Here is a 53,864-nt window from a genome sequence, read left to right as displayed (position 1 = left end):
GACGGTGTCGTTGCCCTTCCCGCCATCGATGGTGTCGTTGCCCTTGCCGCCGTAGAGGGTGTCGTCACCCTTTCCGCCGTGGATGGTGTCGTCGCCCTTGCCGCCATAGACGGTGTCGTTGCCCTTTCCGCCATCGATGGTGTCGTTGCCCTTGCCGCCGTAGAGGGTGTCGTCACCCTTTCCGCCGTGGATGGTGTCGTCGCCCTTGCCGCCATAGACGGTGTCGTTGCCCTTGCCACCGTAGATGTTGTCGTCGCCCTTTCCGCCGTAGATCTTGTCGTCACCCTTGCCGCCGTAGATGGTGTCGTGTCCACCACCGCCGTAAATGGTGTCGTTGCCGCCACCACCGTAGATCACATCATCGCCGGCGCCGCCGTAGATGGTGTCGTTGCCGTCACCGCCATAGATCTTGTCCATTGTCCTGCTCCATTCGCTGATAAACAGCAGCTGATCGCTGCGTGATGTTTCGATGAGATCGTAAAATCGAAGATTTACGACCGGGATTTCTTTGACCCGTTCGGGAGGATCTCTCCGTCGAAGTCGAGTGTGTTCTAAGACGGATCGCGCGCCTTTACTGTGATTTGCGTCACGCATGTTTCGAGGGCGGGCTTCTTGCGCGAAATTTCGCCGTGCTGTCTGAACCCGACCGTTTTCTTCCCGCGATACCGATGCCTCGTTGTCCGGGGATCGATGCAGGGGAGCGTGCCTCCCTCCGCGCGCGTCTCGGATCCTCAGCGCGTCGCAGATTGCAGGCGATGTCGCGCCATGCGCGAGCGGCAGCCGTCATGGGCCGGAACACAGACACCGAGCAAGTTGAGGTCGAAGAAGCAAGAAGTGCAGGACTGTGTCGTCGGACGAACAGGCTAGATTCTCTGTAGGAACGGGAAAGCAAAAATGGTCGAGGAGCCTCTTCCGGCTCCTCGACCATTTGGACGCTCCATCACGACGTCACTGCCGCTCCGTGCCGACCCTCGCGGACGGATGTGGGTCTCAGGCGCTCTCGACGATTCGCATCGGCGCTTGGCCAGCAGAACGGGGGAGAGGGCGCTCAGCTTGCGCCGCATTCGCCTGCGGCACGGCCGGTCGGCGGATCCGGCGCAGGACCTCGTCCTTGGGGCCGAACGCCTGGATCTCACCCGCCTCCAGGGACAGCATCAGGTCGACGCCTGCCAGTGCACTCATCCGGTGAGCGACGATGATCACGATGCCGCCCCGCGCCCGAACTCTCAGGATCGCGTCGGTCAAAGCCGTGTCGCCGTCGCCGTCGAGGCTGGCATTCGGCTCATCGAGAACGAGGAGGAAGGGTGAACCGTAAAGCGCGCGGGCCAATCCGATCCGTTGTCGTTGCCCGCCCGATAGCCCGACGCCCCCCTCCCCGAGTTCGGTGTCGTAGCCTTCCGGTAGGCGCTGGATGAGGTCGTGGACACCGGCCTGCCTGGCCGCCTCCTCGATCGCGGCGCGGGTCGCATCGGGTGCGAAGCGCGCGATGTTCTGCGCCACCGTCCCGGCGAAGAGCGAGACTTCCTGGGGCAGGTAACCGATATGGCGACCGAGCTCGGCCGCGGCCCATTGCGACACCGGCACGGCATCGAGCCGGATGCTTCCGCGCGCGGCCGGCAGAATCCCGACGAGCGCCCGCACCAGGGTCGACTTCCCCGACCCGCTCGGCCCCGTGACGGCGAGGGCCTGTCCGGCTTTCACGGTAAAGCCGACATCCCGCACCGTCAGGCGCGTGCTGCTCGGCGGCGCCACGCTCAGCCCCTCGACCTTGATGAGGTGCATGGGGGCCGCGAGTGCGGTGCTGCGTTGCGCCTGCGGGTTCTTCGCCAGCATCGCGGTCAAACGGCTCCAGCTCTGCTGAGCGGCAACGACGCCCTTCCAGTTCGCGATCGTGGCGTCGAGCGGCGCGAGGGCGCGCCCGAGCAGGATCGAGGACGCAACGATGATGCCGGGCGAACTCCTGTCGTGGATGACCAAGTAGGCACCGATCGCGAGGACGCCCGATTGCAGCGCCATGCGAGCGGCCTTGGAAACGGCGCTGGACCAGCCCGCGACATCGGCGACGCTCTGCTGCGACAGGAGATAGTTCTGGTTCGCATCCTCCCAGCGGGCCGCGAAATGGTCCTGCATGCCCATCGCGATCAGCACGTCGGCGTTCCGGCAACCAGCATCCGTCACCGTGCTGCGACGTTGCCCGTGCTCGCTCGCGATCCGGGACGGCCCCCGGGTCATGCGATCAGCGATCACCGTGATGCCGACGAGGAGCAGAGCGCCTGCCACGGTCGCCAATCCGATCAGCGGATGGAACAGGAAGCAGATCCCGAAATAGAGCGGCATCCAGGGCAGATCGCAGAGCGCGGCCGGCGCAGAACTGCCGAGGAAGGCGCGCAGCTGGTCGAGGTCCCGCAGGGGCAAGTACCCGTTGCCGGGCGCCGATCCGCCGAGCGCACCACGCACCATCACGTGGAAGACCCGCTTACTCAGGCAATCGTCGAGGACGGCCGCGATGCGCGTCAGGATGCGGCCGCGCAGGGATTCGAGCGCCGCCTGGAAGGCGTAGAGCATCATCGCGAGAAGAACGAGCCCGACGAGCGATGGCACCGATCGACTCGGGAGGATGCGGTCGGAGATGACCAGCATGAAAAAGGAGGCGGTGAGGTAGAGGATACTCAGTAGGCCGCTGACCACCACGAGGCTGACGAGAGCCGGGCGGCAGGTCGTGAGGGCCGCACCAAGTTCGGGGACATTCGGTTTCATCGCGCCGCGCTCCACTTCCGGGATGGGTCTGACCAGGGCGGACCCGGCGCAGACCTGTGGCGGCTGCGATTCTGAAACCGGGCACCCGTGTCGACTGGGATGCCCTTCTTGTAAGGACTGGGATCGGAGGGTCCGTGAGTGGGGTCACACAGGGCGGGCTTGGCCCATCGAATGCGCTCGCTCGACCCGAAGCACGGTGCGAATCCGGCTGCGTTCAGATCGATGCGTCTCAGCCGAGTTGATCACGGTGAGAATGGGCTGACCGGAGGGCGCGGCTTGCCGACACTGTCAGATGTTGATCTGAACCTCGGTCTCGCGCCGTCTTGGAACGAGCGGGACCTACCCGCTAAGCCCGGCTCGTGAGGATTGGCGACGAAGACGGGGCTCGAACCCGCGACCCCCGGCGTGACAGGCCGGTACTCTAACCAACTGAGCTACTTCGCCAAACCAACCGTCCATTGCCGCAACCGGAGTGGACGGCGAACCGAATTCCACTGCAATCTGGCAACGTTTCTCCCGCTACGCCCTGGGCCCGGCGAGAGAGAACTCGCTGTCGCATAAATCCTCTCACGCCGCAACCGGGCACTTCCCCGCCGACCGCGTCGCCTTGCGGCCGCCCCGCGGCACGAGCAGTTGCTCCGGACGCCGCTTCTTGGCCCGCTCGAACAGCGCGTAGGTGCGGTTGACGTAATTGGTCACGCCGCTGATCTCGTCGATGTAGCGCTGCACCGGCGCGGTGATCTCAGCCTCCACGAGCCGCGTCGCCTTCGAGGGATCGGGCGTATCGAACCGCACGTAGAACCAGGGCTGACCGCGCCGCAGAACGAGGTTCTTCGAGGTGTCATGCCACTCGAACGCCCACATCAGCGGGCGCGGCCAGACATGGACCGGGAAGCGCCCGCTGATCAGGACACCGGGAAGCGGATCGGGCAGGTAGTCCAGATAGGGCGGCACCTGGTTGAGATACGCGACTTCGTCGGCCAGGAAGATGTAGGGCGTGATGATCTGCAGGATCGGGCGCTTCGGATGGCGCCATTCCGCCGGGTTCACGATGCTGACCATCTGGCCGATCTGCTTGGGACGGATGGTGCTGCGAGCCCCGTCCGCGTTCTCCAGCACCGGCGCCTGTCCTTCCTCCAGTCGGATGCGCAGGTTCAGGTCGACCGGGCAACGGATCATGATGTGGCGCGAATCGAAGTCGATCGCCGCCGGGCAGCCCTGGACGGATTTGGCCGAGGCCGCCCGCGGCAGGTCGCGACGGAACGGCTCCGGATCGTCCCAGATGAGGGCCGCCTTCGGGTCGGTGATCGCCCAACCGACCTCCGTGACGCGGCGGGCCGATTGTGCTTGTGATGACCGCTTGAAGAAACCGAACATGGCGCAACTCCAGATCTTGATCCAAGGGTCGGCTTCGACGATCCGTCGACAGCACTGCAACATCGAGGACCGCGGCGTCTGCATCGCGGAGCGTCAGGTTTGACGTTCGCGCTGTGTTCAGAGGATCGCACCGCGAGGTCGCGGACACGGATATGGACCGGCGAGGCATCGCCGACCGTGATGCAGGTCACAGGTAGTGGCGGGGCGGCACACACGCCGTCGCCCCACCGCATTCATGGGACGGGACACAAACCCTCCTCACCTCTCGCCGTCTCCGTCACACTCCGCCCTAACACGCCTGGCTCGGACGCTGCATCACGCGTCTGGCAAATGAGAAATCGATGGTGCGATGGCGGACCTGCGGAGCCTGGAAATCTTCTACTGGGTGGCGACGTTCTCGAGCTTCCGGCGCGCCAGCGAACAGGTGAACACCACGCAGCCAGCCGTGTCGCAGAGGATCGCGGCGCTCGAGCATGAGTTCGGACCACTGCTCGAACGCCGCACCCGCGACGTGGCGCTGACCGACAAGGGGCGGGCCCTGTTGCGCTACGCCGAGCGGTTCCTGGCGCTTCGCGCCGAGATGGTGACGACCCTGGCGAGTCCCAGCGCGCTGATCGGGACATTGCGGCTCGGCGTCTCGGAGACCATCGTCCAGACTTGGCTGATGCGGTTCGTCGAGCGCATGCGGGCGGCCTTTCCGGGCGTGAGCGTCGACATCGCCGTCGACATCTCGCCGAACATGCAGGCGGCGCTCCTGAACAACGACATCGATCTAGCGCTCCTCGTCGGGCCCATCACCCTGCCGAACCTCGTCAATCGCCCCCTCTGCAGTGTCGGCGTCTCCTGGATCGCCTCGCCGCAGCTGGTCGAGGCTGGCGAGACGCTCGATCTGCCCGACTTGCTGCGCTTTCCGCTGATCACCTATCCGAAAAATACCAGCCCCTACGTGGAGTTGCGGGATCTGATCCTGCGGGCGAACCACCCGCCACCGCAGATCCACACCAGCGCCTCGCTCGCGACGATCATCAAGATGACGGTCGAGAGGTTCGGGATCTGCCTGATCCCGCCGGACGTGGTCCAACGCGAGATCGCCGCGGGTGAACTCCATGTCCTGCCGACGACCGCGAACCTGTCACCCATTTCCTTCACGGCAACCTACGCGAGCCGGCCCGACTACCACCTCGTCGAAGAGGCCGCGCGCATCGCGCAGGAGGTCGCCGCGTCGCCTTGTGAGCGATAAACAGAGCTTATCGGCACCCATTCGCAATCACGATTGGCGTGGATTCGAACACGATGTGACAGTGCCGGATCGAGAGGCATCGGGATTCGATCTCCCCGATAGAGCGGGCATTCCGCGCGGTCCCCAGCCTTTGCAACCTCGAGGTGCGCAATGATGCCACCAGCAGCAGAACCTGAGCGGCCGGCGCCGCGCTTTCTCGACGCGGGCGAGGCGGCCCTCGTGGTCGAATTCGGCAGCACGGTCGATCCAGCGATCAACGATCGCGTCCTCGCCCTCGATACGGCGCTTCGGAACGACCCGCCGCGGGGACTGACCGAGTCGGTGCCGACCTACCGGTCCCTGATGATCCACTACGATCCGCTCGTGCTCGCGCGCGGGCAACTCGTCGGGTTCGTCGAGGAAACGTTGGCTCAAGACGGAGCCGCGCGGGCCCCGGGCCGAACCTGGATCTTGCCCTGCTGCTACGACCCCGAATTTGCCGAAGACATCGCCGAGGTGGCGGGGATCGCCGGTCTCGCGGCGGAGCGCATGGCCGAGTTGCATCGGACGGCGGAATACCGGGTCTACATGTACGGCTTTGCTCCGGGGTTCGCCTATCTGGGCGGTCTGCCCGCCGAGCTTGCCGTCTCCCGCCGGGCCAGCCCGAGGGCGCCGCACCCGCAGGGCGCTCTTCTCATCGGCGGTGGTCTCGCTGCCGTCGGAACCTTCCCGATGCCCACGGGCTGGTACGTCGTCGCGCGGACGCCCGAGCGTTTGTTCTTCGAGACACGCGATCCGAATTTTCTGATCGAAGGGGGCGATAACCTCCGGTTCGAGGCGATCGATGCTGCGACCTTCGTGGATCTCGATCGTCGCGCCGCTTCGGGCGAGGTGATCGCCCGGGCTACCGGTTGACGTCGATGACCGACGCGCGCCTTCGCATTCTCGCCACCGGCGGCGGTGCCACGCTGCAGGATTCCGGCCGGCACGGCTTCATGCGCTACGGCATCACGCCGGCCGGCCCGATGGATCCGCTCGCTCACGCCACGTCCAACCGGGCCCTCGACAATCCGGGCGGTGCCACGGCGATCGAGATCTCGCTCGGCGGGTTGTCCATGGCCGCCGAGCAAGCCCCTGTCGACGTCGCGATCGCCGGTGGTTCCTTTCGGATCGACCTCGACGGACGCCCGTTGCCGGGGGCGACCGCGCTGACGGTGCGGCCCGGCGCCGTCTTGACGATCAGGGCCGGACGCAGCGGCGCCTGGTGCTACCTTGCGGTTGCAGGCCGGATCGACGTCGCCGGCACCCTCGGCTCGACGGCCACCCACACGCGTTCGGGTTTCGGCGGCCTTGAGGGCCGCGCGCTCCGACCCGGTGACGTCATCCCTGTGGCTCAAGTACGCGCGCGCGTCGGCGACCCGGCGCGCATCGAGGCGCCCTGGCTCGAGCGCCCAGTGGAGCGGATCCGCGTCGTGCTCGGACCGCAGGCCGATTACTTCCCCCAGACCGAGATCGAGGCCTTCCTGGCACAACCCTGGACCGTGACGGCTCGGGGCGATCGGATGGCCTGCTTCCTCTCCGGTCCGAAGCTGAAGCATGCCGGAGACTTCAACATCGTCTCCGACGGCATCGCGATGGGGGCGATCCAGGTACCGGGCGACGGCTCGCCCATCATCCTGATGGCGGATCGGCAGCCGACCGGCGGCTACCCGAAGATCGCGACCGTGATCGGCGCCGATCTCGGCCGACTGGCCCAGGCTCAAGCCGGCACCGTCCTGCACATTTTCGCGGTCTCCGTCGAGGATGCAGTCGCTGCCCGGCGTGCGGAGCGGGACGCGCTCGCGAAGGCGGTCGGCCTCACGCCGGTGATCCGCACCGAATTCAGCTCCGAATACCTGCTCGGTCTCAACCTGATCGACGGCGTGGTCGGATGAACCTGTGATTGTGGAGACACCGATGAACCATCCCGTCGCCAGCCCCCCCGATCCCGCCCCGGCGGGTGCTGTCGCGCCCTTCGCGACGGCGCGTGAGGCGCGGCGGGCCATACGCCGCGGCGAGTGGGACCGCCATACGGTCGGGCTGGCGCCGGCGCATGTGCAGGGGAACCTCGTGATCCTGCCGGCAGCGCTCGCGGGCGACTTCCTGCGCTTCTGCCAGCAGAACCCGAAGCCCTGCCCCCTCCTCGCGGTCTCGGCACCGGGCGCCCGCGATCTTCCAGCCCTCGGGGCCGATCTCGACATCGCCACGGACGTGCCGGATTACCGCGTCTACGAACATGGGCGCCTCGTCTGCGAACGCTCGGACGTGTCGAGCCTCTGGCGGGACGACTTCGTCAGCTTCGTGCTCGGCTGCTCGTTCTCCTTCGAGGAGGCGCTGCTCGCAGCCGGCATCCCGCTCCGCCACGTCGCGCAGGGGCGCAACGTGGCGATGTACAGAACCACCATCCCGACCAACCCGGCCGGTGCCTTCCACGGTCCCCTCGTCGTCTCCATGCGCCCGATGAAGGCCGCCGACGCGATCCGCGCCGTGCAGGTCACCGCGCGGATGCCGGCCGTGCATGGGGCGCCGGTCCACCTCGGCGACCCGCGCCTGATCGGCATCACGGACCTCGCTCGGCCGGATTTCGGAGATGCCGTCGCGATCGAGGCCGACGAGGTTCCGGTGTTCTGGGCCTGCGGAGTCACGCCGCAAGCGGTCGTGATGGCGGCGGAGCCGGCTCTCTGCATCACCCACTCTCCCGGGCACATGCTGATCACCGATCTCCTCAACCGCGACCTTCCCTTCGCCTGAAGTGCCGCCGCCCGGCACCAGCACGCCTGGCGACCCGCGTGAACCATCCGCCAGGAGAGCAACGATGTGGTTGAGAGACACGAACACCGAGGAGCGCAAGGTCCTCACCGCGGCGTTCGCGGGCTACGGCGTCGATGCGTTCGACTACATGGTCTACACGTTCATGATCTCGACCCTGACCGCGGTCTGGGGTCTGACGAAGACGGAGGCGGGCAACATCGCGACCGCCGCTCTGGTCACCTCGGCGATCGGCGGCTGGCTCGCGGGTGTCCTCGCCGACCGCTACGGACGGGTGCTGATCCTGCAGGTCACGGTTGCGTGGTTCACCGTCTTCACGGTGCTCAGCGGCTTCACGCAATCCTACGAGCAACTGCTCGTCACCCGAGCCATGCAGGGGCTCGGCTTCGGCGGCGAGTGGTCGGTCGGCTCGGTCCTGATCGCGGAGGCCATCCAGGCGCGCTATCGCGGAAAGGCCGTCGGCCTCGTGCAGAGCAGTTGGGCCGTCGGCTGGGGCATGGCCGCCATCGCCTACTGGGCGGTCTTCGCCTTCGTCGAGCCGGCACTCGCCTGGCGGATCCTGTTCTGGCTCGGCGCGCTGCCGGCCGTGCTGATCTTCTATATCCGCCGCAACATCGAGGATCCGGTGGTCTACCGCGAGACGCGGGCGCGCATGGCGAAGACCGGCGACAAGGGCAACTTCCTCGACATATTCTCGCGCGATCTGATCGGCCGCACGATCCTGGCGAGCCTTCTGGCGACCGGGATGCAGGGCGCCTACTACTCGGTGACGACGTGGCTACCGACCTACCTGAAGACGGAGCGCAACCTCTCCGTGCTGAACACCAGCAGCTACCTCCTCGTCCTGATCCTCGGCTCGTTCATCGGGTACCTGACCAGCGCCTACCTGTCCGATCGCATCGGCCGCCGCAAAGGCTTCATCCTGTTCGGCGCCTGCGCGGGGGCCCTGGTGTCGATCTACATGCTGATCCCGATCACCGACACATCGATGCTGTTCCTCGGCTTTCCCCTCGGCTTCTTCCTCTCGGGCGTGTTTTCCGGCATGGGCGCCTTCCTGAGCGAGCTGTTCCCGAGCCGGGTGCGAGGCTCCGCCCAGGGCTTTTGCTACAATTTCGGGCGCGCGGTCGGTGCCGTCTGCCCCGCGCTCGTCGGCTACCTCAGCGCCACGTTGACACTCGGGGTCGCCATCGGAACGATGGCGGTCGCCGGCTATCTCCTGGTGATCGTGTCGGCGCTGATGCTGCCCGAGACCGCCGGCCGGGAGCTTGAGGCGGACGGCGAAACCGTGTCAGCAAAGCCGATCGCGGCGCCGGCCTCCGCCTGATGGCGGGCGGCCCCGTCCCGGACGAAGGGAGAGAAACCATGCCGAGCGTCGATCTCAATGCCGATCTCGGCGAGGGCTATGGCAGCTATCGCTGCGGCGACGACGCGGCGATGCTCGGCGTGGTGACGTCGGCCAATGTCGCCTGTGGGTTGCATGCTGGGGACCCGGAGATCATGGCGACGGCCTTCGCGCTCGCCAAGACCAGGCGCGTCGCGGTTGGAGCGCATCCGGGCTTTCCCGATCTCTGGGGCTTCGGGCGGCGCCGGATCCCCTTCAGCGCACCCGAGATCGAGCACCTTGTCGCCTATCAGGTCGGCGCGGCGCAGGCGCTCGCGGCCTATGCGGGCCATCGCATCTCCTACGTGAAGGCGCATGGGGCCCTGGCCAACCTCGCGGCGGCGGAGCCGAAGGTCGCAGAGGCGATCGCCCAGGCCGTGCGGGCCGTCGACCCGGGGCTCGCGCTCCTCGCCATCGCCCTGTCGGCCCAGGTGGCGGCCGGCGAGGCTGCCGGCCTCGCGGTGCACCAGGAGATCTTCGCCGATCGCGGCTACACCGAGGATGGTCAGCTGATCGCGCGCGGTGATCCAGGGGCGATGATCGATGCCGCCGAGGAAGCGGCGAGCCGTGTGCTCGCGATGGTTGAGGAAGGGGCGATCATCACCGCATCCGGACGGCGGCTCCGCACGCCGATCCGCTCGATCTGCGTGCACGGCGATACCCAGCACGCGGTGTCGACGGCCCGCGCGGTGCGGCAGCGCCTCGAAGGCGCCGGCATCACCCTCGCGCCCTTCGCGGCCTGACCTAGCGGGCTCCGGCACCGCGCCGAGACCGTCGCTCCGCCTTGCGGGTCGCGGTCTCGCGCAGATGCTGCTCGATGACGCCGTTCGCGCGGCTGCGCATCTGGCGGATCGCCTCGACCTCGTCGAAGGTTTCGGGGAAGCGACGCGACAACCAGAGATAGGCGCTCGCGAGCTTCACCGTCCGCTCCTGATAATCGAGCTGCCCGCTGAGATTCGCCCGCAGCGCCGGCACGGTGAGACGGCCGGCCCGCGCCTGCGTCCACCGCTCCAACAGGCCCATCGAGACCTCGTCGCGCCGGTCGATCGGGCAGACCGAGAAGGCGAACTTCTCCTGGATCGGCAGGCGCGCCCGGTCGACCACGCGGGCGACTTCGAGGATCTCCTCGAGCGCCGAGGGCTGGAAGGGAGACCCGGCATAGAAGGTCGCGCGGGCGAAATGCGTCAGGACCTCCGCGAGGCTGTCGGTCTGCATCTCCTGCGCCACTGAATTGATCGCGATGAAGTCGGGCCTGACGAAGAAGCGGGTATCGGCGGCGGGCGCCGTCGGCGCGCCGCCGAGAGCGGTCCGGATCGGCTCGATGCCGGTCTCGTCGGTCGCCGCGACGTAGCCGACCTCCTGGTGGCCGAAGCGGCCGGCACGCCCGGCGATCTGGCGGATCTCCGAGTTCGTCAGCGCGCGCTCGCCGGTGCCATCCCACTTGCGCACTGCCGAGAACACGATCCGCTTCAGCGGCCCGAGATTGAGCCCCATCCCGATCGCGTCGGTCGTGACGAGGACGTTCGCCTCTCCGGTGCGGAAGCGCGCGGCCTCCGCCCGCCGCACCTCGGGCGAGAGCGCGCCGTAGATCGTCGCGACGCTGTGGCCGCGGGAGACCAGGATCTCGCGATTCTCGTGCACGGCGCGGCGGGAGAAGGCCACGACGGCGTCGCCGGGCTCGACCTTCTCGAGGGGCACGGCCTCGTCGAGGAGGACGAGGGGCGTCTTGCGTACGAAATTTACAACTTCCAGTGACTCATTGGCGGCCTCGGCCGCGCGGCGCACGTAGGACAGGGCGTCGTCCGAGCCGCAGACGATCACGGTCCGGGCCGGGATGCCGAACAGCGCGTTGGTCCAGGCCCAGCCGCGGTCGGGGTCGGCGAGCATCTGGATCTCGTCGATCACCGCCACGTCGAGGGCGCGCGTCAGATCGGCGGTCTCGATGGTGCGCGCCGTATGGGTCGGCTTGTCGGCGCCGAGCACCTCCTCCCCCGTCACCATGCCGGCCGTCAGGCCCCGTTCCACCAGGGTCTCGTAATTCTCGAGGGCGAGGAGACGGAGCGGCGCGAGGTAGGTCCCGGTTCTGGCCGCGGTGAGCGCGGCGAGCGCTGCGAAGGTCTTGCCCGAATTCGTCGGGCCCATGTGAAAGATGATGCGCCGGTTGAGGTTTCGGGCCGTCCGGAACGTCTCGATATAGGCCCCGAAACCGACCTGATCGCGCAGGCGCCGCAGGCGCGAATCCTGGCGGGCCACAACCTTGGCGCGTCGCCGGACCGGGATCAGGGTGTCGCTCAGCGAGCGGGCGAGGTTCGGACCGAGGCGGAACTGGCGCGAGCGCAGCGACCGGTCCATGTGCTCGATATAGGTGGCGGCGTCGGCGCCGACCTCGCGCAGGTCCGCCAGGATGGTCTCGCGCAGCCGGTCGACGGGCTTGCGCAGGGCGCGGCTCGCCTGCGCCGAGACGGCTTTGACGGCCTCGCGCAGCCCGTCGAGGCGCCAAGTCGCGTCGTTCCGCTCGGCCATGCCGTCGAGGATCTCGGAGGCCGCGCCGTCGGGCACGGTCTCGATGCGAAGCTCCATGCGGCCGTCGTCGAGGAGCGGGATCGCCAGCCGGATGGTCCAGGCGAGGCGGTTGTCGTTCGTGGCCGCGGCCTTCAGGGCGGGCACCGCCCGGGCGATCGCGGCGACGCCGCGCTCCGCGAAAGCGCGCCGGGCCGCTATCGCCCGCAGGGCGCTGGCGACGCGGGCATCGTCGACGGTGCCGCCGAATTCGGGGAGTTCGAGGTGGGCGCGCAGGCCCTCGATGTCGACGGAGCGTGGCGGGAGGCCCAGCCGGGCGACGGCATCGACCAGAAGATCAACCGTCAGTTGAACGCGCTTGCGGGCCATCGATCCCCCTGTCGATCCCGCACCGGCCTCCCCGGGGGCGTCGGAGCGGCGACCGGAGCATCAACGCACGGCCGGTGCGCCGGAGCCAGTCCGCTCAGCGCGCGGCGGTGCTCCGGGCGCGCCGCTCCACCGGATTCTCCTCCGCCGAGGCCGTCTCGGCGCCGGCTTCCGTCGCCTCGGTCCGCTTGCGGTCGCGCTCGGCCTTCAGCTCGCGCTCGGCCAGGAGCCAGAACCGGATCTCCAGCCCCTCGGGCCGGTGATTGCGCTCCCACAACTCGTAGGCGCGCTCGCGGATCTGCTCGAAGGTGATCGGGACCGGAGGTTCCATCGGGCTACTTTCTCTGTCCGGACGGGGCGCTGGTCCGGGTGGGACCGTCCGCGGAGCGGGCGCGCCCGGCTCCGTCTCGGCGGATCCGGGGTCGCGCAGGGTCATGGACGTTCCTCGCAGGCTCTATCCATGCAATCGATGATCGTGTCGAGAAGTGCCGTATCCTCGCCCGCCATCGCGTCCATCGCCTGCATCCGCCGCACCACGGTGGCGGCGATCGCCTCCTCCACCGTGTCCTCCGCGAAGGCGTAGTAGATCGTCGCGGCCTCGCCGTCCCGGTGGCAGCGCCCCTCGATCTGGGCGAGCTGGATCGCGCTGTGGCGCATGTCGTGGACGAGGAGCGCGCGGACCCGCTCGCCCCCCGGCATCTCGTTGCGGTGGAGCGAGATCGACTCGGTGACGGTGAACACCACCGCGTCGAGGGCCCCCCCCTGGAAGGCGAGGCGGACCGCCTCGTTCTCCTCGCCGCCCTGCGTGCCGTTGATGGCGCCGACCCGCCAGCCGCGGCCCCGCAGGGTCTCGACCAGGGCGGTGCCGGTCTCGAGGAACGCCACCGAGATCGCCACCTGCTCGTCGGCCTCGAGGAGCAGTTCGGCGAAGTCGGCGCTGCCGGCGGTGCGCAGGAGGCTCGCCTTCTGGCGGAAGCGCAGATCCGCGGCCCAGCCGGCCGGACGCCGGGTGCTGCCCCCGAGGAGGCCCCATTCCCGGCGGAACTCGCGCCAGGTCGCGTCGTAGAGGCGGCGCTCGTCGCGCCCGAGGGCAGTGGGGGCGAGCTCGCGCTGGACCTCGGGCCAGCCCGCGATGTCGCCGGGGCGCCGCCGCAGCCCGATGGCGCGCGGACCCCTGTAGAGGAGGTCCGCCATCACGGCGCAATCGCGGGCATTGGCCTCCCAGGACCAGTTCACCCAGCGGCCCTTGGCGCGTCCGATCTTGAGCTGCTGCATCAGCAGGCGGAATTCCGCGAGGCTCTCGGTCGGCCGCTCGACCGCCGCGCCGAGGAGCCGCCCGAGATAGGACAGCTCGTGCGGGGCCTGCCCGGCGGTGGCGCTGAGATAGATGGAAAAGCGTGCCGCATCAGAGAGTTGCCGGCAGACGAGGCTCTGCTGGGCATACGGGTTGCGAATGCGGTGGCTCTCGTCGAAGACGACGAGAGGCCAGCTCCGCTTCAGCTGCCCGTGCTTGGCGAGCTCGTTGTTCCTGGCCCGGGTCGAGCGTCGGGTGCTCGCCGCGGGCGGTGCCATCAGCGACTTGGTGCGCTCGTAATTGAGCAGGGTGACGGCCTTCGGGGCGAGACCCGAGAGCGCGATGGTGCGGCGCCATTGCGGCATCGCGCCCTTGGGGCAGAGGATCAGCACCTCCGGCTCCGGCATGGCGGCGAGCGCGCTCCAGGCCGAGAGCGTCTTGCCGAGGCCGGTCATGTCGCCGAGGAGAAAGCCCGGCCGGCCCACCGCCCGGGCGGCCAGGATCGCGGCGCGCGCCGCGCGCTGGTGCGGGCGGGGTTCCAGGACCGGCGCGGGGGGCTCCGCCAGCCTCGCCGTGGGCACAACCTGAGATCGTGACGACATCCGCCGATCAGCCCCCTTGCGCCCGGGCGTTTCCTGGGCTCTTATCGGAACAATTCATGAACAGATGCGCGTCTTCGCGCAAGCAGCGACGTTGGATTTGATCCATGGTCCGCCGGCCCATCCTAGCCCACCCGCCCCGTCCGGGTCGCGTGACCCGATGACACCTCAGGCCGCCGATCGCCCGGCCTCCCGCCGGGCGCCGCCGCAGCGCGCGGCTGCCCGGCGGGCGGGCGGGGCGCCGCGCGCGTCCGGGCGCACGCTGTTCTTCTTCGAGAAGCCCTCGGCGATGCGCCAGCTGCAGCGCTTCTTCAAGTCGCCGGACACGGTCTGCGTCGCGGCGGAGGGGCACCTGCTGTCGGCCGAGGAGCCGGGGCAGATCCGGCCCGAATGGAAACCCTGGCGGCTCGACGCGCTGCCGATCGTGCTCGACACGATCCCGGTGGGCTACGGGGCGAACCGCTCCGGGCAATCCCATGCGGGCAAGGTCGCGGCGATCAAGCGGGCCCTCGACGGGGTCGACCGGGTGATCATCGCGACCGATCCCGGGCGCGAGGGCTCGATGATCGCCTGGGAGGTGCTGGAGCATCTCGGCTGGCGCGGCCGGGTCGACCGGCTCAAGCTCGGGGCGCTCGACGACGTCTCGATCCGCCGGGCCTTCGCGGCCCTGGCGCGGGAGCCCGATTCCGGGGAGCGCGACTACGCCGCCTACTTGGAGGCACTCTGCCGCCAATACGAGGATTACCATCTCGGGCTGAACGGCACCCGCGCGATCTCGCTGCGGTTGCGCCCGCCCGCCTTCCGCGAGCCCTGGCGCTTCGGCGGGGTGCAGACGCCGACGCTGGCGATCCTGGCCGACCTCGAGGCGCGGATCCGGGCCTTCGTGCCGCGGGACTTCTTCAAGGTGGCGCTGACGCTCGCCACCGAATCCGGCGCCGCGCTGACCCTGTGGCACGCCCCGAAGGAGCGCATCTTCGACGCGGCCATGGCCGAGACGATCCGGGCCGCCGCCGAGGGCTGGTCCGGCCCGCTCCGGGTCGAGGACCGGGACGTGCGCCGGGCGCCCCCGAAGCTGTTCTCCAAGGACACCCTGGCGCGCCGCTGCGCCAAGCGCTTCGGCTGGGACCCGCAGCGCACGGCGGGGCTCGCCCAGGACCTCTACGACCAGGGCTATCTCAGCTATCCGCGCACGGAATCCGAACACCTGCCCGAAAGCCAGACCGGCGACGCCGCCGCGATCCTCGGGGGCCTCGCGGAGGCCGCGCCCGATCTCGCCGGCCACGTGCCCGAGCCCGGCGCCCTGGTGTTCCGCCGCGGGCCGAAGGGCCATTACGTCAAGGATCCGGGGGAGCACCACGCCATCGTGCCCCTGCGCAAGATGCCCCGGCCCGGCAGCCTCGGGGCGGACCTCGCCCGGCTCTGGGACCTCGTCGCCAAGGCCTATCTCGCCGCGCACCTGCCCGACGGGATCGACGCGCGCACGAGCGTGTCGGCGGACGTCGCGACGCCGCTCGGCGGGACGCGGTTCACCGTCACCGGCTCCGTCGTCAAGGCGCCGGGCTGGCGCGCCCTCTACGGGGCGGAGGCCGAGGACGGGGCCGACACGGTGCCCGGCAAGGCCCGGCGCGACGACCCGGCGCCCCTCGGGCGCCTGCCGGCCGTGCGGGACCGGGAGGACGCGACGGCCACCGAGGCCCGGGTCGAGACCGCCGTCACGGAGCCGCCCCGCCGTATCACCCGGGGCGAGCTGCCCGTCGTGATGGGCCGCCTGATCGACCAGGTCGAGGACCCGGCGGTGAAGCGGGCGCTGGAGAACCCGGTCAACCCGAACGAGCCGAAGGGCCTCGGCACGGCGGCGACCCGCGACGCCATCCTGCCGAAGCTGCTCAAGAGCCACTACGTCGCCCTCAACACCGGCAAGGACCCGGCCATCACGGTAACGGAGGTCGGGCTCGCCTTCATGACGGCGGTGCGCCGGGTGTTTCCCGCCTACGGCGACCCGGTCGGCCGGGCGGTGTTCGAGGCGGAGCTCGCCGAGATCGGCCGGGCGGCGACCCGGGCCGAGGCGGAGCGGCGCGCCGACGCCTTCCGGCGGCGCACGCGGGTCCGCCTCGACGAGCTGATCGCCGCGATCGCGGGCTCGCCCGTCCTCGAACTCGATCCGAGCCTGGCGCCGGAGCCCGCGCGGGGGTCCGGGCCGGGCCGGGGCGGGGCCCGCGAGGTGCGCCCGCCGACCCCCGCCATGGTGGCCTTCGCGGAGGCGGTGGCGGACCGGAAGGGGCTGGCGCTGCCGCGGGACTACCGGACCCATGCGGGGGCCTGCCGCGCCTTCCTCGACCTGCATGCCGGGGCGCGTGCCCCGGGGGGCGCCGGGCCGCCCGGGGGCGAGCGGCCGCCGAGCCCGGCCATGCTGCGCTTCGCCCGGTCGCTTGCCGAGCGGAGGGGCCTCGCCTGCCCGCCCGAGACCGAGACGAGCTTCGCCGCCTGCCGCGGCTTCCTCGATGCCCATGCGGAGCGCCGAAGCGAGGGCGCGGGCCGCCCGCCGGAACGCGCGGACGAGCCCGCCCGCAAGCCGAGGGGCAAACCGGGGGGCAAGCCGGGGGGCAAGCCGGGGCGGACCCGGAGCACGCGCGTCGGCAAGACGGCGGGCCCGGCGCGGCGCACGCGCCAGGGCTCCTGAGCCCGGCCCCGCGCCCGGCCGGGGGCGGCGGGGCGCGGGGCCCGGGACCTGGGGCGGCGCCTTGAGAGCGTCGGCGCTCGCGCACGAACGCGGCGCCGCAAGGGCTTCGGGGAAAGCGTCAACCGATGGGGGGCTCGCCCCGATATCGACGGCCCGGGCCGGATCGGGCGCCGTCGAGGGATTCACAAGCCGGCCGCGTTCCGGCAGGTTGGCGCCATGGTCGTCCCTCGCAGCGTCGCGGTGTCTTGAGCACCGCGCATCCCCCGTTCCGCGCGCACCAGCGCACGCTCCGCGCCCTCGTCGCCGCGATCGCGAGCGGCGAGGCCCGGGACGTCACCGACATCCTGGCGGCGGTGACGCCGGGGGGCGGCAAGTCGCTGCTCCCCGTGATCGCCGCCGCGCACCTGATCCCGGCCGGGCGGATCGAGCGCGTGGTCTGGGTGGTGCCCCGGGACTCCCTGCGGCTGCAGGCGGAGGAGGCCTTCGCGGACCCGGTCTGGCGCCGGGCCCTCGGCCACGCCGCCAGCCTGCGCGCCGCCGACAACGAGCCGGACCCGGCCCGGGGGCTGTCGGGCTACGTCACCACCTACCAGGCGGTGGCGGCGGCGCCCGGGCTGCACCTCGCCGAGGCGCGGCGCCACCGCACGCTCCTCGTCGTCGACGAGGTCCACCACCTGCCGATGCCGGCGGCGCGCCGGGGCGAGGAGCCGGACGACGACGAGGCCGGGGCCTGGAGCCGGGCGATGCGCCCGCTCCTGGCGGCGGCGGCCTGCCGCCTCCTGCTCTCCGGCACCCTGGAGCGGGCGGACGGGCGCCGCATCCTCGGCCTGCCCTACCACCCGGCCTCCGCGGGCGCCCCGCCGATGATCGACCTCGACGCGCCGGGCCTCGCGGTGATCGGCTACTCGCGCGCGCAGGCGCTCGCGGAGCGGGCGGTGCTGCCGGTGAATTTCGGGGCCCTCGACGGCGAGGCGAGCTGGCTCGAGGGCGGCCGCGCCGCCGGGCAGTCGCGCGTCGGCCCGCACCGGCTCTCCGGCGGGGGCGTGCGGGCGACGACGCGCCCCGCCCTGTTCACGGCCCTGCGGACGGGCTTCGCCAGCGATCTCCTGAGCGAGGCGTTCCACGCGACGCGGCGGCTGCGTGCCCGGCGCCGGCGGGAGCGCGGCCTCGGGGCGGGCGAGGCGGCGCCGGGCCTCGGCAAGCTCCTGGTCGTCGCCCCCGATCAGGCGAGCGCCCGCCGCTACCTCGCGGCCCTGCGCGCCTGGATGCCGGCCGAGCAGGGTGAGCGGGACGTGCGCCTCGCCACCTCCTCGGCCCAGGACGCGGCCGGCGCCCTCGCGGCCTTCCGGCTGCGGCCCGAGCCCGCCGTGCTCGTCACCGTGGCGATGGCCTATGAGGGGCTCGACGCCCCCGAGGTCGCGGTGGTGGCGGCCCTGACCCATATCCGCTCGCGGCCCTGGCTGGAGCAGATGCTGGCGCGCGCCACCCGGGTCGACCCGCATGCGGGGCCCTATGCGGGCCAGCAGGCCCTGGTCTTCCACCCCGACGACCCGCTCTTCGCCCGCTTCCGGGCCGAGCTCGAGGCGGAGCAGGGCCACGCCGCCCGGCCGCGCCCGGATCGGCCGCCGAGCGCCCTCAACCCCGAGCGGGAGGTCTGGCGCGACGACGATCCGGGCGGGATCACGCCGCTGGAGAGCAACGCGCTCGGCCTGCGCTACGCCCTGCTGCGCCCGCGCACGCCCGAGCCCGCGCGGGGCGCCGGCGCGGCTGGGATTGCGCCTGTCCTCGTCGAACCCCCGTCGCTCACCGAGCGGGCGCTGCGCCAGCGGCTCAGCGCGCAGGTTGCCGCGCAGGCGGTGGAGGACGAGGCGAACCTGCGCCTGCCCCGCGGCGGCAGCCTCGTCCACCGCTACAACGCCGTGCTGAAGCGCGTCCTCGGCAAGGGCCGCGCCACCATGACCCTGCCGGAGCTGGAAGCGGCCCTCGCCTGGCTCGAGCGCAACCGCCTCGGCGACCACCTGCACCACCTCGAGGCCGATGCCCGCTACGCCTGGTCCGAGCGCCAGCGCCGCGGGCGCTGGATGCCGGAGCGGGTCGCGGGCCGGTGATCGCGCGCATCCCCGGGTGCGCATCCCCGGGCGCGCGACCGCGTTGACCCCGCATGGATCCCGACCGCTTCCGCGCTTCCCTCGCCGACGCCGCGCCCCCGCCGGACCTGCCCGCCCCGCTCGCCGCCCTGTGGTGGGCCGAGCGCGGGCCGGCGGGCTTCGACCGCGCCCACGCCCTGGCGCAGGAGGCGGAGGGACCGGATGCGGCCTGGGTGCACGCGCACCTGCACCGGGCCGAGGGGGATCTCGGCAACGCCGCCTACTGGTACCGCCGGGCCGGCCGGCCCGTCGCGGAGGGCCCGCTGCCGGCCGAGCGGGCGGCCATCGCCACGGCTCTCCTGCGGGCGGGCTAGGCCGCGGCGCCGCGCAACACGTCGAGGCGGTATCGCTCGGCCCGGTCCTGGCGCTCGAGAGTGGCGAAGGCGTCGGCCCCCGCGAAGTCCCGGTTGCCGGCGATGAAGAGCTCGGCCGCCTCGTCGCCGCTCAAGGGGTAGTCGGTCTCGCCGGTCCAGTGCACCAGGACGATGTCGCCGCCGGGCTCCAGCGCCCCGCGCACCCGGGCGACGAGGCGTCCGACATCGGCGGCATCGAGGTAGTAGACCACCTCCGACAGGAGGATCAGGTCGAAGCGCCCCTCGGGCCACGCGTCCGGCACCCGGCGGCACGCGAAGCCGACGTGGGGCGCCCCGGCGCAGCGGGCGCGGGCCTGGTCGAGGGCGGCCTCCGCGACGTCGAGGGCGAGGAGCGCGTCGCAGCGCGGGGCCAGCGCCCGGGTCAGGACGCCGATCGAGCAGCCGACCTCAAGGGCCGCCGCGTACCGGGCGCGGGGCAAGGCCCCGAGGGTCGCCGCGTACTTGCCGCGCTCGTAATCGCTGGTGGCGAAGCGCCAGGGGTCGGGGTCGCGGGCGTAGAGCTCGGCGAAATAGGCGGGCGTGAGGGAGTTGGCGCGGCGGCTCACGGCTCGGTCTCCGGCGGTACGTCGAGGAAGATCTCGTGAGAACCGGCAAAGCGCGCGAGCATCGCGGGCTCGAGCCGGAAGCCCTCGGGGTCGTCGGCGATCAGGTCGGTGACCTGCGAGCGGTGCGCCCGGATCGCCGCCTGCTTGGCGGCGGCGTGCGCGGAGACGTCGAGCCGCAGACCCGCGGGCTCCGGCCCGACCTCCGTCCCGGCGGGAAGGCTCCAGCCCCAGACCGGGTAGGCATGGACCCGGACCGCCCCGCAGAGCCGGCGCGCCAGGGCGACGATGCGGGCGGCGGCCTGGTGGTCGCAATGCGGGTCGTGCGCCCAGGTGACGAAGAGGGCGCCGGCCCCGCATTCCCGCGCCGTCTCCGCGATCGTGCGCGCCGCCGCCTCGGCCTCCGGCCCGGCCCCCGGGACCGCCCGGTCCGGCAGGCGCAGGAAGCGGACCCGTGCCGGGGCGAGGCCGAGGGCGGAGGCCGCCGCCAGGGTCTCGGCCTCGCGCAGATCGCGCAGGCGCGCCGGCGGATGGCTCCGCGAGTTCGGGTGCGAGCCGACGCCGTCGCTGACCACGACGAGGCGCACGGGCAGCCCCTCCGCCGCCGCCGCCGCGATGAGGCCGCCGCAGCCGAGGCTCTCGTCGTCGGGATGGGGCGCCACCACCACGAGGCCCCCGCCCCCGGTGAGGTCGCGCAGGCTGCCGACGGGCAGGCGCCCGGCCCGGGCCAGGAACGCGTCGGCCCGCATCAGGCCGCCGCCCCGGGATCGGCCCAGAGGTCGCCGGACGCCGCCCCGGCCGCCAGGACGTGGCCGGCGGCGCCGACCAGCGCCCGGTCGGGGGCGGGCTGGCGCAGGTAGGTCGCGAGGTCGCGCGCGAGGCGCTCCAGCGGGTGGTCGCGCAGGAAGCCCTGGAGGCCGACCGAGCGCTGGGCCAGCTGCAGCACCTCGAGGCCGGCGCGCTCGACGGCGAGGCGCGCGAGGTTGACATAGGCCACGACGGCGTCGGGCGCGAGCCGGTCCTCGGCGACGATCTCGGCCGCGCGGCTCACCCAGAGTTGCGCCGTCTCGGCGGCGAGCGCCCCCTCGCCGAGCCGGGCGAGCTGGTGGGCATCGACGCCGCGCCCGGTCGCCGCGAGATGGCCGCGCCAGGCGTCGAGCACCGCGTCGATGCCGCCGAGCTGGACCGCGGCGAAGCGCCAGGCGCCCCCCGAGAAGTGGGGCTGGCGGTGGTAATCGTCCGGCTCCCCGAGGATCGTCTCGGGCCCGACCCGCAGCCCCGTGAAGTCGAGGGCGCCCGTGGCCGAGGCCCGCATGCCGTGGGCGCGCCAGTCCGAGAGGTCGTGGCGCGTGTCCGGCGCGAGCGGCACGACGAGCATCAGGGGCGGCGCGCCGGGCTCGGTCCGGGCCGTGACGAGGGCGCGGGTGATCCGGCCCGCCCCCGACGCGAAGGTCTTGCGGCCCTCGAGCCGGAACCCGCCCGCCTCCGGCCGCAGCGCCAATCCCCCCTGCCCCGGCTCGGTGTTCCAGACCCCGAACAGGTGCCCGTCGCGGGCATCCCGGAACAGGGTCTCGCGCTGGGCGGCGTCGCCGTAGCGGGCGACGAGCTGGAGCGCGTTGACGTGGCCCTCGTAGATGCGGCCGAGGGCGAGGCTGCCGGCGCCGACGCGGCGCAGCACCGCCGCGAGGTCGGCCGCGCCCGGCTCCTCGCCGAGGCCGGCGCCGCCCGCGCGCCGGGGCACGGGGCCGGCGAGGAGGCCGAGCCGGGCGAGGTCGGCGACGTCCTCCGCCGGGAAGCCGCCGTCGTGGTCCTGGCCCGCGGCGCGGTCTGCGGCGCGGTGCGCGGCCTCCCGCGCAGCCGCGCGCAGGGCCTGTCCGGAATACTCGCGTCTCACCCTGTCGTATCCTTCGGTTGCGCCTGCGCGGCGATCTCCTCGACGGTGCGCCCGCTGAGGACCGAGCGCGGCTCGGCCTCCAGCACGTCCGGCGCGCCGGCCGCGCGGGCGGCCTCGTCCCGGGCCTTGATCAGCAGCCAGGCGGCCTGCCGCTCGCGCGGGCGCGGCCGCATCCGGCGCAGCTGCCAGCGGCCCTTGAGCTTCAAGCCGTTCAGCGTGAAGCCGAGGGCGCCCGCCGCGAGCGCCGCTCCGGGCTCGCCCTCCGGCTCCCAGGTGCCGCGGTCCCAGAGCAGCACCGCGCCGGCCCCGTACTGGCCGGGCGCGATGATGCCCTCGTAGAAGGCGTAGTCCAGCCCGTGGTCGGGCACCGGCACGGCGAGGCGCTTCTCGGCGGGATCGAGGCTCGGGCCCCGGGTGATGGCCCAGCTCTTCAGGACGCCGCCGAGTTCGAGGCGCAGGTCGTAGTGCAGCCGGCGCGCGGCGTGCTTCTGCACGGAGTAGGTCAGCGGCATCGCCTCGACCGGGAAGCCCTCATGCGATCCTGCCTCATCCGATGCCGCCCCCCTCCGGCGAGGGCGCGGTGCCGGCCCCGGGCGCAGGATTCCCGCGCGTCAGCGCCCGCAGGGCCGCGATCCGGGCCGGCCCGTCGCGCAGCCGCCGCGCCGTGCGGACGAGGGCGAGGAGCGCCCCGGCCCGACGGATCTGCGGTTCGAGCTCCGCGGGCGTCAGCGGCCGGTCGACGAGGCGCGGGCTCGCCGCCTCGATCGCCGCGAGTGCCGCCCCGCAGGAGACGAGGGCCCCGATCCGCTCGGCCTCCGCCCGCTTCACGCCGAGGAGGGGCGCCCACAGGATCGTCCGGGCGAGCGCGCCGCGCCCGTGCAGCCCGCGCAGGCGTCGGCGCCACAGGATGCGGAACAGGGCCCGCGGCAGGGCTTCGAGGCGCCCGTCGCAGGGCGAGGCGGGCTCGGTGCAGCGCAGGCGCATCGTGTCCGCGGCACCCCCGGGGGCGCGCCCGTCGAGCCGGCCAGAGGTGATCACCGTGAGGTCCGGGCAGTGGCGCAGCCGCGCGTCGATCGCGGCGAGCCGCGCCACGAAGGCCCGGTCCTCGCCCACCGGCAGGGCCGGCATGCCGCCGGCCCGGCGATAGGCCGAGAGGCGCACGCAGAGGGAGGCGCCGGAGGCAGTGCCGTGGCAGGGCCAGCGGTCGTGCGGGTCCGGATCGAGCCGGGCCGCGAGTTCGAGGAGCAGCGCCTCGTAGGCGCCCTCGAGGCGGCCGCGGGCGTGGAGCGCGTCGGGAAGGCGCGCGGCGTCCTCCGCGTCGAGGGCGATCCGCCCCGCCACCGCATCCGCCCCGGCGGCGAGCGCCGCGAGGTTGCGGGCGATCCAGTGGGGCGGCACCCGGCTGTCGGCGTCGGTGGTGAGGATCGCGGGCTCGGGCGCGGGCTCCGATGCGGGCCGCGGCTCCGCTTCGGCCTGCGCTTCGGTCTCGAGCCAGGAAGCCGCCGCCTCCATGGCGGCGCGCCGGGCCCAGCCGGCCTGCGCCCCCGCGAAGGTCCGCTCGACCACCCGGAGCGGAAAGGTCAGGCGCGGGCGCAGGCGCGCCACCACGGCGGCGGTCGCGTCCGTGCAGTTGTTGAGGAACAGCACCACCCCGAACGCCTGGTCCGGCGCGGTCTGCTGCGCCTGCAGGGCGAGGAGACAGGCCTCGATCCGCTCGGCCTCGTTGCGGACCGGGATCCCGACGACGGCCCGCAGCGGCTCCCGGCTCCGCCCCGCGTGGTTGAATTGGGCGGACTCGGCGAGGTCTTCGATCGGCACGCGGCACTCCAACTGTCCGCGGCGACACCGCTACGGTCCTGTCACCAACCGGGGAGCGGGCAGGACAGTTCGCGACCGACACGCGGTTTCTTCCGCGCAATTTTGTCGCCCGTGACCCTCTTGCCTCCGCGCATCGCCGCGGAGGCGTCCGGATCGTCTCCGCCGGCCCGGCGTTGGGACCGGGAGGCGGGGTCGCCAGGGCCGGCCCGAACGCACCCGCTCGAGACCACCCGCCCGAGACCACCCGCCCGAGACCACCCGCCCGGGACCCCCGCGTCGGCAAGCATGGGACGACACGCATGAGACGGCGCGACTTCCTGGCCTCCGGCCTCGCGACGGCGGGCCTCGATCTGCTCGGACTCGCGGCCCTGCCCCGCGGCGCGCAGGCCGCGCCCGTGGTGCTCCGCCTCGATCCGCGCCTCGATGCCGTGATCGACCCGGGCGCCCGGCTGGAGGTGCTGCACCGGGGCGCGCGCTGGTGCGAGGGCCTGTGCTGGGCCCCGGCGCTCGGCGGCCTCGTCTTCAGCGACGTGCGGGCGAACCGGATCGGCATCCTCGACGCGGAGCGGCGGGTGCATACCCTGCGCGATCCCTCGAACAACGCCAACGGCAACACCCTCGACGCGCGGGGCCGCCTCGTCACCTGCGAGCATCGGGGCCGGCGCGTGGTGCGGCGGGAGGCGGACGGGCGCCTGACCGTGCTGGCCGACAGCTTCGGCGGGAAGCCCCTGAACGCCCCGAACGACGTCGCCCTGGCGTCGGACGGGGCGCTCTGGTTCACGGACCCGGTCTTCGGCATCCGGCAGGCGGACGAGGGGCTGGTCGCCGAGCCGGCGCAGGCCGCCCGCCGCGTCTACCGGATCGATCCCGCGGGAACGCTGAGGGCCATGACGGACGCGGTCGGGCAGCCGAACGGCCTCGCCTTCGCGCCGGACGGGCGCGTCCTCTACGTCAGCGACGCGAGCGCGGCCCTGAATCCGGAGGCGGCGCGCACGATCCTGGCCTTCGCGGTCGGGCCCGACCAGAGCCTCGGGGCGAAGCGCACCTTCGCCGCGCTCGAATCCGGTGCCCCCGACGGCCTCGCGGTCGACGCGGCCGGGAACCTCTACGCGGCCTGCGAGGATGGGGTGCGCATCTACGCGCCGGACGCCGCGCCGCTGGGCCGGATCGCGACCCCGAAGGCCGCCGCGAACCTCACCTTCGGTGCGGACGGGCGCCGCCTGTTCATCGCCGCGGGCGACGCCATCCACGCCATCGACCTGAAGCGGCGGGCGGGCGCGCCCCGCGGCTGATCCCCGATCCCCGCACGCCCCCGTTCGCCCTCACAAGGATCCCATGCCCCTCCTTCGACGCGACCTCCTCGCCGGCGGCCTCTCCGCCACCGCCCTCGCCACCACCCTTCCGGCTGCGGCGCAGGCGCCCGCGACCCGGACCGGGGAAGCGGCGACGAGCCGCCCCGCCGGCGCGATGGAGCTGGCCCACCTCGTCCAGGCCCCCTCGACGCCCACAGGCCTCGCGATCTCGCGCGGGGGCCGGGTCTTCGTGATGATGCCGCGCTTCAACGCCGAGGTCCCGATCACGGTGGCGGAGGTGGCGCCGGACGGCTCGGTCACGCCCTATCCGAGCGCGGCGGCGAACGAGCCGGACCGGAGCCGGCCGCAATCCGCCCTGTTCCACGTGCCGAACGGCGTCTTCGACCGCGACGACACCCTCTGGCTCCTCGATGCCGGCCTGCCCGAGGGCAAGGGGCCGCCGGTGCCGGGTGGCGCCAAGCTGCTTCAGATCGACCTCGCCCGCGACGCGGTCACCCGGGTAGTGCCGCTCGAGGCCGGCATCACCCCGTCCTCCTCCCTCAACGACCTGCGGGTGGACATCCGCGACGGGCGGGCGCTCGCCTACATCACCGACCAGGGCCAGGGCGAGGAGGGCGCGCTCATCGCCGTCGACCTCGCGAGCGGCCGCGTGGTGCGGCGCCTCGACGGGCATGCCAGCACCAAGTCGCAGAAGGGCGTCGTCAAGTTCGTGGAGAAGCGCCCCGTGATGCTGCGGCCCCCGACGGGCAAGGCCCAGCCGGTGAGCGGCGGCGCCAACGGCATCGCGCTGAGCCCGGACGGGCGACGGCTCTATTACGCGCCCCTGATCGGGCGGCGCCTCTACGCCGTCGACGCGGCGATCCTCCTCGACCCGGATGCCACCGACGCGGAGGTCGCGGCGGGCGTCGAGGATCTCGGCGAGAAGGGCCTGACGGGCGGGCTGATCGCGGATTCGAAGGACCGGGTCTATCTCAGCCTGCAGGAGCACAACGCCGTCGCCCGCCGCGACCCGGACGGCACCATCACGGTGATCGCCTCCGACGAGCGGCTGGTCTGGGCCGACACCTTCTGGATCACGCCGGACCGCTGGCTCTACATCTCGGCCGCGCAGGTGAACCGCCGCCCGGAATACAACGGCGGCAAGGACGAGCAGACCCCGCCCTACGCGGTGCTGCGGATCCGGATCGACGCGGACCCGGCCTGAGCGCCTGCGACGGAATCCGCCCCGTTCGCGTTCCTGCCCGCCGCGTGCGAGACCGCGGGCGGCCCCCGCGCGGCCGGAACGAGGAACGGATCAGGTCGGATGCCCAAGCCCACGGTTCAGCGCGAGCGCGGCATCCTCGTCATCGGCCTGATCGTCGCGGTGGCGCTCGGGGCCTTCCTGTACCTGTCGCGGCCCACCACCCTGTCGATCGCGGTGGCGCCGGAGGGCGGCACCGAGCCGGCGCTGATGCGGGCCTACGCGGCGGCGCTCGCCGAGAAGCGCCTGAACCTGCGCCTCCGGATCGTGCCCTTCGACGGGGTGCGCGAGAGCGCCGAGGCGCTGCAGGCCGGCAAGGTCGATCTCGCGGTGGTCCGCCCCGACATCCTGCTCCCGGCGAACGGCCTGACCCTCGCGGTCCTGCGCGAGCAGGCGGCGCTGGTGGCGAGCCCGGAATCGGCCGGGATCGGCGCCCTGCCGGAGCTTGCCGGCAAGCGGCTCGGCACGCTCGCCCGCCGCGGGGCCGACCGGGCCGTGATCCGGGCGATCCTGGAGCCGAGCGGCCTCGACCTCCTCGACGACAACCCGGCCGGCCCGGTGCCGGAGGGATCGGTCGCCCTGGTGCCGGTCGAGGAGGGCGACCTCGCCGCCGCCTTCGCGCAGGGCCGGATCGAGGCTGCGGTGGTGCTCACCACCCCGACGAGCCCGGCGGCGCAGCGCCTCGTCGGGATCGTCCGGGAGGCGAGCGCGAGCCGGGCCGTGAGCCTGTTCGGCGTGCCGGACGTGCCGGCGGTCCTCGCCCGCCTGCCGCGCCTCCAGGCCGTCACCGTGCCGGCGGGCCTCTTCGGCGGCAACCCGAAGCTGCCGGCCGAGGACATCGCGACGATCGGCGCGTCCTACCGGCTGATGGGGCGCGCCACCCTGTCGCGCAGCGTGGCCGCGGAGGTGACCGAGCATCTGTTCGAGCTGCGCAGCGCCCTCGCCGACGGCGTGCCGGCGGCCAACGACATGGCGGCGCCGGCCTACGACACCACCGCCGCCGCCACCAGCGCCCGGCTGCCGATCCACCCGGGCGCGATCGACTATTTCGAGCGCGAGCAGCAGGGCTTCATCGAGCGCTACGAGACCTGGATCTACCTCGTGGCCTTCCTGGGCGGCGGCATCGGCTCGACGCTGGCGTGGTTGCGCCAGCGCCTGTGGCGGGCCAGGCGGGAGCGGATCGAGATCGCGACCGGGCGCCTCCTCGAGATCCGCTCGGAGGCGCGGCGCCTGCGCGACGCGAGCCGGCTCGCTCTCCTGGCCGACGAGATCGACAGCCTCGCGGCCAATATCGCCCGCTACGCCCTCAACCGCCCGACCGAGCCGCGCAGCCTCAGCGCCGCCCGCATCGCCATCGACGCGGCCCGCTCGACGGTCCAGCGGGCGTCCGCCGCGACGGGCGGCGTCGCGGAGGCGCCCCGTCAGGGGCCCGATCAGGGGCCCGATCAGGAGCGCGGGGGCGCCTTGTAGCCGGGGCTGCGCTCGGCCCGCGCGGCGACCGCCGAGACGAGACGGTCGAGGGCCTCGGTCGGGAGCGTCGCGCTCGCGGCGAGGTAGTAGGTCTCCCAGCCGATGCTGAGGAAGTGCAGGCCGAACCGCTCGGCGGCCGAGCGGGCGCCGAGCCCCGCATCGGCGGTGCCGGTGGCGATCACGGCGGCGACCGCCTGATGGGTGAATTCCTCGACGCCGTAGCCCTGGACCTCGGCCGCCGGGATGGCGTGCTCGGCAAGCAGCCGGTCGAACCAGAGCCGGGTGCCCGAGCCCTTCTGCCGGTTGACGTAGCGGGCGCGCCGGCCGGCGAGGTCCGGGAAGGCGCGGATGCCCAGGGGGTTGCCGGCGGCGAGCATCAGGCCCTGCTCGCGCTCGAACAGCGGCAGCACCCGCAGGCCCGGGTTGTCGGCGAGTTCCGCGAACGGCGGCCCCGAGGCGGAGAGGGGCTCGGCACCGAGGTGGAAGCCCGCCACGTCCGCCCGCCCGTCGAGGAGGCGCTGCACCGCCTCCTTGCTGCCGACGACCGCGACCTCGCCCTCGCCGAGGGCCTCCACCACCTCCATCAGCAGGAGGTCGTGGCTCGCCGCGAGGGCGAGGCGGCGGGGCGTCTCGGTGAAGAGCGCGGTGAGGCTCGCCTCGACGGCCCGGCCCTCGCGCGCCAGCGCCGCCGCGAGCCCGGCGGTGGCATCGCCCAGCACCTGGCGCAGCGACAATCCGAAGGGGGTCAGGGCGCTGCCGTGGCCGCGGGTCTTCTGCACGAGCTGGTGGCCGAGCGCCGCCTCGAGGTTGCGGAGCCGGTCCCAGGCGGCCCGGTAGGAGAGCTCGAGCTCGGTGGCGACGCCCTGGACGGAGCCGGTCGCCTGGATGGCGTTGAGGAGCGTCAGGACATCCGCCACCGCGACCGCGCGGCCGCCGATCCGCAGGAGGCCGCCGAGACCCAGAGCCACGCTGACGGGTCGATCGTTGGCAGGCTCGGTCATGGTCGGGTCACCGGGTCGTCCTCGGAATGCCGGGCAGCGCCCGCAGGGAGCTCGGGGCTGGAATTCGGAGCTGGAGTTCCGGGCCTGTGTTCGGGCCCCGCAACGGGTTCGGGCGCGGTTCCGTTCCGCCGAGGGTTCGCGCGGCCTCAGGGCAGCACGGGCGTGCAGACCGAGCGCTGCTGCCCGGACAGGGCCACCACCGCGACCTCGACCCCGTAGAGCCGGCGCAGGCTCTCGGGGGTGATGGTCTCTTCGGGCGTGCCGAGCGCCGCGAGGCGCCCCGCATGCAGCAGCACCACCCGGTCGGCGCACAGGAAGGCGTGGTCGGGGTCGTGGGTCGACAGGACGACGCTGAGGCCACTGCGGGCGAGCCGCCGGATCTGGGCCAGCACCTGCACCTGGTTGCCGAAATCGAGGCTCGCGGTCGGCTCGTCCATGACGAGGAGGCGCGGCTCCCCGGCGAGCGCCCGCGCCACCAGGGCGAGCTGGCGCTCGCCGCCGCTGATCTCGGTGTAGATCCGACCCGCGAGGTGCCCGATGCCGAGGCTCGCCAGCGCCGCCTCCGCCACCGCGTGGTCGGCCCGGCCCGGGGCCGCGAAGGGCCGCAGCCGGCTGGCGCGCCCCATCAGCACGACGTCGCGCACCGTGAACGGGAACAGGGCGGTGTGGGCCTGGGGCACGTACGCGATGGCGCGGGCGAGCTGCGCCCGGGACCAGCGCGCGACGTCGCGCCCGTCGACGAGGACCCGCCCGCCCCGGGCCGGCAGCAGGCCGAGCAGGGTCTTGAACAGGGTGGTCTTGCCGCTGCCGTTCGGCCCGAGCAGGCACAGCACCTCGCCGGCCCTGAGTGCGAAGCTGACCTCGGCGCCGACGATGCGGGCGCCGTACCCGAAGGCGAGGGCCTCGACCCGGAGCATTGCCTCCGCGCTCACGCCCAGCCCCGGCGGGCGGTGGCGAGCAGCCAGAGGAAGAACGGCGCGCCGATCAAGGCCGTGAGGATGCCGAGGGGCACCTCGATCGCCGCGAGGGTGCGGGCCGCGAGGTCGACGGCGAGCAGGTAGCCGGCCCCGAGGACCAGGGCGGCGGGGAGCAGGCGGCGGAAATCCGGCCCGACGAGCAGGCGGGCGACGTGGGGCACGAGCAGGCCGATCCAGCCGATCACCCCGGTGACCGAGACCGCCGCGGCGGTGATCAGCGTCGCGCTCGCGATGAAGAGCGGGCGCAGGAGCCGGGTCTCGACGCCGAGCGCCCGCGCCTCCTCCTCGCCGAGGCTCATCAGGTTCATGCGCCAGCGCAGCAGGACCAGGGGCAGCAGGCCGAGGAGGATCGCCGGCAGGATCGCCCCGACATCCCCGAGGGTGACCGCCGCGAGGCTGCCGAGCAGCCAGTAGGTGATGGCGGGCAGCTGGTTGTAGGGGTCGGCCAGGACCTTGAGGAGCGAGATCGCCGCGCCGAGCACCGCCCCGACCGCGACGCCGGCGAGCACGAGGGTCAGCACCGGGTCGTGCCGGCGCACCGCCGCGCCGACCGCGTAGACGATCCCGACGGCGCCGAGGCCGCCGAGGAAGGCGAGGCCCTGGATCGCCGCCACGGGCAGCGCCAGGAAGATGCCGAGCACCGCCCCGAGGCTCGCCCCCGCCGAGACCCCGAGGATGTCGGGCGAGACCAGGGGATTGCGGAACAGGCCCTGATAGGTCGCGCCCGCCGCGGCGAGCGCCCCGCCGACCACGAGCGCCGCCGCGACCCGGGGGAGCCGGACCTGCAGCACCACGGTCTGGGCGGTGGGGTCGACCCCCGAGACGAGCCCGAGGAGCTTGGCCCCGAGCACCGCGAACACGTCCCGGGCCGGGACCCCGAACTTGCCGACCGAGAGGGAGAGGAGCGCCAGCAGCGCCAGCGCGAGGAGCGGGCCGGCCCGCCGCGCCAGGGTCGCGAGGCGCCGCCCGGCCCCGACGCCCGCGGCTGCGGGCGCGGCGGAGCGCGTCACGGCCGGGCCTCGGCGGGCTTGCCCTCAGGGGGCTTCCCCTCGCCCGGCCGGGCGCCGGCCAGCAGGGCGTCGACCTGCGCCGGGTCGAGGGCGACGTGGTAGTAGCGCCGGTAGAAGTCGCGGGTCGCCTCAGCGAGCGGCTGCGGGAACAGGTCCGGGTAGAGGATCGCCGCGAGCCAGCGCAGGCCGATCAGCCGGTTGACCCCGGGCGGCGCGTCGAACCAGCCGAAGGGCAGCCGCGGCGTCTGGTAGATCCGCCCCGCCCTGACGGCCGCGAGGCCGCTCCAGAGCGGATCGCGCGCGAGGCCCTCGCGGAAGGCGGGATCGAGGGTCAGGATCACGTCCGGGTTCCAGGCCAGGACCTGCTCGGGAGAGACCGCGGTCAACCCGCCCTGCCCCGCCGCCGCCGCGACGTTGCGCGCACCGGCGACGTCGAGGATCTCGGTGTTGATCGAGCCGGCGAGCCCGGTCTCGAGCCCGCGCGGGCCGCGCCCGTAATAGACCCGCGGCCGCTTCTCCTCGGGCAGGGCCCCGACCTTCGCCCGCACCTCGGCGAGGATGCCCTCCGCATCCGCCGCGAGTTCCTCCGCGCGGGCCTCCTCGCCGATCAGCGCGCCGAAGCGCCGATAGGTGTCGGGGGTGGTGGCGAAGCTGCCGTCGAGGAGGATGTAGGGGATGCCGGTCTGGGCCTGGACGCGGTCGGCGAGCGAGGCGTAGGTCGGGCCCGTGGCGCCGACATCGACGATGAGGTCGGGCTTCATGGCGAGCACCGCCTCGACATTGGCGGTGTTGCCCCGGCCGGTCAGGCGCCCGTAGGCCGGAAGCTCGCGGGTCTCGGGCGCCAGGAAGGGCTTCTCGTCCGGGTGCGGAGCCCGGACCCAGCCGATCATCCGGGCCGGCGCCAGGGTGTAGATCAGGACCGAGGCGGGCGGGCCGGCGGCGAGCACGCGCGAGACCTTGTCCGGAATCTCGACCGTGCGGCCCGCCGCGTCCACGAAGGGCCGCGCCTCGGCGCCCGGGCCTGCGAGCCCGGCGAGCAGCAGGGCGAGGCCGGCGAGGAGGTGCCGCCGGAGCGCGGCGCGGGGGGCGCGGCCTTGGTCGCGGAATCGGTGCATCATCGGGGTCGGGGCTCTCCGCCGTCGGGGCGGCCGGCAGCTTAGCGTCACGCGGAGCATTCACCTATGCGGCGGGCGGACCCGAGGCGGGGCGAGACCGCGCCGATCCGCGTCCCGGCCGTAACAGCATCGGACTTCATATTGAAGCGCCCGCAGCATCATTCTACCACAGATGACCTCGTGACCCGCACGGGAACCGGATCCGTACTGCGTCGCCGTGATCGACAAGCTCGACTTCCTCCTCGCCCTCTCGCGTGAGCAGCATTTCGGCCGCGCGGCCGAGCTCTGCGGCGTCACCCAGCAGACCCTGTCGGCGGGGGTGAAGAGCCTGGAGGATCGCCTCGGCGTCCGGCTGGTGCAGCGGGGCTCGCGCTTCCAGGGCTTCACACCGGAAGGCGAGCGCGTCCTGACCTGGGGGCGCCGCATCGTCGCCGATGCCCGGGCCATGCGGGAGGACGTGGCGACGCTGCGGCACGGGCCGGCCGGGCACCTGCGCATCGCCGCGATCCCGACGGCGCTGCCGATGGTCGCCTCCCTGACGACGCCCTACCGGGCGCGCTACCCGGACGTGCGCTTCAGCGTGGAATCGACCACCTCGACGGCGATCTTGGCCCTCCTCGAGAATCTCGAGGCGGATGCCGGCCTCACCTACCTCGACAACGAGCCCCTCGGCCGCGTCACCGCCGTGCCGCTCTACCAGGAGCGCTACCGCCTGCTGACCGCCGCGGGGGGCGCCTATGACGGGCGCGCCCACGTCACCTGGGCGGAGGTGAGCCGCATCCCCCTGTGCCTGCTCACGCCGGACATGCAGAACCGGCGCATCATCGATCAGCAATTGCGCGCCTCCGGCAGCGAGCCGGCGCCGACCCTCGAATCGAACTCGATGATCGTGCTGATGACCCATGTGCGCACGCTGCAATGGGCCACCATCATGCCGGCGATCCTGGCCGACACGCTGGGGCCGATGCAGGGCGTGCGCGCGATCCCGATCGTCGCCCCCGACATCTGCCACACGATCGGCCTCGTGGCGCCGAAGCAGGAGCCGGGCACCCCGATGGTCTCGGCCCTCGTCGGCATCGCCCGGCGTCTCGCCCGGACCCTCGCGGGCGAGACGGTCGAGGCCGACCTGCGGCAGGGGTGCCTGGTCGGATGAACTACACGCTCCTGCGCTCCGGAGATCTCGTCTCCCGCCGCACCGAGCCGCCGGGCGACGTCGCGGACCGCCTCGGCCCGGACATCGCGCCGCGCGGCGCCTCGCGCCTGCCCTGCGGCTGGGTGCGCGACGGCGGCCTGCGGAGCTTCCGCAGCGAGCCGGCCCATGCGGGCCGCTCGGCGGCGGCCCTCAAGATCCTGCTCGCGGTGGCGCTGATGGCGGAGGCGGACGAGGCCGGCCCCGAGCCGGTGGCGGCGCTCCTGTCCTACGCGCAGCTCACGGCGCTCGCCGGCCTGTCCTCGCCGGTGCTCTCGGCCGGAAAGCGCCTGCTGACGGCGCAGGGGCTCATCGCGGTGACGCATGAGGGCCAGGGCCGCCGGGTCCGCTACCGCCTCACCGACGCGCCCGGCCCGCCCCGCTACGCCCGGATCGCGCACGCGCCCCTCGACCGCGACGCCCCGGACTTGCGGATCGCCGACCTGCACCGCTTCACCAGCCGCTACGCCCGGGACCTCAACGCCCTCAAGCTCTACGTCCTGCTGGCGGCGCTCGCGGACCGGCGCGGCACGGTGCAGAACCTCAGCTGCGCCGACATCGCGGCGCGCACCAACATGTCCGAGACCAAGGCCCGCGAGGCCATCGAGTGCCTCGACGCCGAGGGGCTGGCCCGGGCCCGCGAGACCGACTTCCGGCTGGTGCCGGGGCGGATCGCGCACAGCTTCACGATCCGGCCGCTGCGCTGAGCTCATACCCCGCGGCGCTCCTGAAGCCTCACAGCGACCCGGCGGCGCTCGCGAGGGTCGCGTGCTGGCGGAGCGCGTCGGCCTGCTCCTCCTGGCGCTCGAAGGCGGCGAGTGCCGGGCCGTCGAGGCCGCGCTCGGGCGGGCACGGCAGGGCCTGGCGGGTGCCGGCCCCGAACGCGGCCCGAGATCGGCCCCGCGTCAGACTTTCCGGGCCATGCCGGAGCCCGCATGCACGGCGCGGCGCCCTCCCCCGCGCCGGGAGCGCGTCCGGTCCCGCCAGGCCAGGATACGGCTCGCCACCCGGTCGAGCAGCCACAGGGCAGCGCTGACGATGATCGCCAGCGTGCAGACGCCGCCGATCAGGACGCCCCAGATTCCGGGCGCCGGAATGATCATGAGGCATAACAGCCCGAACGTGGCGACCCCGGGAATCCACTTAGCCATCGTGCCGCTCGACCTGAGGAAAGTCGGCTGACATCGTGCATGACGGCTATGATCAAGATCTTAAAACCATCATGGATCGGGCGAGCGAATTTGAATACAGAAATGATAGTTTTCGCGCGTCGGTCGACGGATTGCCTGTGATGCCGGTCCGCTCGAAACGTCAGCTCAGGACGCGCCGAATACGATACAATGCCGGTGATGATCGATATCACGACCGTCATCGGCAAAGATCGCGCCCCGCGGATGCCGACTTGCTCGACGATCGCTTGTGCCAAGACTGGCGGGCAGAGCATCCCGACATCTGCCCGCCGCTCTCCGCACGGCAAAAAACAACCCGCCGCGGCGGGAGAGACGCCGGGCGGGCCGAAGGTTCAGAAGGAACGTTCCCGATGGGAACGGCGCCAGACTACGCGGGCCCGGGCCCGGTGCAATCGACCATTGGTCGAATAGGCCGCGGGTCTGCCGCACACGCCGATCGCCCGGTCGCCAGGACCGGATCTCCGCCCTTCCCGGCTCCGAAAAACTACGTAGTATGACTGCATAGCCGGACCCGGACGGTGCAGGATGCTCTTCGACGAACGCCGCAACTCGGACCTCCTGTTCAGCGCCGCCGACGAGCGCTGGCGCGCCGAGGTGATGCGCCGCTTCGGCGGAGGGCGCGGCGGCGCCGATCCCGGCGCGGCGCTCCACCGGGGCGAGCCCGGCAGCTACCTGCGCAAGACCTTCGACGCCCGCGAGCGCACCTATCGCCGCTGGCTGCAGGTGCGCGGCCTCGGGGATTTCCGGCTCTGCGCGCCGGCGCATCGGCCGGAGCCGTTGGATTTCGTCGCCCTGTTCGTCGGCCGGGTGCCGCACCGCCACCGGCCGGACTGGCACTGAGCCGGCGCGCCGGCCGCGCCTCAGCGCAGCGCCTCCCCCGGGGTCGGCTCGGCCGCGGCGGCGCCGGGCTCGGGCGCGGCCGGGGTCGCCGGGCGCATCTGCGCGGCCCGCTCCATGAGCGCGCCGATCAGGCGCAGCGCCTCCTGCCGCTCGGGCGCCCCCGCCGGTCCGGCCAGGAAGGGGCCGAGGGCGATCCGCGACATCTGGCCGCCCGAGGCCGGATTCGCCTCGTGGAGCACGTAGACATCCGCCACGTCGGCGCCGCGGCAGAGCGACCAGCGGTCGCCGTTCTGGCTCGCGTAGAGCGGGTGCGTGATGGTCATGGGCGGGCGGTTGCTCCTGCGGGAGGGGGGCGCCGGGGTGAGGCTGCGGCGCGGGACACCCCATCGAGACGGGTCAACGCGCGGCGGGGCGGATCGGTCGACGGGCCACCCGTGTCCGGGCGCCGGACCACCCGAATCCTGGGGACCGGGCCGGCGCGGCCGGAACCCCGCCGCGCCGGTCGCGCGTTCCTGCAGCCCGGGAGATTGGTCGCGCGGAGCCCCCATTGGCCGAACGGAAGCAGCAGGCACGGACGGATTTCGAGGGCGAGACGACCGCGCCCCGGATGCCGCTGGGCGCCCTCGCGGTGGCGCTCCTCGACCTCGCCCGATCGGCGCGGCCCTTGGTCCACGTGGCCCGCGACACCCGCCGGCTCGAGCGTCTCGCCGCCCTGCTCCGGGCGCTCGCGCCGGAGCAGGGCGTCGCGATCTACCCGGAATGGGATTGCCTGCCCTTCGACCGCGCCTCGCCCTCGCGCGGGGTGATGGGGGCGCGCACCGGCGTGATGCGCTGGCTGACCGACGACGCCGCCCGGCCCGACCTCGTGCTGACGACGGCGCCCGCCCTGATCCAGCGCGTGCCCCCGGCCGCGACCTGGGCCGGGGCGCATCTCGAGCTGCGCGTCGGCGACGCCATCGACCCGCAGGAGGTCGTGGCGGAGCTGCGCCGCCTCGGCTACATCGAGGACGACCGGGTCGACGAGCCCGGCGAGGTCGCGCTGCGCGGCCGGGTGATCGACGTCTTCCCGGCCGCGGCTCCCCGCCCCTGCCGGATCGAGCACGACGACCGCCGCATCACGGCGATCCGCTCCTACGACGCCGTCTCGCAGCGCTCCGTCGCCGAGGTCACCCTGCTGGTGATCGACCCCGCCACCGAGATCATCCTGGCGCCGGACGCGGCCGAGCGGCTGGCGCCGTTCACCGGCCAGGAGCACCGGCTGGCGCGCTTCTATCCGCACCTCGCGAACGTGCTCGATTATCGGCCCGAGGCCCGCCTCGTGATCGAGACGGGCACCGAGGAGCGGGCCCGCGCCTTCTTCGAGCAGATCGCGGACGGGCAGGAGAACGCCGCGCAGGCGGCGCGCAGGCAGGCGGCCGGCGACGCGCTCTACTGCGGCGCCGCCGACTGGGCCGTGCTCCTGTCCGAGCGTCGGCTGGCGACCGCGAGCGAGGGCGGATCCGGCGCGATCCCCGTCTTCGCCCGCGACCGCCGGCCGAACGTGGCCTTCGCGCGCTGCCTGCGCGAGCGCCTGAAGGCAGGGGACCGCATCCTGCTCGCCGGTCCGGCGCCGGCGCTCCGCCGCCTCGCGCGCCAGGCCCAGAGGATCGCCGAGCGCCCGGTCCGCTTGGTGCCGGACTGGTCGGCGGCGCTCGCGGGCAAGCCCGGCGAGATCCTGGCGATCGAGGCGCCCCTCGATGCGGGCTTCCGGGCCCCCGAGCACGGTCTCACGGCGATCGCGGCGGCCGACCTCCTGGGGCAGCGCGGGGAGGCATCCACCGGGGGGCAGCCGCCCGTCCTGCCGATGGGCGAGGTCGATCTGCGCGTCGGCGACGTCGCGATCGACCGCGACCACGGCCTCTGCATCTTCGAGGGTCTGGAGCGGATCACCCACGCCGAGGGCGAGACCGGGGACGCCCTGCGCCTGCGGTTTGCCGGCGACGACACCCTGATGGTCCCGGTCTCCCAGGCCGACCGGATCTGGCGCTACGGCTCCGAGGCCGATGCCGTCACCCTCGACCGGCTCGAGGGGGGCGCCTGGCAGAAGCGGCGCTGCGCCGCCGAGGCCGCCATCGCCCACACGGTGCGGCGCATGCTCGACGAGGCGGCCGCCCGCCACGGCGCCCGCGCCGACGCGCTGGTCCCGCCCGAGCGGGAGATGGAGCGCTTCGCCGCCGGGTTCGGCTTCGCCCTGACGCCGGACCAGGCGAGCGCGGTGGACGGCGTGGTGGCGGACCTCGCGGGCGGCCGGCCGATGGACCGTCTCGTCTGCGGCGATGTCGGCTTCGGCAAGACCGAGGTGGCGCTGCGCGCGGCCGCGGCGGCGCTGTTCTCCGGCAAGCAGGTCGCCCTCCTGGCCCCGACCACGGTGCTGGTCCGCCAGCATCTCGAGACCTTCCGCCGGCGCTTCGCCCGCTTCGGCATCGCGGCCGAGCAGCTCTCCCGTCTCGCGAGCCCCGCCGAGGCGAAGCGCGTCAAGGCGGGTCTCGCCGACGGCAGCATCCGCCTCGTCGTCGGCACGCAGGCGCTCGCCGGGCGCGGCCTGCGCTTCGCCGATCTCGGGCTGACCATCATCGACGAGGAGCAGCGCTTCGGCGCCAAGATGAAGTCGACCTTGCGCGCGGCGGCGGCGGGCGGGCACGTCCTCACCCTGACGGCGACGCCGATCCCCCGCACCCTGCAATCGGCCCTCGTCGGGCTGCAGAGCCTCAGCGTCATCGCGACGCCGCCCGCGGTGCGCCAGCCGATCCGCACCGTGATCACGCCCTTCGCGGCCGAACCTGTGCGGGCGGCACTGATGCGCGAGCACCGGCGCGGCGGCCAGAGCTTCGTGGTCTGCCCGCGCATCGAGGACATCGCCCCGATGCGCGCGCGTCTCGCCGAGATCGCCCCGGAACTCGAGATCCTGGTGGCGCACGGCGACCTGAAGCCCGTCGAGATGGACGAGGTGATGGTGCGCTTCGCCGACGGCGCGGGCGACGTGCTCTTGGCCACCAACATCATCGAGAGCGGCCTCGACGTGCCGCGGGCGAACACCATGCTGGTCTGGCGCGCCGACCGCTTCGGCCTCGCCCAGCTGCACCAGCTGCGGGGCCGGGTCGGGCGCGGCCAGCGCCGGGGCGTCGCCTACCTGCTGGGCGATCCGGCGCAGCCCCTGTCGGCCGCCACCGAGAAGCGGCTGCGCACCCTCGAGGCCCTCGACCGCCTCGGCGCGGGCTTCGCCATCAGCGCCCGCGACCTCGACCTGCGCGGGGCGGGCGACCTCGTGGGCGATGTCCAGGCCGGGCACGTCAAGCTGATCGGGCTGGGGCTCTACCAGCACCTCCTGGAGCTGACCCTGCGCGCCGCGAAGGGGGAGCCCGCTGAGGATTGGAGCCCGGAGATCCGCCTCGGCCTCTCGGGCTGCGTGCCCGGGGATTACGTGCCCGAGCCCGAGCTGCGCGTCGGCCTCTACACCCGGCTGCTGCGCCTGCGCGAGCGCCACGAGGTGGCGGCCTTGCGGGGCGAGGTCGAGGACCGGTTCGGCCCGCTGCCGCGCGCGGTTGAGGACCTGATGACCCTGGCGGAGCTGCGCACGGCCTGCGTGCAGCTCGGCATCACCCGCCTCAGCGGCGGCCCGGAGGGGATCGCGGCGGATCTCCGCGCGGGCCCCGCCGCCGCGCCATGCGATCTCGGGGACGCGATCGAGCGGCGTGGGAACCGCCTGATCCTGCGCCGCGGCAGCCCGGACCCGGGCGAGCGGGCCCAACTCGCCGCCGCCTTCCTGGAGCGCCTGCAGGACATGCAGCAGGCGGCCTCCCCCGGGTTCCCGGCCCCGGCCGAGGTCCCGGTCGAGGTCCCGGCCCCGGCGCCCGAGGGCGAGGCCCGCGGCCGGGCACGGCCGAGGCGGACGCGGCCAGTCCCGGCTTGACGCGGCCTGACGCGGCCGAATGCGCTCGGCGGCCCCGTCGCACGCGCCGCGGGAACTCGCGGACAGCCTGGCAGTTCTCTGGCGATCTCGGGCAACATGGTGCAGTGGGCCGGCCCGGATGCCGCCGAGCCGTCCAGACACGAGGCTGTAACCCCCGATGCCCGAGGCCCTCGCGACGCCGGACCGGACGCGTATTCCCGGCGGCGGAATCATGGGAGCCCGCCTGCGCGCCCATGACTGGGCCGCGACCCCGCTCGGGCCGATGGAATCCTGGCCGCAATCCCTGTGCACGGCGGTGCGGGTGATGCTGGCCTCGCGCTTCGCCATGTGGATGGCGTGGGGCCCCGATCTGATCTTCTTCTGCAACGACGCCTACAAGCCGACGCTCGGCGTCAAGGAGACCTGGGCGCTCGGCTCGCGCTCCGACGCGGTCTGGGCCGAGATCTGGCCCGATATCGGCCCGCGCATCGACCGGGTGCTCGCCACCGGCGAGGCCACCTGGGACGAGGGGCTGCTCCTGTTCCTGGAGCGCAGCGGCTTCGCGGAGGAGACCTACCACACCTTCTCGTACTCGCCGCTCGCCGACGATGCCGGCACCGTCACGGGCATGCTCTGCGTCGTTTCGGAGGACACCGAGCGCGTCATCGGCGAGCGGCGCCTGCGCAAGCTGCGCGACCTCGGGGCCGGCATGGCCGGCATCCGCACCGTCGCGGAAGTCGGCGCCGTCATCGAGGGCTGCCTCCAGGAGGGCGCGCCCGACCTGCCCTTCTCGGTCGCCTACCAGACCGGGCGCGACGACGCCGGCGCCGGGATCCTGGCGCGGGCGGGCATCCCGGCCGGCCATGCCGCGACCGGCCCGGCGGCGCGCGCCAGCATCGGCGCGCTCGCCGGGCAGGCGAGCGGGGCGAGCCCCGGGCCGACCCCGGTCCGCAGCCTCGGCCCCGACTTCGCGGACCTGCCCGGCGGCCCCTGGGGCCGGCCGCCGAGCCACGTGCTGATCCTGCCGATCGCGCAGCAGGGCCAGGACGGACCGGCGGCCCTGTTCGTGGCGGGGCTCAACCCCTACCGGCCCCTCGACGAGGGCTACCGGGGCTTTGTCGACCTCTTCGTCGGCCAGATCGCCACCGGGCTCGCCAACGCCAACGCCTACGAGCAGGAGCGCCGCCGCGCCGAGGCGCTCGCGGAGATCGACCGGCAGAAGACCGTGTTCTTCTCGAATGTCAGCCACGAGTTCCGCACCCCGCTGACCCTGATGCTCGGCCCCCTCGAGGAGGTGATCCGCAAGGCCGAGACCGAGGTGCTGCCGGACAACCGGCGCCTCGTCGAGGTCGCCCACCGCAACGGCCTGCGCCTCCTCAAGCTCGTGAACGCCCTGCTCGACTTCTCGCGGATCGAGGCCGGGCGCATCCAGGCGGTGTTCGAGCCGACCGAGCTCGGCGCCTTCACGGCGGAGCTGGCCTCGAGCTTCCGCTCGGCCACCGAGCAGGCCGGTCTGTCCCTCGACGTCGCCTGCGAGCCCCTGGCCGAACCCGCCCTCGTCGACCGGGAGATGTGGGAGAAGATCGTCCTCAACCTGATCTCGAACGCCTTCAAGTTCACCCTCGCGGGGGGGATCCGGGTGGCGGTGTCGGCGGCCGGGGGCCGCGTCCGCCTCTCGGTCAGCGACACCGGCACCGGCATCGCCGAGGCCGAGCTGCCCCGCCTGTTCGAGCGCTTCCACCGGGTCGAGGGCGCGCAGGGGCGCAGCTTCGAGGGATCCGGCATCGGCCTCGCCCTGGTGCAGGAGCTGACGAACCTCCACGGCGGCACCGTCAGCGTCGAGAGCCGCCCCGGAGAGGGCAGCACCTTCCGGGTCGAGGTCCCGCTCGGCAGCGATCACCTTCCGGCCGACCGGATCCGGGCCGCGCGCACCGCCACCTCGACGGCGACGCGCGCGCAGGCCTTCGTCGAGGAGGCCAAGCGCTGGCTCGCGAGCGCGGGGGACGCGCTCATCGCCGCGCCGGACACGGTTGCGGTCGACCCCGCCGGCGAGCGGCCCGTCGATCCCGCCCGGGCCGAGCGGGTGCTCCTCGCCGACGACAACGCCGACATGCGCGATTACGTGCGCCGCCTCCTCGACGCCCGGGGCTACCGCGTCGAGGCGGTCGCGGACGGCGCCGCGGCGCTCGCCTCGGCCCGGGCCGCGCCCCCCGACCTCGTGCTCTCCGACGTGATGATGCCGGGCCTCGACGGGTTCGGCCTCCTCGCCGCCCTGCGGGCCGACCCCGCCCTGCGGGCCGTGCCGGTGATCCTGCTCTCGGCCCGGGCCGGCGAGGAGGCGCAGATCGTGGGCGTGGGCGCCGGGGCGGACGATTACCTGACGAAGCCGTTCTCGGCGCGCGAGCTGCTGGCGCGGGTGGAATCGAACCTCAAGCTTGCCCGGGCCCGGCGCGAGGCCGCGGACGTGCTGCGCCGGCTCAACGAGAGCCTGGAGGCGCAGGTCGCCGAGCGCACGCGCGAGCGCGACCGGATGTGGCGCCTGTCCAAGGACATCATGCTGATCGCGGGCTTCGACGGCGTCATCCACGCGGTGAACCCGGCCTGGACCGAGACGCTCGGCTGGACCGAGCCGGACCTCGCGGGCACGCGCTTCCTCGACCTCGTCCATCCGGACGACTTCGACCGGACGCTCGCGGAGACCGGGCGATTGCGGGACGGGCTGATAACGCCGCGCTTCGAGAACCGCTACCGCCACAAGGACGGCTCGTACCGCATCCTGTCCTGGACGGCGGTGCCGGGCGAGGGCCATCTCCACGCGGTCGGCCGCGACGTCACCGAGCAGCGCGAGCTCGAGGACGCCTTCCGTCAGGCCCAGAAGATGGAGGCGGTGGGCCAGCTCACCGGCGGCATCGCGCACGATTTCAACAACCTGCTGACGGGCATCTCCGGGAGCCTGGAACTGTTGCAATCGCGCCTCGCGCAGGGCCGGCTCGGCGAGATCGATCGCTACGTCAACGCCGCGCAGGGCGCCTCGAAGCGGGCTGCCGCGCTCACCCATCGCCTGCTCGCCTTCTCGCGCCGCCAGACCCTCGACCCGAAGCCCACCAGCGTGAATCGCCTCGTCTCCGGCATGGAAGAGCTGGTCCGGCGCTCGGTCGGCCCCGGCATCACCGTCGAAGTCGTCACCGCGAGCGGGCTCTGGAGCACGCTGGCCGACCCGAACCAGCTCGAGAACGCGCTGTTGAACCTCTGCATCAACGCCCGCGACGCCATGCCGGAGGGCGGGCGCCTGACCATCGAGACCGGCAACCGCTGGTTCGACGAGCGCGCCGCCCGCGAGCAGGATCTCACCCCCGGCCAGTACGTCTCCCTCTGCGTCAGCGACACCGGGACCGGCATGACGCCCGAGGTGATCAAGCGCGCCTTCGACCCGTTCTTCACCACGAAGCCGATCGGCGCCGGCACCGGCCTCGGCCTCTCGATGATCTACGGCTTCGCCCGGCAATCGGGCGGGCAGGTGCGGATCTATTCCGAGCTCGGCGAGGGCACGATGGTCTGCCTCTACCTGCCGCGCCACTGGGGCGCCACGGACGAGGCGGACCTGCCGAGCGCCGCGACGGCGGTGCCCCGCGCCGAGCAGGGCCAGACCGTGCTCGTGGTCGACGACGAGCCGACCGTGCGCATGCTGGTGACGGAGGCCCTGGAGGAACTCGGCTACACCGCCATCGAGGCTCCCGACAGCGCCGCGGGTCTGCGCATCCTGCAATCGGACGCGCGCATCGATCTCCTCGTCACCGATGTCGGCCTTCCGGGCGGCATGAACGGGCGCCAGATGGCGGATGCCGGCCGGGCCGCGCGACCGGAGCTGAAGGTGCTGTTCATCACCGGCTACGCCGAGAACGCGGTGCTGGGGAACGGTCAGCTCGATCCGGGCATGCAGGTCCTGACCAAGCCCTTCGTGATGGAGATGCTCACCGCGCGCATCCAGGACCTGATCCTCAAGGATTGAGCCTGGCGCGCGAAGCCCGCTCTGTCGTGAAATTCAAAATACAAAACACGCTCGACCCAAGTCGAAACGGGCCGCCGCACCGTCGAGATGAGGGCGTTCGGCGCTCTGCGAAATGTTCGGCCGTGAACACGGTCGGTTTTTGGCATACAGGATGCCGGCCAGTCGCCGCGCGCCGCGCAGCCTGTCACGGATTTGCCAAGTGCGCCGCAACAGGACCTTGCCGCGCCGCAAGATCAGACCGCTTCCTCTTGCGGAGGACGGCGCCGCTCACTACGCTCGCGCCGTCCGTCGAAGAAAGACTTCCGCCGCGCCGTCCTCAGCAGGATAATACTTGCAAAACCGGCACGAGAGGAGGCGACAGGAGGAATAGAGGTCTCATGCGGAAAAATAAGGTCATCACCGCCGACGAGGCGATCGCGCTGATCCGGGACGACGACGTCGTCACCACGACGGGCTTCGTTCAGAGTTGCATCCCAGAGGCCCTGCACGCGGCGCTTGAGCGCCGCTTCGTCGCCTCCGGCGCACCACGCGACCTCACCCTGATCATGACCGCGGGCGCGGGCGACAGCAAAGGCCTCGGGACCGGCCGCCTGCACCACGAGGGCCTGCTCAGCCGGGTGATCGCGGCGAATTTCGGCCGGATGCCGAAGGTCGCCCAGGCCGCGCAGGAGAACAAGATCCGCGGCTACAACCTGCCCCAGGGGGTGATCTCGCAGCTCTACCGCGCCTGCGCGGCGGGCCAGCCGGGCCTCTTCTCCAAAGTCGGCCTCAAGACCTATGTCGATCCGCGCCACGGCGGCGGCCGCGTCAACGACGTCACCCGCGAGGACATCGTGAAGCTCGTCGAGGTCGATGGCGAGGAGTGGCTGTTCTACACGGCGACCAAGATCGACGTCGCCTTCATCCGCGGCACCTCGGCCGACCCCTCGGGCAACATCTGCATGGCCAAGGAGGCGCTCACCCTCGACAACCTCGCCCAGGCCATGGCCGCCCGCAACAACGGGGGCATCGTCGTCGCGCAGGTCGAGCGCATCGTGGAGCAGGGCTCGATCAAGCCGAAGGACGTGCGCGTGCCCGGCATGCTGGTCGATTGCGTCGTGGTGGCCGAGCCCGAGCAGCACCGGATGAACTACGGCGTCGTGCACGACGCGGCGCTCGCGGGCGAGATCCGGGTCCCGGTCGGTGCCATGAAGCGGATGCCCCTCGACGCCCGCAAGATCATCGCGCGCCGCGCCGCCTTCGAGCTGCCGCCGAACGGCGTGGTCAATCTCGGGGTCGGCGCCCCGGAGGGGATCTCGTCGATCGCCGCCGAGGAGAAGGTCACCCCCTACATCACCCTCACCACGGAGGCCGGCGCCGTCGGGGGCGTGCTGGCGAGCGGGTCGAGCTTCGGCGCGGCGACCAACGCCGACTGCATCATCGACCAGAACCAGATGTTCGACTTCTACGACGGCGGCGGCCTCGACATGACCTGCCTCGGCATGGCCGAGTGCGACGGCGAGGGCAACGTCAACACCAGCCGCTTCGGCGGTCGCCTCAACGGCTGTGGCGGCTTCATCAACATCTCGCAGAACGCCCGCAAGGTGATCTTCGCCGGCACCTTCACGGCGGGGGGCCTCGAGACCCGGATCGAGGAGGGCAAGCTGCGCATCCTGCAGGAGGGCCGCTCGCGCAAGTTCGTCGAAAAGGTCGAGCAGAACACCTTCAGCGGCCCCTTCGCGCAGGAGCGCAACCAGCCGGTGCTCTACGTGACGGAGCGCTGCGTCTTCCACCTGACGAAGCGCGGCCTCGAGCTGATCGAGGTGGCGCCCGGCATCGATATCGGCCGGGACATCCTCGCGCACATGGCCTTCACGCCGATCATCGAGAACCCGATCACCATGGACCTGCGGATCTTCCGCGAGGAGCCGATGGAACTGCTCGCCGACCTGCTGAACCTGAACCTCAGCGAGCGCGTCAGCTACGATGCCGGCCGCAACCTGCTCTTCGTCAACCTCGAGGGCTGGCAGGTGCGTTCCAAGGGCGACATCGACGCCCTGCGGCAGGTTCTGGAGACCGCGTGCCTCAAGGCCGGCCAGCGGGTCAACTCGGTGGTCAACCACGACGGGTTCCGCATCACCGAGAACCTGTACGACGACTATGCCGAGATGATCGAGTACATGATAAAGTATCATTATGTGACCTCGACCCGCTACGCGACCAGCGCCTTCCTGCGCCTCAAGATGCAGGAGGCCCTGCGCAAGCGCGGGCTCGCGCCGCACATCTTCGAGCGCAGGGAGGACGCGCACGCCTTCCTGGACGCGACGGAGGGGGCGACCTCGACGATCGCCTCGGCGGCCTGAGCGAGGCGCGCGGGCCCGGCCGCCCGCGCGCCTGGGCGGCGGCGTCAGGCGGCGTCGTGGAAGATGATGCCCGTGGTGAGCCGCTCGCCCGAGCGCACCCGGCTGACCCCGTGGCGCAGGCTCACCCGGTAGGTGCCGCGCGTGCCCGCCACCGGCCGGGTGTGGACGGCGAAGACCACGGCCTCGCCGCGGGCGAGCGGCACCACCTCGGCCCGCGACTGCCTGCGGGGGCGCTGCTCGGTGACGACGAACGCGCCGCCCGTGAAATCCCGGCCCGGTTCGGAGAGCAGGATCGCGACCTGCAGCGGGAAGACGTGCTCGCCGTAGAGGTCCTGATGCAGGCAATTGTAGTCGCCCGGCCCGTAGCGCAGCAGCAGCGGCGTCGGCCGTCCCTGGCCGGCCGCGTGGCAGCGCGCCAGGAACGCCGCATGCCGCGCCGGGTAGCGGACCGGCAGCCCCATCGCGGCGTTCCAGCGATTGGCGATGGGCACCAGCCGCTCGTAGAGGCGCGGGCGCAGCTGCGCGATCGGGTCCGGCAGCGGGTAGCCGAAATACTTGTACTCCCCCTGCCCGAAGCCGTGCCGCGCCATGACGATGCGGCTGCGGAAGGGCGCGTCCTCCCGGTAGAGGGCGCGCAGCCCGGCGCAGGCCTCGGGCGCCAGGAGCCGGCCCATCGCGGCGCAGCCGAATGCGTCGAGATCCGCCGCGATCCCGGCCCAGTCGAGCCCGTTGAGCGCCTCCGTCATCGGGTGACGCCCTCGCGGGCGAGGAGGTCGCGCTTGCGCGCCACGCCCCAGCGGTAGCCCGAGAGGGCCCCGTCCGAGCGCACGACCCGGTGGCAGGGGATCGCCACCGCGATGGCGTTGGCGCCGCAGGCCTGGGCCACCGCCCGCACGGCGCCGGGCGCGCCGATCGCCCGGGCGACCTCGGCATAGCTCGCCGTGGTGCCGGCCGGGATGCGCCGCAGGGCCTCCCAGACCCGCTGCTGGAACGCGGTACCGCCGATGTCGAGGGGCAACGCGAAGGCCCCGGCCGGGGCCTCGACGAAGCCGACGACCTGCGCCACCATCGCCTCGAACGCGGCCTCGCCGCCGCGCAGCTCGGCCTCGGGGAAGCGATCCTGCAGGTCGCGCAGGAGCTGGTCGGGGTCGTCCCCGAGCAGGATGGCGCAGACACCCCGGTCGGTCGCCGCGACGAGGATCGCCCCGAGGCTGCATTCGCCGAGCGCGAACCGGATCACCGTCCCGGCGCCGCCCCGGCGATAGGCCGTCGGCGTCATGCCGAGGCGCTCGGCGGCGTAGAAGCGGCTCGCGGAATGGTAGCCGGCCTCGTAGATTGCTTCGGTCACCGTGCTGGCGCCCTGGAGCCCCTCGGCGATGCGCCCGGCGAGGCGCGCCCGCCCGTAGGCTTTCGGCGTGACGCCGGTGATCCGCTTGAAGACGCGGTGGAAGTGGAACGGGCTCATCCCGGCGGCGCGGGCGAGGTCGTCGAGGGGCGGCAGCGTCTCGGCCCTCTCGATCAGCCGGCAGGCACGGGCGATCGCGGCGGCGTGGCGCGCCTCGACCGGCGCCTCGTTCGGGCGGCAGCGCTTGCACGGCCGGAACCCCGCCGCCTCGGCGGCCTCGCAGCTGGGGTGGAAGCTGACGTTCTCGGGCCGCGCCGCCCGCGCGGCGCAGCTCGGGCGGCAATACACGCCGGTGGTGCGCACCGCGTAGACGAAGCGGCCATCGGCCCGCGGGTCGCGGGCGGCGAGGGCCGCCCAGCGCGCCGCGTCGCCGGTCTCGGCGGGACGCTCGGTCTCGGCGGGAGGCTTGGTCTCGCTCTTCAGGTCGGAGGGTCGCATCGGGTTGTCCTTCGGGCTGGCTCCGGCGCCCGGGGCGCCGGTCGATGCCGCAACCTCGCCCATCCGGACCGCCGCCGCATCCCGGCGCTTGCTCCCCAATCGCGGGGGCGGCGCGGCCTCGGCGTCGGCCGCCCAGAGATGCATGACCGCGTAGGCCCGCCACGGGCGCCACGCCTCGGCGCGGGCGATGAGGCCCGCGTGGCTCGGCCGCCCCTCCCCCTGGTCGAGGGCGCGCAGCAGGCCGATATCGCCGGGCGGCAGGGCGTCCGGCTCCTTCAGCGCCCGCAGGGCGATGTACTGCGCCGTCCAGGGGCCGATGCCGCGCAGCGCCGTCAGCCGCGCCGCGGCGGCCTCGAGGCTCGGCCCGGGGGCGAGCAGGGCCGGGTCGGCGGTGGCCGCGGCGGCGAGGCTCCGGATCGCCGCTCCCCGGGCGCGTGGCATGTTCAGGACGAGCGCGGCATCCGCCTCGGCGAGGTCGGCGGGGGACGGGAAGACGTGGGTCAGGCCGGGCTCCGCGTCGTGCCCGAGCGCAACCCCGAAGGCTCGGACGAGCGTCGCGGCGAGCCGGCCCGCGGCCGTCACCGAGACCTGCTGGCCGAGGATCGCCCGCACGCCGAGCTCGAACCCGTCCCAGGCGCCGGGCACGCGCAGACCGGGGCGCGCCGCCACGAGGGGTGCGAGGGCGGGATCGGCGGAGAGCTGCGCCCCGATCGCGGCCGGATCGGCCGCGACGTCGAAGAGGCGGCGCAGGCGCGCCAGGATTTCGGCGATGCCCGCCGGATCGGGGAAGCGGATCGTCGCACCGAGCGCCGCCGCGCCCGCGCGGTGGACCCGGACGGTGCCGTGGCACCCGCCGAGGCGGATCGTGCGCGCGTAGCTGTCCGGGCCCACGATCTCGACGCCGGGAATCGCCCGCGCGGCCAGGAAGCCGAGGATGCCATCCCAGTCGTAGGGCACCGTGCAGGCGATCGGGACCGTCTCGCTGAAGCCGGCCTTTCGGATCGATGGGGCTTGGCGGCCGCGTCGCATGGGTCTGTCTTAGGCCTCCGTGGCCGCGCCCGATAGGCGATGCGGGCCGGCGACGCACCGCGATTCCTCCTCCGGCCTCCGCTCGCGCGATCGGGGCTGGCGAAGCCGGCGTGCCTCGTGACATCTGGAGCCTTCGCCGCCGACGAGGACCCGATGACCGGACGCTGCACCGATCCGCCGAGGCGCAGTTTTCTGGCGGGCAGCGCCGCCCTGCTGCTGAGCGGGCGTGGGCTCGCGCCGGCGGCCGCTTCCCCGGCGGAGCCGCCCTTCGGGACGGATCTCCGGCTGCCGGGCCTGGCGCGCGCCGTCGTCGCCCGGCCGCCGCTCCGCGGCTGGCGCCTCGCGCGGCTCGATCCGGACGCCACGCGGGCGTTTCCGGGCGTCCTCGCGGTGCTGCCGCTCGCGCCCCTCGGCCACGATGGGCCGACGAGCCTCGGTGGCGTCGCCGTCGTCGCGCGCGACACCTGGAGCGCGCATCGCGGCCTCGATGCGCTCAGGCTCGGATGGGAGCCGCCCGAAGCTCAGCCCGGGATACGCCCGGGGCCAAGCCACCGGCCCCGCGCGCCGCAATCGGCCCTGTCCGATCCGCCCGGGACGCCCGCGGAAGTCCCCTCGGCCACCGCGCTGTCCACCGCGGGACGCGCCACGGTCTGGGCCTGCCTCGAGCACCCGCAGAGCGCGCGAACCGCCATCGCGGCGCTGACGGGCGTCGACGACATCGCGCTGTGCCCGGTGCGGCTCGGCGGCGGATCGAGCCGCTTCGTCGCCCCGGCCTACGCGGTCGAGGCCCTGCGGATCGCCCGAGCGCTTCCCGGCCGGCCCGTCACGCTCCTGTGGACACGGGCCGACGACATCCCCTTCCGGTACCGCTCGGAGGCCGGTGTCGGAGGCCTCGGGGCGTGGGACACGAGCGCAAGAAACGGGACGATCCCGAACCGGATCCATGCTGCCTGACGGGGCGGATGCCGTTGCCCCAAAGCGCCGCCAGTGGAGTGCGCAGGATGATGGACAGGATCGCGACGCGAATCGGCTTGACCCTCGCGCTGGGGCTTTCCGCATCGGCCGCGCCCGCCGCCGAGGCGATGCCCGGGGCGTACACGGTCGAGACGCGGGTCGAGCTGCCCCATCTCGAAGACCTGAACAGCCGCAGCCTCGCCAGCCTCTGCATCACGGCGGATGCGGAGCGGGCCCACGGGCTCGGCTCCCTGAGCGCCAACACGCCGCTCGCGGGGTGCCCCTTGGCGAATGTCGACCGAGCGGGCGAGGTGCTGACCTTCGACATCGTCTGCGCCGGCAAGAACCAGGCACGCGGCAGCGCCCGGTTCGTGATGGCGGCGGAGCGCTTCGAGGGCCGCATCACGATGCGACTCGGCGGCAAGAACATGACGATGACGGAGGTCCAGTCGGGGCGCCGCACCGGTCCGTGCCCGTGAGCCCGAGGGGGGCCGCCCCTCAGGCCCCCTGGCTCAGGGCCCGGACATGCGCGGCGGCCGACTGCGCGAGTGCCGGCAGCAGGTAACCGCCCTCCAGCATCGAGACGAGGCGCCCGCCGCAATGGCGCCGGGCCGCCTCCACGAGGGCATCCGTCACCCAGGTGAAGTCCGCCGCCCCCAGCCGCAGGCGACCGAGCGGGTCGTCCGCATGCGCGTCGAAGCCCGCCGAGACCAGGATCAGGTCCGGCCGGAAGGCGTCGAGGGCCGGGAGAATCCGGCTCCGCACCGCCTCGCGGAACACCTCGCCGCCGTCCCCGGCCCGCAGGGGCGCGTTCCAGATGTTGCCGACCCCCTGCTCCGAGACGGCGCCGGTGCCCGGGAACCAGGGCATCTGGTGCGTCGAGCCGTAGAACAGGTCCCGGTCGGCCCAGAAGATCTCCTGCGTGCCGTTGCCGTGGTGCACGTCGAAATCCACCACCGCCACGCGCTCGGCGCCGTGCTTGGCGCGGGCGTAATGGGCCGCGATGGCGACGTTCGAGAACAGGCAGAAGCCCATCGCCCGGTCGTGCTCGGCGTGATGGCCGGGCGGGCGCACCTGGCAGAACGCGTTGGCGAGGCCGGAACCCCGGTCCATCACGGCATCGACCGCGCGCAGGCCGGCGCCGACGCCGCGCAGCGCCGCCTCCCAGCTACCCGCGGACATCACCGTGTCGGGATCGAGCCGCTGCGGCTGGGCGGCGTCGCGCGCCGAGGCGGCGTCTCGCGCCGCCCGCACCCGGTCGAGGTGCCGGGCGCTGTGGGCCAGGAGGATGCGGGCCTCGGCATCCTCGCGGAGCGGCGCCGCCTCCCGCTGCAGCCCGGCGAATTCGGGGCCGGCCAGCGCCTCGTCGATCGCCCGCATGCGCGCCGGACGCTCGGGATGGGCGCCGCCCGGCTCGTGCCGGAGGAAGGCCGGGTGCGTGAGAAGGAGGGTCGGCATGGCCGAAGGGTAGCGCCGGAGCCGGCCCCCGCGCGAGGCCCCATCCCGGCATTCAGCTCCAGGCGTGGAAGGGCGGGGCGACGCCGTTGAGCCGGTGGTTGCCGACAAGGGCGTAATTCCAGCGCACCGGATCGTGCAGGGTGTGGGTGCGGGCGTTGCACCAATGCCGGGCGCGGTTGTTCTCCGCAAGCGTCGCGCGGGTGCCGGGGAGCTCGAACAGCATGTCGGCCGCCGCGAGCGCAATCTCGGTGGTCAGCACCTTGGCCTCCGCCACCGCGAGCTGAGCCGCCGCGACGTTTCCGGAATCGGGTTGCGCCACCGCGGCGTCGAGGGCGAGCCCGGCCCGGTCGAGAAGGGCTTCGGCCGCGTGGAGGCGGATGGTCAGGTCGCCGATGGCCTGGATCGTCTAGGGGTCCTTGGCGGTGAGCTCCTGGCCGCTGTCGATCCAGGCGGCAGCGGGAGAGAAGAATGTTTTCCTCGCGGTTGAAGCGGGGGCGGCCATGTCGAGGCGCGCGGGCCCGGAACCCGGCCAGGCACCTGCGCAAGATCAGCGGCCGCCCGGTCAAGACGCGGAACGGTCAGGACCGCGTCCCCGAGGCTCATCGCCGGTGGTGCACGGGCCTCGATGATCACTCTACTACGCGAGCCCTTCGCGAAGAGCCGATCATCTCCGATCCAGCCCGCTTTCAGAAGATCGTTTCATTGACGGCGCCGGCCTCGGTCACCACAGTTTGGGGCATCCGCGCCGGGCGCTCCGCTCGTCCTGACCTTCGTTCCCAACTCCGGAAATGATCCCATGACCCGTCCGCGCATCGTCGCCTTCAGCGCGAATGTCCAGCGCCCCTCGAAGACCCGCACCCTGGTCGAGGCCATCGCCACCGAGGCCGCGAGCCGCATCCCCGCGGAAATCCGCCTGTTCGACATCGTCGATGCGGGTCCGGGCCTCGGCTCGGCCTGGACGCGGGATGCCCTCTCCCTCCCGGCCCGGCGCATCGTCGAGGCGATCGAGGAGGCCGACGCCCTCGTGGTCGGCTCGCCGGTCTACAAGGGCGCCTATACGGGGCTGTTCAAGCACCTGTTCGATTTCGTCGGGCCGACGACCCTGGTGAACAAGCCGGTGGCGATCGCGGCGACGGGCGGGGGGGCGCGCCACGCGCTGGTGGTGGAGCACGCCTTCCGGCCGCTCTTCGGCTTCTTCGGAGCGCTCGCGGTGCCGACGGCCGTCTACGCCTCCGATCCCGATTTCCGCGACGGGATCCTGGTGGACGAGGGCGTGCAGGCCCGGGTCTCCGATGCCGCGAGCCAGCTCGGCGCCCTCCTCAGCCGCGGCACCCTCGCGCGCAGCAGCCAGCCGACCCGCGTCGCCTGACCGGAGGCCGCCCCGTGACCCGATAGCGCCGATCGGCGCGCTTCGCCCGTTCGCAACCTGACCGCCCATCTCCGAGGGGGTGGGTCGACGCGAACGGGGCCGGCATGGCAGAAGCGTCGAAACTGCGCAGGGTTACGGTCGTGAGCGAGAGTGGGACACTGCCGAAAGCAACATTCGGCGTCGAGATGGGCCCGGACGATCCGAGGATCCGCATCCAGATCGGGGAGCGGTCGATACCGGTGGACATCGCGCCCGATCAGGCGGCGGAACTCGGCCTCGCCCTGCTGGCCGCCAGCGCCGTGTGCTCGCCCGGGCATCCGCGCCCGGCGCCGGGCGAGCCGATCTACGCCGCCCACATGCCGGTGCTCGGCTGGCAGACGGGCACCCTCAGCGCGGCGCGCCTGCCCGTCCTCGTGGCGATGCTGCTCGGTGGGGCCAGGCTGATCCTGCGCTTCACCCCCGAGCAGGCGGCGAGCTGCGGCGAGGCCCTGAACGCCGTCGCGGCGACGGTCCAGGATCCGCCGGAGGGCTGAGGCTGCTCAGGCGTCGAGGCGGTCGGCGACGTCCTCGGCCAGCGACAGGCAGGAGGTGAGGCCCGGGCTCTCGATGCCGAAGAGCTGGACGAGGCCGGCCAGGCCGTGCTCCGCCGGCCCGTCGATGCGGAAGTCGACCGCCGCCTGGCCGCGCCCGACGAGCTTCGGGCGGATCCCGGCATAATCCGGCACCAGGGCGCCGTCCGGCAGCCCGGGCCAGTAGCGCCGGATCGATTCGTAGAACACCGCGCTGCGGCCCGGATCGACGGCGTAGTCGATCCGGTCGATCCACTCGACATCGGGTCCGAACCGCATCCGCCCCGCGAGGTCGAGGGTCAGGTGCGTGCCGAGGCCGCCGTCGACGGGCGCCGGGTAGATCAGGTGCCGGAAGGCCGGCCTGCCCGTGCAGCCGAAATAATGCCCCTTGGCGAGGACCAGGGGCGGTACCCGCCCGGTCGGGTATCCCTCGGTGCGGGCGGCGATGGCCTGCGCGCCGAGGCTCGCGGCGTTGACGACGGCCGCGCAATCCATCTCGCCCGGACTCGCGCCGCCGAAGCGCGCGACCCAGCCCCCGGCGCGCCGCGACAGGCCCTCGACCGGGGTGTGGAAGGCGATCATGCCGCCGCCTTCCTCGAGGTCGCCCCGGAGCGCTAGCATCAGGCCATGGCTGTCGACGATGCCGGTCTCCTCGGACAGGAGTGCGCCGGTGCAAGCGAGGTTCGGCTCGAGGGCACGGGCCGCGCCACCGTCGAGGAGATGCAGTCCCTCGACCCCGTTCGCGAGGCCCTGCGCGTGGATCGCCGCGATCTTGGCGCCCTCGTCGTCGTTCGTGGCGACCACGAGCTTACCGCAGCGGGCATGCGCGACGCCGTGGCTCTCGCAGAAGGCGTAGAGCCGCCGGCGCCCTTCGACGCAGTGGCGGGCCCTGAGCGAGCCGGTCGGGTAGTAGAGGCCGGCGTGGATCACCTCGGAATTGCGCGAGGACACGCCGGTCCCGATCGCGCCCTCGGTCTCACTCACGATGACGTCGTGGCCGCGCGCGGCGAGGGCCCTGGCGATCGCGAGGCCGACGACGCCCGCACCGATGACGAGACATTGCATGCTCAGCCGGCTCCGCCCGCTCGCCCGTCGCTCGCGCACCAGAGGACGGGGCGGAAGCGGCTTGGCAGACGAGGGCAGCCCGCGCAAGCGGCGCGGGCGTCGCGCTCGACGCCCGCGTCCGGTCTCAGCGTTCGCGCCAGGCCTTGGCGATCTGGTCGGTCAGGGGCTTGGTCAGGT

The 53,864-nt window shown here is 73.0% G+C and carries 43 protein-coding genes, 1 tRNA gene and 2 pseudogenes; 22 read left to right on the top strand and 24 right to left on the bottom strand.

From position 1 onward, the window contains the following. From F6X51_RS23435 to F6X51_RS23420, 4 genes are all read right to left on the bottom strand, one after another. The coding region (locus F6X51_RS23435) for a calcium-binding protein (RefSeq protein WP_150966098.1) at positions 1-417 on the bottom strand (417 nt) is incomplete at its 3' end. A 573-nt stretch (positions 418-990) separates the two neighbouring features. After that, positions 991-2,757: a type I secretion system permease/ATPase gene (locus tag F6X51_RS23430; protein ID WP_150966086.1), complete on the bottom strand. Its 1,767-nt coding sequence runs from the start codon at positions 2,755-2,757 to the stop codon at positions 991-993. Positions 2,758-3,124: 367 nt separating this feature from the next. Then, a tRNA-Asp gene (locus F6X51_RS23425) sits at positions 3,125-3,201 on the bottom strand. A 123-nt stretch (positions 3,202-3,324) separates the two neighbouring features. Further along, positions 3,325-4,134, bottom strand: a complete 810-nt coding sequence (locus F6X51_RS23420) for a hypothetical protein (RefSeq protein ID WP_150966085.1) — start codon at positions 4,132-4,134, stop codon at positions 3,325-3,327. Positions 4,135-4,483: 349 nt separating this feature from the next. Here F6X51_RS23420 and F6X51_RS23415 point away from each other — a divergent pair, with 349 nt between their 5' ends. The 6 genes from F6X51_RS23415 (at position 4,484) to F6X51_RS23390 (ending at position 10,285) form a co-directional block, all read left to right on the top strand. Further along, a complete protein-coding gene (locus F6X51_RS23415) occupies positions 4,484-5,374 on the top strand; it encodes a LysR family transcriptional regulator (RefSeq protein WP_150966084.1) in 891 nt (296 codons plus the stop codon). A gap of 153 nt (positions 5,375-5,527) precedes the next feature. Beyond that, complete coding sequence (locus F6X51_RS23410) at positions 5,528-6,268, top strand: 5-oxoprolinase subunit B family protein (protein WP_150966083.1); 741 nt, start codon at positions 5,528-5,530, stop codon at positions 6,266-6,268. 5 nt (positions 6,269-6,273) lie between these two features. Next, positions 6,274-7,287: a 5-oxoprolinase subunit C family protein gene (locus tag F6X51_RS23405; protein ID WP_150966082.1), complete on the top strand. Its 1,014-nt coding sequence runs from the start codon at positions 6,274-6,276 to the stop codon at positions 7,285-7,287. A gap of 22 nt (positions 7,288-7,309) precedes the next feature. Further along, the gene (locus F6X51_RS23400; RefSeq protein ID WP_150966081.1) at positions 7,310-8,143 is read left to right on the top strand and encodes a putative hydro-lyase; all 834 of its coding nucleotides are present in this window, start codon (positions 7,310-7,312) and stop codon (positions 8,141-8,143) included. A gap of 64 nt (positions 8,144-8,207) precedes the next feature. After that, the gene (locus F6X51_RS23395) at positions 8,208-9,485 is read left to right on the top strand and encodes an MFS transporter (protein ID WP_150966080.1); all 1,278 of its coding nucleotides are present in this window, start codon (positions 8,208-8,210) and stop codon (positions 9,483-9,485) included. 38 nt (positions 9,486-9,523) lie between these two features. Beyond that, positions 9,524-10,285 (top strand): LamB/YcsF family protein, encoded by a 762-nt coding sequence (locus F6X51_RS23390; protein WP_150966079.1) that lies wholly within the window; start codon positions 9,524-9,526, stop codon positions 10,283-10,285. Position 10,286: 1 nt separating this feature from the next. Here the strand turns inward: F6X51_RS23390 and F6X51_RS23385 are convergent, their stop codons facing one another. From F6X51_RS23385 to F6X51_RS23375, 3 genes are all read right to left on the bottom strand, one after another. After that, a complete protein-coding gene (locus F6X51_RS23385; RefSeq protein WP_150966078.1) occupies positions 10,287-12,431 on the bottom strand; it encodes a helicase-related protein in 2,145 nt (714 codons plus the stop codon). Between the two features lie 94 nt (positions 12,432-12,525). Continuing rightward, positions 12,526-12,759, bottom strand: coding sequence for a DUF2934 domain-containing protein (locus tag F6X51_RS23380; RefSeq protein WP_150966077.1), 234 nt, complete (start codon positions 12,757-12,759; stop codon positions 12,526-12,528). Positions 12,760-12,860: 101 nt separating this feature from the next. Then, the gene (locus tag F6X51_RS23375) at positions 12,861-14,303 is read right to left on the bottom strand and encodes an SNF2-related protein (protein WP_246696981.1); all 1,443 of its coding nucleotides are present in this window, start codon (positions 14,301-14,303) and stop codon (positions 12,861-12,863) included. 178 nt (positions 14,304-14,481) lie between these two features. Here F6X51_RS23375 and F6X51_RS23370 point away from each other — a divergent pair, with 178 nt between their 5' ends. From F6X51_RS23370 to F6X51_RS23360, 3 genes are all read left to right on the top strand, one after another. Next, entirely contained in the window at positions 14,482-17,001 is a 2,520-nt protein-coding gene (locus F6X51_RS23370) for a type IA DNA topoisomerase (RefSeq protein ID WP_191970223.1), read from the top strand. A gap of 245 nt (positions 17,002-17,246) precedes the next feature. Beyond that, positions 17,247-19,109, top strand: coding sequence for a DEAD/DEAH box helicase (locus tag F6X51_RS23365; protein ID WP_246696980.1), 1,863 nt, complete (start codon positions 17,247-17,249; stop codon positions 19,107-19,109). 53 nt (positions 19,110-19,162) lie between these two features. Continuing rightward, a complete protein-coding gene (locus F6X51_RS23360; protein WP_150966075.1) occupies positions 19,163-19,462 on the top strand; it encodes a hypothetical protein in 300 nt (99 codons plus the stop codon). Here F6X51_RS23360 and F6X51_RS23355 read toward each other — a convergent pair. From F6X51_RS23355 to F6X51_RS23335, 5 genes are read right to left on the bottom strand one after another with little or no spacing between them, the layout of a single operon-like run. After that, a complete protein-coding gene (locus F6X51_RS23355) occupies positions 19,459-20,067 on the bottom strand; it encodes a class I SAM-dependent DNA methyltransferase (protein ID WP_150966074.1) in 609 nt (202 codons plus the stop codon). The two genes, F6X51_RS23360 and F6X51_RS23355, sit on opposite strands and share 4 nt — an antisense overlap. Then, positions 20,064-20,813: a PIG-L deacetylase family protein gene (locus F6X51_RS23350; RefSeq protein ID WP_150966073.1), complete on the bottom strand. Its 750-nt coding sequence runs from the start codon at positions 20,811-20,813 to the stop codon at positions 20,064-20,066. The genes F6X51_RS23355 and F6X51_RS23350 overlap by 4 nt, the downstream gene beginning before the upstream one ends. After that, complete coding sequence (locus F6X51_RS23345) at positions 20,813-21,958, bottom strand: acyl-CoA dehydrogenase family protein (RefSeq protein WP_150966072.1); 1,146 nt, start codon at positions 21,956-21,958, stop codon at positions 20,813-20,815. Before F6X51_RS23345 ends, F6X51_RS23350 begins: the two co-directional genes overlap by 1 nt. Continuing rightward, positions 21,955-22,470 carry a DNA polymerase ligase N-terminal domain-containing protein gene (locus tag F6X51_RS23340; protein WP_150966071.1) on the bottom strand — a complete coding sequence of 172 codons (516 nt, stop codon included), beginning with the start codon at positions 22,468-22,470 and terminating at the stop codon, positions 21,955-21,957. Before F6X51_RS23340 ends, F6X51_RS23345 begins: the two co-directional genes overlap by 4 nt. A gap of 34 nt (positions 22,471-22,504) precedes the next feature. Further along, positions 22,505-23,776: a glycosyltransferase gene (locus tag F6X51_RS23335; protein ID WP_246696979.1), complete on the bottom strand. Its 1,272-nt coding sequence runs from the start codon at positions 23,774-23,776 to the stop codon at positions 22,505-22,507. A 299-nt stretch (positions 23,777-24,075) separates the two neighbouring features. Between F6X51_RS23335 and F6X51_RS23330 the strand changes: the two genes are divergently transcribed. From F6X51_RS23330 to F6X51_RS23320, 3 genes are all read left to right on the top strand, one after another. After that, positions 24,076-25,068 (top strand): SMP-30/gluconolactonase/LRE family protein, encoded by a 993-nt coding sequence (locus F6X51_RS23330; protein WP_150966070.1) that lies wholly within the window; start codon positions 24,076-24,078, stop codon positions 25,066-25,068. Positions 25,069-25,111: 43 nt separating this feature from the next. Beyond that, positions 25,112-26,293, top strand: a complete 1,182-nt coding sequence (locus F6X51_RS23325) for an SMP-30/gluconolactonase/LRE family protein (RefSeq protein WP_150966069.1) — start codon at positions 25,112-25,114, stop codon at positions 26,291-26,293. 99 nt (positions 26,294-26,392) lie between these two features. Next, positions 26,393-27,799: a TAXI family TRAP transporter solute-binding subunit gene (locus F6X51_RS23320; protein ID WP_150966068.1), complete on the top strand. Its 1,407-nt coding sequence runs from the start codon at positions 26,393-26,395 to the stop codon at positions 27,797-27,799. On the opposite strand, the gene F6X51_RS23315 is transcribed toward F6X51_RS23320, so the two are convergent. The 4 genes from F6X51_RS23315 to F6X51_RS23300 form a co-directional block, all read right to left on the bottom strand. After that, positions 27,775-28,800, bottom strand: coding sequence for a substrate-binding domain-containing protein (locus F6X51_RS23315; RefSeq protein ID WP_150966067.1), 1,026 nt, complete (start codon positions 28,798-28,800; stop codon positions 27,775-27,777). The two genes, F6X51_RS23320 and F6X51_RS23315, sit on opposite strands and share 25 nt — an antisense overlap. Before the next feature lie 146 nt (positions 28,801-28,946). Beyond that, positions 28,947-29,717, bottom strand: a complete 771-nt coding sequence (locus F6X51_RS23310; protein ID WP_150966094.1) for an ABC transporter ATP-binding protein — start codon at positions 29,715-29,717, stop codon at positions 28,947-28,949. Between the two features lie 11 nt (positions 29,718-29,728). Beyond that, positions 29,729-30,787 carry a FecCD family ABC transporter permease gene (locus tag F6X51_RS23305; protein ID WP_407658668.1) on the bottom strand — a complete coding sequence of 353 codons (1,059 nt, stop codon included), beginning with the start codon at positions 30,785-30,787 and terminating at the stop codon, positions 29,729-29,731. Further along, on the bottom strand, positions 30,784-31,905 hold the full coding sequence (locus tag F6X51_RS23300; RefSeq protein ID WP_246696978.1) for an iron ABC transporter substrate-binding protein: 1,122 nt from the start codon (positions 31,903-31,905) through the stop codon (positions 30,784-30,786). Before F6X51_RS23300 ends, F6X51_RS23305 begins: the two co-directional genes overlap by 4 nt. Positions 31,906-32,119: 214 nt before the next feature. On the opposite strand from F6X51_RS23300, the gene F6X51_RS23295 reads away from it, so the two are divergent. Next, complete coding sequence (locus F6X51_RS23295) at positions 32,120-33,055, top strand: LysR family transcriptional regulator (RefSeq protein ID WP_150966066.1); 936 nt, start codon at positions 32,120-32,122, stop codon at positions 33,053-33,055. Next, complete coding sequence (locus F6X51_RS23290; RefSeq protein ID WP_150966065.1) at positions 33,052-33,798, top strand: hypothetical protein; 747 nt, start codon at positions 33,052-33,054, stop codon at positions 33,796-33,798. Before F6X51_RS23295 ends, F6X51_RS23290 begins: the two co-directional genes overlap by 4 nt. Positions 33,799-33,996: 198 nt before the next feature. On the opposite strand, the gene F6X51_RS23285 is transcribed toward F6X51_RS23290, so the two are convergent. After that, the gene (locus F6X51_RS23285; RefSeq protein WP_150966064.1) at positions 33,997-34,242 is read right to left on the bottom strand and encodes a hypothetical protein; all 246 of its coding nucleotides are present in this window, start codon (positions 34,240-34,242) and stop codon (positions 33,997-33,999) included. A gap of 564 nt (positions 34,243-34,806) precedes the next feature. Here F6X51_RS23285 and F6X51_RS23280 point away from each other — a divergent pair. Next, a complete protein-coding gene (locus tag F6X51_RS23280; protein WP_150966063.1) occupies positions 34,807-35,121 on the top strand; it encodes a hypothetical protein in 315 nt (104 codons plus the stop codon). A 20-nt stretch (positions 35,122-35,141) separates the two neighbouring features. Here the strand turns inward: F6X51_RS23280 and F6X51_RS23275 are convergent, their stop codons facing one another. Continuing rightward, a complete protein-coding gene (locus tag F6X51_RS23275) occupies positions 35,142-35,444 on the bottom strand; it encodes a hypothetical protein (RefSeq protein ID WP_150966062.1) in 303 nt (100 codons plus the stop codon). Between the two features lie 284 nt (positions 35,445-35,728). On the opposite strand from F6X51_RS23275, the gene F6X51_RS23270 reads away from it, so the two are divergent. The 3 genes from F6X51_RS23270 (at position 35,729) to F6X51_RS23260 (ending at position 45,400) form a co-directional block, all read left to right on the top strand. Then, on the top strand, positions 35,729-39,070 hold the full coding sequence (locus F6X51_RS23270; RefSeq protein WP_150966091.1) for a helicase-related protein: 3,342 nt from the start codon (positions 35,729-35,731) through the stop codon (positions 39,068-39,070). A 157-nt stretch (positions 39,071-39,227) separates the two neighbouring features. Next, a complete protein-coding gene (locus F6X51_RS23265; RefSeq protein WP_150966061.1) occupies positions 39,228-43,058 on the top strand; it encodes an ATP-binding protein in 3,831 nt (1,276 codons plus the stop codon). 377 nt (positions 43,059-43,435) lie between these two features. After that, the gene (locus tag F6X51_RS23260; protein ID WP_150966060.1) at positions 43,436-45,400 is read left to right on the top strand and encodes an acyl CoA:acetate/3-ketoacid CoA transferase; all 1,965 of its coding nucleotides are present in this window, start codon (positions 43,436-43,438) and stop codon (positions 45,398-45,400) included. 44 nt (positions 45,401-45,444) lie between these two features. Here F6X51_RS23260 and F6X51_RS23255 read toward each other — a convergent pair whose 3' ends face one another. The 3 genes and pseudogenes from F6X51_RS23255 to F6X51_RS29090 all read right to left on the bottom strand — a co-directional run. Next, positions 45,445-46,146, bottom strand: a complete 702-nt coding sequence (locus F6X51_RS23255; protein ID WP_150966059.1) for a 2OG-Fe(II) oxygenase — start codon at positions 46,144-46,146, stop codon at positions 45,445-45,447. Continuing rightward, positions 46,143-47,243 carry a bifunctional DNA-binding transcriptional regulator/O6-methylguanine-DNA methyltransferase Ada gene (ada, locus tag F6X51_RS28390; protein WP_210250335.1) on the bottom strand — a complete coding sequence of 367 codons (1,101 nt, stop codon included), beginning with the start codon at positions 47,241-47,243 and terminating at the stop codon, positions 46,143-46,145. The genes F6X51_RS23255 and ada overlap by 4 nt, the downstream gene beginning before the upstream one ends. Positions 47,244-47,930: 687 nt before the next feature. Further along, positions 47,931-48,272, bottom strand: a pseudogene (locus tag F6X51_RS29090) (AlkA N-terminal domain-containing protein); the annotation flags it as partial. A gap of 153 nt (positions 48,273-48,425) precedes the next feature. Between F6X51_RS29090 and F6X51_RS23245 the strand changes: the two are divergent. Continuing rightward, complete coding sequence (locus F6X51_RS23245; RefSeq protein WP_150966057.1) at positions 48,426-49,226, top strand: xanthine dehydrogenase family protein molybdopterin-binding subunit; 801 nt, start codon at positions 48,426-48,428, stop codon at positions 49,224-49,226. A 47-nt stretch (positions 49,227-49,273) separates the two neighbouring features. Continuing rightward, positions 49,274-49,705, top strand: a complete 432-nt coding sequence (locus F6X51_RS23240) for a DUF3617 domain-containing protein (RefSeq protein WP_246696977.1) — start codon at positions 49,274-49,276, stop codon at positions 49,703-49,705. A gap of 19 nt (positions 49,706-49,724) precedes the next feature. Here the strand turns inward: F6X51_RS23240 and F6X51_RS23235 are convergent, their stop codons facing one another. Together F6X51_RS23235 and F6X51_RS23230 are read right to left on the bottom strand one after the other, a co-directional pair. Continuing rightward, positions 49,725-50,684: a histone deacetylase family protein gene (locus F6X51_RS23235; RefSeq protein ID WP_150966056.1), complete on the bottom strand. Its 960-nt coding sequence runs from the start codon at positions 50,682-50,684 to the stop codon at positions 49,725-49,727. Between the two features lie 52 nt (positions 50,685-50,736). Continuing rightward, a pseudogene (locus F6X51_RS23230) lies at positions 50,737-51,135 on the bottom strand (acyl-CoA dehydrogenase family protein); the annotation flags it as partial. Between the two features lie 345 nt (positions 51,136-51,480). Between F6X51_RS23230 and msuE the strand changes: the two are divergent. Next, on the top strand, positions 51,481-52,053 hold the full coding sequence (gene msuE, locus F6X51_RS23225; RefSeq protein WP_150966055.1) for an FMN reductase: 573 nt from the start codon (positions 51,481-51,483) through the stop codon (positions 52,051-52,053). 239 nt (positions 52,054-52,292) lie between these two features. Further along, a complete protein-coding gene (locus F6X51_RS23220) occupies positions 52,293-52,586 on the top strand; it encodes a hypothetical protein (protein WP_150966054.1) in 294 nt (97 codons plus the stop codon). A 6-nt stretch (positions 52,587-52,592) separates the two neighbouring features. Here the strand turns inward: F6X51_RS23220 and F6X51_RS23215 are convergent, their stop codons facing one another. After that, on the bottom strand, positions 52,593-53,687 hold the full coding sequence (locus F6X51_RS23215) for an NAD(P)/FAD-dependent oxidoreductase (protein WP_150966053.1): 1,095 nt from the start codon (positions 53,685-53,687) through the stop codon (positions 52,593-52,595). Positions 53,688-53,864 lie beyond the last annotated feature (177 nt).

The sequence above is a fragment of the Methylobacterium planeticum genome (genome assembly GCF_008806345.1).
GTDB lineage: Bacteria > Pseudomonadota > Alphaproteobacteria > Rhizobiales > Beijerinckiaceae > Methylobacterium > Methylobacterium planeticum.
Note: the sequence above shows the minus strand (reverse complement) of the source record. Positions and strands in the feature narration are given on the sequence as shown.

What these genes read in the sequence shown, in the direction of transcription:
- F6X51_RS23260 (WP_150966060.1), top strand. Translation starts at nt 43,436, where the DNA reads ATGCGGAAAAATAAGGTCATCACCGCCGACGAGGCGATCGCGCTGATC.
- F6X51_RS23430 (WP_150966086.1), bottom strand. Translation starts at nt 2,757, where the DNA reads ATGAAACCGAATGTCCCCGAACTTGGTGCGGCCCTCACGACCTGCCGC.
- F6X51_RS23320 (WP_150966068.1), top strand. Translation starts at nt 26,393, where the DNA reads ATGCCCAAGCCCACGGTTCAGCGCGAGCGCGGCATCCTCGTCATCGGC.
- F6X51_RS23290 (WP_150966065.1), top strand. Translation starts at nt 33,052, where the DNA reads ATGAACTACACGCTCCTGCGCTCCGGAGATCTCGTCTCCCGCCGCACC.
- F6X51_RS23240 (WP_246696977.1), top strand. Translation starts at nt 49,274, where the DNA reads ATGATGGACAGGATCGCGACGCGAATCGGCTTGACCCTCGCGCTGGGG.
- F6X51_RS23340 (WP_150966071.1), bottom strand. Translation starts at nt 22,470, where the DNA reads ATGCCGCTGACCTACTCCGTGCAGAAGCACGCCGCGCGCCGGCTGCAC.
- ada (WP_210250335.1), bottom strand. Translation starts at nt 47,243, where the DNA reads ATGCGACCCTCCGACCTGAAGAGCGAGACCAAGCCTCCCGCCGAGACC.
- F6X51_RS23390 (WP_150966079.1), top strand. Translation starts at nt 9,524, where the DNA reads ATGCCGAGCGTCGATCTCAATGCCGATCTCGGCGAGGGCTATGGCAGC.
- F6X51_RS23300 (WP_246696978.1), bottom strand. Translation starts at nt 31,905, where the DNA reads ATGATGCACCGATTCCGCGACCAAGGCCGCGCCCCCCGCGCCGCGCTC.
- F6X51_RS23285 (WP_150966064.1), bottom strand. Translation starts at nt 34,242, where the DNA reads ATGGCTAAGTGGATTCCCGGGGTCGCCACGTTCGGGCTGTTATGCCTC.
- F6X51_RS23370 (WP_191970223.1), top strand. Translation starts at nt 14,482, where the DNA reads ATGACACCTCAGGCCGCCGATCGCCCGGCCTCCCGCCGGGCGCCGCCG.
- F6X51_RS23215 (WP_150966053.1), bottom strand. Translation starts at nt 53,687, where the DNA reads ATGCAATGTCTCGTCATCGGTGCGGGCGTCGTCGGCCTCGCGATCGCC.
- F6X51_RS23400 (WP_150966081.1), top strand. Translation starts at nt 7,310, where the DNA reads ATGAACCATCCCGTCGCCAGCCCCCCCGATCCCGCCCCGGCGGGTGCT.
- F6X51_RS23310 (WP_150966094.1), bottom strand. Translation starts at nt 29,717, where the DNA reads ATGCTCCGGGTCGAGGCCCTCGCCTTCGGGTACGGCGCCCGCATCGTC.
- F6X51_RS23420 (WP_150966085.1), bottom strand. Translation starts at nt 4,134, where the DNA reads ATGTTCGGTTTCTTCAAGCGGTCATCACAAGCACAATCGGCCCGCCGC.
- F6X51_RS23315 (WP_150966067.1), bottom strand. Translation starts at nt 28,800, where the DNA reads ATGACCGAGCCTGCCAACGATCGACCCGTCAGCGTGGCTCTGGGTCTC.
- F6X51_RS23325 (WP_150966069.1), top strand. Translation starts at nt 25,112, where the DNA reads ATGCCCCTCCTTCGACGCGACCTCCTCGCCGGCGGCCTCTCCGCCACC.
- F6X51_RS23410 (WP_150966083.1), top strand. Translation starts at nt 5,528, where the DNA reads ATGCCACCAGCAGCAGAACCTGAGCGGCCGGCGCCGCGCTTTCTCGAC.
- F6X51_RS23395 (WP_150966080.1), top strand. Translation starts at nt 8,208, where the DNA reads ATGTGGTTGAGAGACACGAACACCGAGGAGCGCAAGGTCCTCACCGCG.
- F6X51_RS23330 (WP_150966070.1), top strand. Translation starts at nt 24,076, where the DNA reads ATGAGACGGCGCGACTTCCTGGCCTCCGGCCTCGCGACGGCGGGCCTC.
- F6X51_RS23350 (WP_150966073.1), bottom strand. Translation starts at nt 20,813, where the DNA reads ATGCGGGCCGACGCGTTCCTGGCCCGGGCCGGGCGCCTGCCCGTCGGC.
- F6X51_RS23275 (WP_150966062.1), bottom strand. Translation starts at nt 35,444, where the DNA reads ATGACCATCACGCACCCGCTCTACGCGAGCCAGAACGGCGACCGCTGG.
- F6X51_RS23415 (WP_150966084.1), top strand. Translation starts at nt 4,484, where the DNA reads ATGGCGGACCTGCGGAGCCTGGAAATCTTCTACTGGGTGGCGACGTTC.
- F6X51_RS23255 (WP_150966059.1), bottom strand. Translation starts at nt 46,146, where the DNA reads ATGACGGAGGCGCTCAACGGGCTCGACTGGGCCGGGATCGCGGCGGAT.
- F6X51_RS23280 (WP_150966063.1), top strand. Translation starts at nt 34,807, where the DNA reads ATGCTCTTCGACGAACGCCGCAACTCGGACCTCCTGTTCAGCGCCGCC.
- F6X51_RS23385 (WP_150966078.1), bottom strand. Translation starts at nt 12,431, where the DNA reads ATGGCCCGCAAGCGCGTTCAACTGACGGTTGATCTTCTGGTCGATGCC.
- msuE (WP_150966055.1), top strand. Translation starts at nt 51,481, where the DNA reads ATGACCCGTCCGCGCATCGTCGCCTTCAGCGCGAATGTCCAGCGCCCC.
- F6X51_RS23360 (WP_150966075.1), top strand. Translation starts at nt 19,163, where the DNA reads ATGGATCCCGACCGCTTCCGCGCTTCCCTCGCCGACGCCGCGCCCCCG.
- F6X51_RS23380 (WP_150966077.1), bottom strand. Translation starts at nt 12,759, where the DNA reads ATGGAACCTCCGGTCCCGATCACCTTCGAGCAGATCCGCGAGCGCGCC.
- F6X51_RS23235 (WP_150966056.1), bottom strand. Translation starts at nt 50,684, where the DNA reads ATGCCGACCCTCCTTCTCACGCACCCGGCCTTCCTCCGGCACGAGCCG.
- F6X51_RS23270 (WP_150966091.1), top strand. Translation starts at nt 35,729, where the DNA reads ATGCCGCTGGGCGCCCTCGCGGTGGCGCTCCTCGACCTCGCCCGATCG.
- F6X51_RS23245 (WP_150966057.1), top strand. Translation starts at nt 48,426, where the DNA reads ATGACCGGACGCTGCACCGATCCGCCGAGGCGCAGTTTTCTGGCGGGC.
- F6X51_RS23405 (WP_150966082.1), top strand. Translation starts at nt 6,274, where the DNA reads ATGACCGACGCGCGCCTTCGCATTCTCGCCACCGGCGGCGGTGCCACG.
- F6X51_RS23265 (WP_150966061.1), top strand. Translation starts at nt 39,228, where the DNA reads ATGCCCGAGGCCCTCGCGACGCCGGACCGGACGCGTATTCCCGGCGGC.